This window comes from Rothia nasimurium (assembly GCF_928392795.1).
Lineage (GTDB): Bacteria > Actinomycetota > Actinomycetes > Actinomycetales > Micrococcaceae > Rothia > Rothia nasimurium_F.
Genome location: NZ_CAKMTJ010000009.1, coordinates 1 through 57,671, shown reverse-complemented (window position 1 = coordinate 57,671; position 57,671 = coordinate 1). Strand labels below are relative to the sequence as shown.

The following is a 57,671-nucleotide window of genomic DNA, read 5'->3' as shown; positions in this document are numbered from 1 at the left end:
GGCCCACTTCGCCGGCCTGGTAGCAGCTGGCCTGCACCCCAACCCCGTCCCCCACGCCCACGTGGTGTCTTCCACCGTCCACAAGACCCTGGCAGGCCCCCGCTCCGGCTTCATCATGTGTGTTGAGGACCTGAAGAAGAAGATCGACTCGGCGGTCTTCCCCGGCCAGCAGGGCGGCCCCCTCATGCACGCTATCGCCGGTAAGGCTACCGCCTTCAAGATTGCTGCTTCCGACATGTTCAAGGACCGCCAGGCCCGCACCCTCGAAGGCGCCAAGATTCTGGCCGACCGTCTGAACCAGGCCGACATGGCAGAGGCCGGCGTTAAGGTCATCTCCGGCGGCACCGACGTTCACCTGGTCCTGGTTGACCTGCGCGACGCCGAAATCAACGGCCGTGAGGCAGAAGACCTGCTGCACGAAGCCGGCATCACCGTCAACCGTAACGCAGTGCCCAACGACCCCCGTCCGCCCATGGTTACCTCCGGCCTGCGCATCGGTACCCCCGCCCTGGCAACCCGCGGCTTCGATGCTGAAGCCTTCACCGAGGTCGCCGACATCATCGCCGAAACCCTTAAGCCCGGCGTCGACGTTGCAGCCCAGCGCGAGCGCGTCACCGCCCTGTGCGAGAAGTTCCCCCTCTACTCCGGTATCGAGGAGTGGTAAACATGCCGCAGATTCTTGACGGCACCGCTACCGCTGCCCAGATTAAGAGCGAACTCGCCGAGCGCGTAGCTACCTTGAAAGAAAAGGGTGTTACCCCCGGTCTGGCGACCGTGCTGGTGGGCGATGACCCGGCCTCCCGCTCCTACGTGGGCGGTAAGCACCGCGACTGCGCCGAGGTTGGCATTGCCTCCATCAAGGTGGAGCTGCCCGAGACCATCAGCCAGGAAGAGCTTGAAGCTGAGCTCGAAAAGCTGAACAACGACCCGGCCTGCACCGGCTACATCGTTCAGCTGCCCCTGCCCAAGCACATCGATACCAATCGAGTTCTTGAGAAGATTGCCCCCGAGAAGGACGCCGACGGCCTGCACCCCATGAACCTGGGTCGCCTCGTCCTCAACGTGGGTGAACCCCTGAACTCGCCCCTGCCCTGCACCCCTAACGGTGTGATTGAGCTGGTGGAGCGCCACGGTATTTCGTGGAAGGGTAAGAAGGTCGCTGTGCTGGGCCGCGGTATTACCGTAGGCCGCCCCCTGGGCCTGCTGCTGACCCGCAAGGACGTCAACTCCACCGCTACCCTGGTGCACACCGGCACCGAGGACGTCAGCGCAGCCCTGCGCGATGCCGATATCATCGTGGCTGCCGTGGGCGTTGCCCACGCCGTGAAGGCTGATCAGGTCAAGGACGGCGCTATCCTGCTCGACGTTGGTGTCTCCCGTATCGAGGACCCCGAGACCGGCAAGAAGAAGCTGACCGGCGACATCTCACCTGAGGCCGCCGCTAAGGCCAGCTGGTACTCACCCAACCCCGGCGGCGTGGGCCCCATGACCCGCGCTATGCTGCTGGTCAACGTGGTAGAAACCGCAGAACGCCAGGCCGCCTAAGTCTAAGTGTCCACGAGAATCGCCGAGTGTCTACCAAGAGCGTATGCACTCGGCGATTCTCGTATGCACTCACGGAAAAAGAACTACCTCTTGACCTTTATCTCAAAGTCGTAGCGGTCGCCCCGGTAAAGGGTTTGGGTACTTTCCACAGGCAGGCCGCGCACGGTGTAGCCCACTTTTTCAACGCGTAAGGCGGCCGCCCCGAGGGGAACCCCCAGCCGGGCTGCTTCTGCCTGGGTCAGGTTGGTTGCTACCACCCGCACGGTTGCGGTTTCCACCTGGAAGCCGGACGCCCGCATCTGGGCATCGAGCGAGGCAGACAGCTCAGGCTCCACATGGGAGAAGGCCTTGGGTAGGAAGTGGGCGGTTTCAAGAGCGATAGGGGAGCCGTCCGCCTGCCGCAGCCGCTGAATCTGAATCACCTTGGCACCGGCGTCCAGACTCAAATCGCGTTGAACCGCCAGCGGCGCCTCGATGAGGTGGCAGGTGAGGGTGAGGGAGTGGGGGCGGTGGCCGCGCGCGGCCATGTCGTCTGTGAAAGAGCGCAAGGACGGCGCCCGCATCGGGTGCTTGCGCGGGGCAACATAGGTGCCTGACCCCTGCACATGGTAGATAAGGCCGGCGTCAGCTAGTTCCCGTAGGGCCCGGCGGACGGTGTCGCGTGAGACGGAGAAGATATCCTGCAGCTGCCGTTCTGTGGGCAGGGGCATGTTCTCATCGGCCGGGCAGATATAGCGCTCTTCGATGAGCCTGGCGACCTGCTGGTACTTCGTTTCACGTGATGAGGGCATCATGTACCCCACTTTACGCTTAAGTTGGGCCTGCGATTCAGCGCGGCCTGGCTTCCTTTGACATAATAGAGGTCATGCAGTCGAACGGTTCAGAAAAAACAGCACAAGAGCAGAACACCAAGGTCGTCCTGATGGGCGCCGGTATTGGCATGGCGATTTTGGTTGCCCTGCTGGCCTGGGCTATCGTCCAGTCAGCCCGGGAGGAATCGGTGCTGGGCTGGATTCTGGCCGGTATTATCGCAGCCTGGCTGGGCATTGCAGCCTACCTGCTGGTCAACGTCAACCGCACCCTGGTAGCCCAGCGCAAGGCCTACGAGGAGCACGCCGTGAAGCGCGCCGAGTACGAGTCTGATGTGCACACCGAGAAGCTCGCCCACTCTTTCCAGATTTGCCTGGTGCAGTCAAAGGTGATTGCCGAGCAGCTTGAGGTCAACGACGAAAACTCCCGCGACATGATTGATCGCGCTATCGACACCATTAACTTCACCGCTAAGAACGGTATGGAACTGGCCCGTGAAGGGGCCTAAACACAGCGAAGGACGCCCCGTGAGCAAGTCACAGCAGACCACCCCCGAAGAAAACATCAAGGCTAAGATTCCCAACGCGGCAACCGGTGCGCCGCGCGCTTTCTCGGGCGCCCAGCCGTCCGCGGATTCCATGCACCTGGGTAACTACATCGGTGCGGTCAATAACTGGGTTGACCTACAGAAAGACCATGAGTGCCTCTACTTCATTCCCGATATGCACTCGATTACCGTGCCCCAGGACCCTGCGGTTCTGCTGGAGCGCACCCGCAAGACCGCAGCCCAGTACATCGCAGCCGGTATCGACCCCGAGAAAACCCCGCTTTTCGTGCAGTCGCATGTGCCCGAGCACGCCCAGCTGGCCTGGGTACTTAACTGCATTACCGGCTACGGTGAAGCTGCCCGCATGACCCAGTTCAAGGACAAGGCAGCTAAGCAGGGCGCCGATAACGCCTCGGTGGGTCTCTTCACCTACCCCGTCCTTATGGCAGCAGACATTCTGCTCTACCAGGCCGATGTAGTGCCGGTAGGCGAGGATCAGCGCCAGCACCTGGAACTGACCCGCAACCTGGCCCAGCGCTTCAACTCCCGCTTTGGCGACACCTTCGTGGTGCCTGAGCCGGTCATCCTCAAAGAGACTGCCAAGATTTACGATCTGCAGACTCCGGACTCCAAGATGAGCAAGTCAGCGACCACCGATAAGGGCATTATCTGGCTGTTGGATGACCCCAAGAAGACCGCCAAGAAGATTAAGTCGGCGGTGACTGACGCGGGCACTGATATCTCTTACGACCGCGAGAACAAGCCCGGTGTCTCCAACCTGCTCTCCATCTACTCGGCGGTGACAGGTAAGGCTATCGACGATATCGTTGCCGACTACGAGGGCAAGATGTACGGCCACCTCAAGGTAGACCTAGCTGAGATTGTGGTTGAGGAGCTGTCCCCCATTCGGGAACGCGCCCTGGAACTCATGGACGACCCGGCTGAGCTGGACCGCCTGCTGGCCATCGGTGCCGGTAAGGCCCGTGAGATTGCCTCTGTGACCGTGAAGAATGTCTATGACGCGGTAGGCTTCCTGCCCGCCCTCTAAGAGTTAGACACCCTCACCTGGTGGCTTCTTCACCGACCATAGACCCCGACCGCAGGTACCTCAGCATTGTTGCCGAGGTACCTGCGGTGGTGGCCGAGCACCTGGTCTCATGGCGGGCGAGCCAGGGGCTGGTGGGCCCCGCTGCTCAAAGCTGCCACATCACGATTTTGATTAGTGAGGACGCCGGCGGCGATCCCCTGGGAGCAATTGAGCAGGCTGTGATAGGGCTAGACCCCGTGCAGGTGAGCTTGGGGGCTGCCACAAGCTTTGAGCCGGTTACCCCGGTGACCTACCTGCCCGTGACTACCGGGGCAGATAGGCTCACCCTGATTCACGCAGCCTGCCAGCAGGCGGTAGGGGAGTCGGTGTCCCCTTTCCCCTACGAGCCGCACCTCACCTTAGCTAATCATGCCCCGGAACCTGCCCTGGCGGCGTCCTTACGCGATTTTGCCGCCCTACCTCCTGGCCTCGCCCGTTTTACCGTAAATCAGCTGACGGTCTACCGCTTCAGTGCAGGCAGCTGGCAGCAGCTGGGAACAGTAAATCTATAGCAAAAGGCCCTGCTTCTTCGTGTTGTTGAACTAGCCTCCGATCCCACCACTGCGTCGAAGCATTTGCCCATGGGGAGGGAAGGGGTACCAAGTGCATACACCTCCCTTATGGTAGCGACAGTAAAAGAAAACGAACCCGGACGAGACCACCTCAGATTGTTCAACAATTGTTGCAGGTATGGCAGCGAACATACAAATGCATGAACTATCGTCTACCCCAGAACTGTACGAAAGTATATGTGGCAAGCTCTAACGCCTCACTAGAGTTTTTAGTGAAGGCGCAAGAGAAAGAAAAGCGAGGTGTGCAATGAACGGTCTCAAACTCCACGGGATTAGCCGCAGCTTCGGTGACCACAAGGTGCTGCAGGATGTAGATTTCGGCGTCCGTCGCGGTGAAATTGTTGGTTTCATCGGTGGCAACGGCGCAGGTAAAACCACCACCATGCGACTCATTCTAGGAATGCTTAACCCTACCGGCGGGCATATCACCTGGGACGGGAAACCCATCTCAACCGAGAACCGCAGGTCAATCGGTTACATGCCGGAAGAGCGGGGCCTGTACCCTCAGATGAGTGTCAAAGATCAGGTTGTTCACTTTGCTCTACTTGAAGGGAAAACCCTGGGGCAGGCGAAGGAAAAAGCTGACGAACTTATCGCTACACTGGGCCTATCGGGTCGAGAGAAAACCCTCGTCCAAGATTTGTCGCTAGGTAACCAGCAGCGAGTTCAGCTAGCTGTTTCTCTGGTTGGTAACCCAGAACTACTGGTACTTGATGAACCCTTCTCGGGGCTTGACCCCCTAGCTGTAGATACAATGGCTGGTCTTATCCAACAACAGGCAGCCCAGGGCGTGGGCATCCTGTTCTCATCGCATCAGTTGGAGCTTGTTGAGCGCCTATGCGACCGTGTTTGCGTACTTGATCGAGGCAGAGTGATGGCAGATGGTGCTGTCTCTGAGTTGCAAGATACTGATCAGACCCGGTGGGAACTAAAGTTTGATCGCCCGGCCGGAGAATTCGTTGCCGAACTATCGTTGGTCGCTTCCTTCCATATCGAATTCAAGATGAGCAACCAATCATCAGTTTTCATCACAGTTGATGGACGGGGTGCAACCGTTCCCCAGGGCGTACTAGAAACTGCCATACGATTTGGAGGGCTACGCAGTATTGAGCCTGTGCAACAGTCCTTGGGCGCACTCCTATCGCAGGATTATATTTCGTCGGGCCGCGGTATCACCCCTGCCCGTGAGGCAGAGCTTGAATCGGCAGGTCAGACACGATGAAAGCTAAAGGCATGACCCAGCAGACTACCCAGCATGAAGTAGGTGAAAAATCAGTGAGCACTGCTTACCGTGAAATGTTAATCGTCATTCGACGTGAGGTTCTTACCCGCACCAAGAATAAGACCATCCTGCTAGCCACCGGGCTGCTTGCCCTGACTGTGGGTATTGGAGCAGGTGTTGGCGGTTGGTTCTTGCGGGAGAAAATGGGGGATGCTAGCTTCCAGCTGGATACCCGCCTGCTCTTTGCTACAGCGATGGTGAGTGCTTTGCTCAGCTCTCTTGTGTACTCATCCCAGAGCCTGACCTCTGGTGTTGTTGAAGAGAAGTCATCGAGGGTTGTCGAAATCCTCCTCACCAAAATCGGTGTTGTACCTCTGTTGGCAGGAAAGATGATTGGTATCGGCGCGATAACGCTGGTTCAGCTACTTCTTATTGGCGGCACTGGTCTGCTGGGTTTCACCCTCGTGGACGGGTGGTCACTGCTGGAGCTTGAAGTAGGCGCAGCTCTCTTGTGGTTCCTTGTATGGTTCTTGCTGGGCTACATCATCTTCGCAACCATGAACACGATTCTGGCGTCAACGGTCTCCCGGCAGGAGGACCTGAGTGCCGCAGTGATGCCGCTGTCGGTTTTGCAGATGGTTCTGCTGGTGGTCACTCTGTACCTGACACCCACCTATCTTGAAGAGGCTTGGCTTAGGGGGCTGTCATTCGTCCCGCTTTTCTCTTCCTACCTGATGCCTATTCGCTTTGGTCTGGACGGCGTGCAGACCTGGGAAATGGTGACCGCTGCCAGTATCGCTGGGGTAACTATTCCGCTGCTGTTCTGGGTGGCAACCCGTGTATACAGCAACAACGCTTTACGAACCGGCTCTAAGGTTTCGCTGCAACAATCATTTGCCTCAGACAACGGGGCTTAAAGCCGGGCTTTTGTCCGATTCATCTTCTGGGATTACTTGCCCATCACCATTGAAAGGAAAAATAACATGACTGCTTACAAGAACGAGACTACCTACCCCACTACCTCAAAGGGTACCTCAGCGGTTGGCCGCTGGACTCGTAGCATGGCGCTGGCCTTGGTTGGCGGCGGCGTAGGCTATGCGGTAGTAACCCTCTTTTTCTAAGTCGATAGAACTTTACTTGTAGTGGAGAAAATAGCGAAAGCGGAGAGATATTAGAAGTTCTAGAGAACGTAGCAAGGGCAGTTATTAGTATCCCTGAAACTTATAGTAGGACCGAATTTGAGCAGGTTAAACAGTTTGCTCTCAGTAATCTCAGCCGACCGCGTCTGGCACCCGATAATTTAGCAAGGTTTTTGACGCAGTACAGCGTGACGGGTTGGGGCGTTGATGCTTTACTAGATACACACCGCATCGACAGCCTTAGCCTGGAAAATCTTGCTCCAGCTCTCGCTGAGTTGGCCTACCCGATTGGAGCTGTTCTAGGGATTGACCTTGTTAAAAATAGTAAGTTTATGGATTTACCAGGTTCTTAGGTTAATGAGGTTGTGCTCAATAGCCTTAACCAGAATCTGAACTCTGTCGCGAACCTGCATTTTTTCCATAATTTTCACAAAACGCGCTTTAATCGTTGATTCAGAAACAAAAAGTTCTGCAGCCATCTCTTTATTATTCAAACCGCGTGCGAGAAGCTCAATAACCTCTATTTCTTTAGCGGTAAGAACAGACATGAGTTCCTCATCGGGGGAAATCTCAGTAGGAACCGACTGTTCAAGCCCCTGCACCACATAACGGGTTACCTCAGGGGATAGCACGGAGCCACCGCCGTGAACGGTATGAATTGCGCTGGTGACCTCTTCAGGGAGGGAATCCTTCACCAGATAACCTGAAGCACCGGCTCGTAAGAGATCAACAACATAGCGATCAGTGGCAAAGGTGCTCAGCCCCAATATTTTTATGTCAGGAAAAGAATGGTGAATATACTGGGTTGCCTCAACACCGTCCATCAGAGGCATCTGCATATCCATCAAAATCACATCTGGTTGCAAAGCCCTTGCCTGTGAAATCGCCAACTTGCCATTTGAGGCTTCCCCCACTACTTCCAGGCTTTCATCAGAGGAAAGATAATCCTTCAAAATATTACGAATGAGGGATTCATCATCTACAAGGAGGACTTTAACCATGAATGTACCTTCGCTACGTGCAACAAGCTAAAGCGTCAACTAAACCCTGGACATAGTTTTAGGCAGGGGGGAGGCTCACCTGGATTCTCCACACGCCGCCATCATCTTGATAAGACAATGTTCCGCCCAAGCCATGAAACCTAGCCTTCATTGATTCTAACCCGGTCAAAGATGAAGAAACGGGTTCGTTATGAGAGATAACGTTCTCTGAGGATAGCATGACGTTACGCTGCCCCACCGTAAGGTCAATTTTTACAGGCCCATCAGAGGAGCCATGCTTGAGAATGTTTGTTCCAATCTCGCGAGCTGTACGTCTTAGCGCCTGGCGAGATGCCAAAGGAATAAGGCTTACATCCCCATCAACGGTCAGCGTAACAGTAAAGCCTGCATTTTCTAGGGCATCAGATATTTTATGTAAATCGTGAGTCAGGGCTAGAGCCGATGTGGTTTCCCCTGAAAGAGAGGTGTCGCCCAGCAGCAAATTCTCTTCTGTCTGAGGAGCACTGGGCAGCTCGCCTTCAGGCGAGTCATTTTTCTCAGCTCTAAGGACAGTCACTAGCTTGCGAAGATCCTCGAGCGCTTGACTTGCAGAATCCCCAATTCCAGTCAGAATAGCGGCTGTGCTTTCTGGGTCCTTTGCGAACTGTGCACGCCGAGCCTGCATGGCGATAATAGTGACTTCATGCGCAACAATATCGTGTAACTCGTAGGCAAGGCGGGTGCGTTCCTCATTCCGTGCATGGAGCTGGGCTTCCTGAATAGAGATAATCTTTTGCTGGTCTTTTTCCCGCTGAAGCCGGAACCTTCTGAGTACTAGCCCTGTGATGTATGAAAAAACTGCTAATGACGTTGTTATGAACTGAGTATCCAATGTATTTGAACCCCAACCCGGATACACAACAAAAACACACAGGACAATACCGAATGCCACGACCTGACGTTTTGTAGCCAGGTAAGCGCAATACACAGGCACCAGAATTGACGCCGATGAGAACCCAGCCCAGACGAAACTGGAATCGTTATAAAGCACCGTGATGTTGGCAAGAGAAAAATACCAGCCATAAATTCCGGGCATGAGCCCAAAGCCCATCATAAAAACGGGTAGATAGGCAATCGCAATAGCCCATACACGATTCTGGGTATCTGTATTTTCGTAGACCCCCGAAGATAAATCGGCCGCAATAAAAATAAATACCAGGCAGATAAGCAGCCCCCTCAGGTAGGGGCCAAGGGGAAACCACTTCTTGCTGGAAGCACTATGGGGGCTTGTCGTCATGGGTTTATGCTATCACCCCTCGGGCAGTGCTACTTCGGAACGTATGAGTGTTAGTCACATATCCCTGACTTGCAAAGCCAACGAAAGAAAGTAGGAGACATGCTAGATGCTGAGGCGGGGGAAGCTTTAACATCAATATCCTGCGGCAAAGAAGCAGCCCGCGCAGGTGAAAAACTGAGGGTGAGAGCAACGGCGATGGAGGTAACTGCCAGTGTCTTACGGATATTCTTCATGGTTCGGAGTCCTTGGTGGTGTGAGTCAAACTGTTGTTCTGCTATCTATTGTGGAGTATTAGGCTCACGTAAGGGTATATACAAAAGTTCAGAAGTGGATTACCTATTGTTGTACTTAAGTTCAAGGTCTAGAGATTTTGTCTTCTGAACTAGCCTCCGAAAATTGAACTGAGTTAAATTCTAGACAATCAGGACCCTAAAGGCTTACCCCGATACTCCACCGGAGCCCAGGCCCTTCAGCCGCTCCTGAAAACGATTATTGTTATACCCCAAAAACATACTCATTAACAGCCGTGAAGAACTCCTCAACACCCGAAAAACGCCCCCGTGATACGTCTCAGCATTCAAATGCCCAAAAAAGTTCTCCATCACACCATTGTCATAGCAATTACCCTTGTGTGACAGCGGCATCACTGACCCACACAGCATTAGGCTCCTTGGGAGTGAAGTTACGGTTCGAGAGATTTTCAGCGATACAACTAACCTGCCCCTGATAAGAGCTGTACTTTTTACCTGCCCTGACCTTGTACTTCAGCCCTATCTGGTCCATGAGATTGTAGACGAGCTTGTGATTGACTTTCCACCCTAGGTGGCATAGTTCGGCAAGGACACGGCGGTAACTATACCGCCGTTTCGTTTTCTTAAAGATAGCTATAATGGCTTTCTTCAGCTGAGTATACACATCAGGATGATTTAGCCGTAACTGGTGGTAGAAGTATGTTGATCAGGCCAAACCTGCTGCTTGAAGTAAATTACTCAGATGGTGTTCTGACTTGAGGACGGCGATGATTTTGGCCTTTAGCCTCGCTGGTGGTTCCTCAAGTCCCGCAATTTTTTAGGCAGCAGGTGTTTTCTGCTTCTAGTTGCTCAATCCTACGGCGTAGCTTCTCTTCCTCTGTGAGTGTCTTCGGTTTGTATACTCCCTTGGGGCGTCCTTACGCGATTTTGCGAGCCTTCCGCCTGAGCTTTCGAATTTCACCATCGACCAGCTGACGGTCTACCGCTATCACTCAGGTAGCTGGCAGCAGCTGGGAACAGTGCGCCTTTAAACAATAGAAGCTTATTCATAAAGATCGGTGGAGCAGGCTCACAGCGAAGCTGCTGGCTCGGGGCTGGCGTGAATCGCTTGTGAGCGTCAGCGAACCAGCGAGAGGGTCGGCAGCGAGCGTGAGCCTGCGGAACCGCTTATGAATAAGCTTTATCGATAAAACGCTAGTGATCAGAGTCCACTTCGGTGGTGGTGACCAGTTCAGCGGTGCGGGAGATACCGTTAATCTCGTTGGGTACCTCGGGCAGGTCGATGCTGGCAAATACCTCGGCGGTGCCGTCCGCAATCTTCGCCAGGGAAACAACGTGTAGCTTCTTGGTGGCGGGGTCGGTGACGTAGGCGGTTTCGCCGTCAACCCAGATAGCGGGGCGGGGGTCCTGCCAGATTTCTGATTCGGTCCAGGAGTCCATGATGTCGACGGACCCCAGTTCGGTGCCGTCCTCAGCCCAGAAGCGGAGCTTGCCGTCGGTTGTCAGCAGCAGGTGGGAGCCTTCGGGGCCGCGGGCCAGTGAACGGAAGGTGTAGGAGACGCCTTCAGGTAGGGCGATTTTAGTGCGTTCCTTGGTGATGGTGTTGATCAGGGCGAACTGTTCGGGGCGTTCGAGCTCGGCGTCCTGGTCGGTTTTGTAGTCGGCAAGCACGATAGCTGAATCAGCTGAACCGGCCTGGTTGCCGGAACGGGAGTAGGGGTCTTCGGGGTTGGTGACCTTGGTGAAAGTGCCGTTTGCGTAGATGAGGGCGCCGTCCTGGCAGCCGACGGTGAAGGTGTCGTTAGCGGCGATCGCTTCGCCGTGGATGCCGGGGCAGTCGAGGTTTTCGGTGACAACCGAGCCGTCTGCGTTGATGATGGCTGCGCCGGTGCGGGCGTCCTCGGTGCCTACTGATACCAGGTACTGGTTATTTTCCAGGGGGATGGCCAGGCCGTGGTGGGCATCGGACAGGGTAATGGTTTCGGTGCTGACGCTGGTAGCGGTGTACTGATCAGCGCCGGTCAGGTCGGCGGGGGAGTAGACCTCGATGGTGCCGGTGTTGTCGGCGAACATGGCTGAGCGACCGTAGTCGGTGATGACGTGACCGGTACCGTCCGCTGCAAAGGATAGGGAGGTGAGAGCTGGGGTCGTGGTGTAGTAGTGGTCGTGGTCGCCGTGGGCCTGGGTCCAGGCGCCCATGTCGAGCATGGTGTAGGAGGAGCCGTCTGCTACCACCAGGTGACGGTTGTCGCCAGCGGGCTGCAAGCGTAGGAAGCCTTCTTTTTCGATGGTTTCGATGACTTCGAAGGTTTTGCCGTCCACTATCATGATTCCGCCGTCGTAGGTGAGGGCGATACGGGCTGAGGGGGTGGAGGCTTCGGTGATGGCAGCGCGCTCTGCGGTTGCGGTGGCGCTGGCCTGGTCGCTGCTTGAGGTGGCGGAGGGGGCAGACGCTGCCCCGCAGCCTGCAAGGGCAAGGGCGAGGGTGGCGCTGATGAGGGTGAAAAGAGGACGAGAGGTGTTGTGCATGCCCACCAGTCTAAACTAAATGAGAATCATTTGCATAATGTGGGTGTCAAAAAGGCCCGCACCGAGAAAACGGTGCGGGCCTTTGTGTAACTCTGATGGGCTAGAGCAGGTTGTCCTGGCCCAGTTCTTTCAGGGTATTGACGGTGTTTTTCACGCTCTGGGCGTCGTCGCGCACGGTGACAAGCAGGGCATCTGCGGTGTCAACGATAACAACATCTTCGATACCGATGACCGAAATCTTACGGCCGGTGTTGTTGACGACGATACCGGTGGATTCTTCGCTGATGACGCTGGACTTGTCGCCCAGTACGAAGAGGTCGTCACCGCTCTTTTCGATGTTGAGGCGGGCTACGGCGTCAAAGTCGCCTACGTCGTCCCAGCTGAAACGACCGGGAACCATGGCTACGTCACCGGCTGCTGCGGCAGGCTCAGCTACTGCATAGTCGATGGCGGTCTTGGGTAGGGTCTCCCAGAGACGGTTCATGCAGGCTTCACGTGCGGGGGTGTCCCAGGCGCGGGCGATTTCCATGATGCCGGCGTAGAGTTCCGGCTCGTTGGCTTCGAGGTGCTGCAGCATGAGGGCTGCAGGGGCCACGAACATGCCGGCGTTCCAGGTGTAGTCGCCGCTGGCTACGTACTCGGTTGCGGTGGCCTCATTGGGCTTTTCGACAAACTGTTCAACAGCAAGGACGCTGGGGGCGTCTTCCAGCCCCAGGTTCTGGGTGGCCTTGATGTAGCCGAAGGCGGTGGAAGGCTCGGTGGGTTCGATGCCGATGGTGACGATCTTGCCGGAGGCTGCGGCGTGTACGGCTTCGCGTACTACAGCCTGGAATTCTTCGACCGGGCTGATGATGTGGTCAGCGGCGAAGGAGCCAATGATGGCCTCGGGGTCGCGCTCGTGCAGAATAGCGCAGGCAAGGCCAATGGCTGCTGCGGAGTCGCGAGGTGAGGGTTCGAGTACCAGATCGGACCCGCGCAGCTCTGAGAGCTGCTGGGTGACGGCATTGGCGTGGGCTTGGCCGGTGACGACAAGGACGCCATCAGCTGCGAGGTCAACCAAGCGATCGTAGGTAGCACGGAGGAGGGATGAACCTGTCCCGGTCAGGTCAAGCAGAAATTTAGGTTCTACGGCGCGAGAGAGGGGCCATAGGCGGGACCCTACGCCGCCGGCCGGAATGAGGGGGTAGAACCGTTCAAGTGGTGTTCTCATTGTTTCTACAGTGTACCCAGAATTGAAGTCATAATGATGAAATCTTTTCCTTAAACTGTACGGCGCCGGTCACTTTTGACGGAAAACCTCACGGCGGCTTCCGCATGATAACGCCGATAGCTGGCTTAAGGGCATTAAAACCTTGCCTATTTCCCGGAAATACGGGGGTAAGAGATGGTGACACGGTGTAAGTAAGCAGCCCTAAAACCTGCTAATCTTGCTGTTGAGTAGAACACACAATACGTATGTTGCGTGGGCGCACAGATGGGCTCAACCTATCGGTGTGTCGTCTCGCATCACACAGGAGGTTATTCAGTGCCGAATACATCCAAGGGCACGCTGTACCGCGGCCGTGAAGGTATGTGGTCGTGGGTTGCCCACCGCATTACCGGTATCGCCATTTTCTTCTTCTTGCTGGTTCACGTGCTTGATACCGCCGTCGTCCGCGTCTCTCCCGAGGCCTACAACGCCGTCATGCACATCTACAAGAACCCCATCATGGGTCTGGGCGAAGCTGTTCTGGTAGCAGCTATTGTCTACCACGCTTTTAACGGTATCCGCATTATCCTGGTGGACTTCTGGAAGAACGGTGCCAAGAACCAGAAGGCTATGCTCTGGGGCGTCCTGGTGCTTTGGGCCGTCGTCATGGTTCCCTTCCTCGTCCGTCACTTCATGCTCGTCTTTGGGGGTCACTAAGACATGGCAACTCCTCTGAAAACCAAGATTTCGGTTCCCCGTAGCCGCGACAACACCGTATCGGGTGTCAAATACAACCGCGCCTCGTCCAAGCGCAACAACTTCGAGATGTTCGCCTGGCTTTACATGCGTGTCTCCGGTGTTCTGCTGGTCATCCTGATTTTCGGTCACCTCTTCGTCAACCTCATGATGGGCGAAGGCGTACACCGCATCGACTTCGGTTTTGTCGGCGGTAAGCTGGCTAACCCCTTCTGGCAGGTCTGGGATCTTCTGCTCCTGTGGCTGGCTATGCTGCACGGTGCTAACGGCATTCGCGTCATCATCGACGATTACGCAGAAAAGGACGGCGTGCGCTTCGCCCTGAAGGTAGCCCTCTTCCTTGCCACCGCTTTCGTGATTCTTCTGGGCACCCTGGTCATCTTCACCTTTGACCCCTGCCCCGCCGGTGCAGCCGCAGACCTTCTGCCGTCCTTCTGCACCGCCCCGTAAGCTATTGGCGCTCTAGATTTTAGAAAGAAGCATTCACACAATGCAGGTACATAAGTACGACGTCGTTATCATCGGCGCAGGCGGCGCAGGTATGCGAGCCGCTATCGAAGCTGGCCAGCGCGTCCGCACCGCTGTGCTCACCAAGCTCTACCCCACCCGCTCCCACACCGGTGCTGCCCAGGGCGGCATGTGTGCGGCTCTGGCTAACGTTGAAGAGGACAACTGGGAGTGGCATACCTTTGACACCATCAAGGGCGGCGACTACCTGGTAGACCAGGACTCAGCTGAGGTCATGGCTAAGGAAGCCATCGATGCCGTTCTCGATCTCGAGAAGATGGGTCTTCCCTTTAACCGCACTCCCGAGGGCCGTATTGACCAGCGCCGTTTCGGTGGCCACACCCGCGACCACGGTAAGGCCCCTGTGCGCCGCGCCTGCTACGCAGCAGACCGCACCGGCCACATGATTCTGCAGACCCTCTACCAGAACTGCGTCAAGCACAACGTAGAGTTCTACAACGAATACTACGTGCTCGACCTGGTTATGGTTGAGGACGAGGACGGCGTCCGCCGCCCCGCAGGTGTTGTCTCCTACGACCTGGCTACCGGCGACGTCCACGTCTTCCAGGCCAAGAGCGTTATCTTCGCCTCCGGTGGCTGTGGCAAGATCTTCAAGACCACCTCCAACGCCCACACCCTGACCGGTGACGGTATGGCCATTGCCCTGCGCAACGGTATTCCCTTGGAAGACATGGAGTTCGTGCAGTTCCACCCCACCGGCCTTGCTGGCCTGGGCATTCTGGTCTCTGAGGCCGCCCGCGGTGAAGGCGGCATTCTGCGTAACTCCGACGGCGAACGCTTCATGGAGCGCTACGCCCCCACCATTAAGGACCTGGCGCCCCGCGATATCGTGGCCCGTTCCATGGCGAACGAGGTACGTGAGGGTCGAGGCTGCGGCCCCAACAAGGACTACGTCCTGCTGGACCTGACCCACCTTGAGCCCTCCCATATCGACGAGAAGCTCCCGGACATCACCGAGTTCGCTCGTACCTACCTGGGTGTTGAGCCCTACACCGAGCCCGTCCCGGTCTTCCCTACCGCCCACTACGCCATGGGTGGCATTCCCACCAACATCAAGGCAGAGGTACACTCCAACTCCGAGGACATCATCCCCGGCCTTTACGCTGCCGGTGAGGTCGCCTGCGTATCGGTTCACGGTTCTAACCGCCTGGGCACCAACTCCCTGCTCGACATCAACGTCTTCGGTAAGCGCGCCGGCATCTACGCAGCAGAATACGCAGCATCAGCTGACTTCCTGCCCGTCCCCGACGATGCAGCCGACGCCACCCTGGAACTGCTCAACCAGATCCGCAACGGCGAAGGCACCGAAAAGGTCGGCCAGTTGCGTAAGGAACTGCAGGACGTCATGGACGCCGACATGCAGGTTTTCCGTACCGAGGCAACCATCCACAACGCCGTCAACAAGATTGTTGAGCTTGAAGAGCGCTACAAGAACATCCAGATTCAGGACAAGGGCAAGCGCTTCAACCTCGACCTGCTTGAAGCAGTTGAACTGGGCTTCCTGCTGGAACTGGCCAAGGTCATGTCCGTTGCGGCCCTGCACCGCAAGGAATCCCGCGGCGGTCACTTCCGCGAGGACTACCCCGACCGCGACGACGCCAACTTCATGAAGCACTCGATGGTCTACCTCGATGAGAACGCCGAGATGGAAGGCATTAAGGGTCTGCGTTTTGACACCAAGCCCGTGACCTTCACCCGCTACGAACCGATGGAGCGTAAGTACTAAAATGGCTGATTTTGAAGCACGTGAACCCGAATCCAAGGTTGAGCTGAAGTCTGAGTCAGGCGAAGCGGGCGCTATTCCCACCTTCGACGTGACTGTGCAGGTTCGCCGTTACAACCCCGAAGAGTCAGCAGAAGCCCACTGGGACGAATTCAAGCTGACTATGTACGGCACCGACCGTGTGCTCGATGCCCTGCACAAGATTAAGTGGGAGATTGATGGCTCGCTGTCCTTCCGCCGCTCCTGTGCTCACGGTATCTGCGGCTCCGACGCTATGCGCATCAACGGCCGTAACCGTCTGGCCTGCAAGACCCTGCTCAAGGATCTTGACCTGTCCAAGCCGATTACCGTTGAGCCCATCAAGGGTCTGCCCTGCGAGAAGGACCTCATCGTAGATATGGAACCCTTCTTCCAGGCCTACCGTGAGATTATGCCCTTCCTGGTCAACGACACCCACGAGCCGGAGCGCGAGCGCTACCAGTCCCAGGAAGACCGCGCCCGCTTTGACGACACCACCAAATGCATCCTCTGCGCCGCGTGTACCTCGTCCTGCCCCGTCTTCTGGACCGACGGCCAGTACTTCGGACCCGCAGCTATCGTCAACGCCCACCGCTTCATCTTCGACTCTCGCGATGACGCCGGTGACATGCGTCTTGAGATTCTCAACGATAAGGAAGGCGTCTGGCGCTGCCGCACCACCTTCAACTGCACCGAGGCTTGCCCCCGCGGTATTGAAATTACCAAGGCGATTGCCGAGGTCAAGCAGGCTATCCTGGCCCGCTCCCTCTAAAGGCCGGTAGAAAGTCGCGCTCCACATCCCCTGTGGAGCGCGACTTTTTTGTGCGAGGGGCTACTCTATATACATGTCGTCCTATTCTTTTGCTGCAAGCTCCTTGGATCTGAGCTCACCCTTGTTTGCCCAGCGTCTGCGTACCCTGGTGCCGGAACTGATTGCTTTTCGCCGCGAGGTGCATCAGAACCCTGAGCTGTCGTACCTTGAGAACAAGACGACCGAGCGTATTTTCCGTACCCTCACCGAGGCTGGGCTGGCACCCAAGCATTTGAAGGGTACCGGCTGCTACGTGGATGTGGGTTCTGGCCCGATGGCTGCTGCCCTGCGCGCCGATATCGATGCCCTGCCTATTCAGGAGGAAACCGACCTGCCCTACGCTTCGCAGGTCGATGGTGTCATGCACGCCTGCGGTCACGATATTCACCAGACCGTCATGCTGGGGGTTGCTATTGCCCTGCACCGCCTTCACCAGGAGCTTCCCCTGGGCGGCACAGTGCGTATTATCTTCCAGCCGGCTGAGGAGCAGCTGCCCGGCGGGGCCGTGGACGTCATTGCCCAGGGCATCCTCGAGGGTGTGCCCCGCGCCTTCGCCCTGCACTGTGAACCCAAGGTTGACGTGGGTAAAATCGGTACCCGCATCGGTGCAATCACTAGTGCCTCTGACACCATCAAAATTACTCTCAAGGGCCGCGGCGGCCACACCTCCCGCCCGCACCTGACCGAGGACGTCATTTACGCCCTCTCCCAAATCGCGATCAACGTGCCTGCTGTGCTCTCGCGCAAGACGGACGTCCGCTCCGGCGTGCTGGTTGCCTGGGGGCAGATTGAGGCGGGGGTAGCTCCCAACGCTATTCCGTCCACCGCTTTCTTGGCGGGTACCATGCGCTGCCTGGACGCGGACGTCTGGAAACAGGCCGGTGCCATGCTCGATGAGGTGGTCGATCAGATCGCTGCCCCCTACAACGTAGAGGTTGAGCTTGAGCACTACCGGGGGGTTCCGCCGTCCGTCAATACCGAAGATGAGGTAGCCATGATTGAGGCGGCCTCCCGTGCGGAGCTGGGGGAGGACTCCGTGGTGCTGGTGGAGCAGTCCATGGGTGGGGAAGACTTCGCCTGGATGCTCCAGGAGGTTCCCGGTGCCCTGATTCGTCTGGGCACCCGCGTGCCCGGTGGGGTGACCTACGACCTGCACCGGGGGGATTACGTTCCGGACGAACGCGCGATTGAGTACGGGGTGCAGGTTATGGCCGCGACCGCGCTGCGGGCTATCCGCTCGGAGCTGTCTCGCAGCTAACCTCCGGGAAGTTACCGGCTGGTAACTTTTTTCAGAAAATTTTTTGAGAGGGCAGGACGCCCGCTCCCGCTCCCGGGGGTGGCCTCCTGCCCTCTGTGATTAGCTCAAATACATATTCTGTGTGATTAAACAGCAGGAGCCTGTTGCGCGGTTCACGCTTTTTGAAGTAAATAGGGGGTGAATGGGAAGCTGAATCACACTAAGATGTGTTGTGTTACGCAAATTTTCTCTGAAAGCACCACTCACACACAGTTGGCGTAGACTATGCGCCGCCCGCTTTCAGGGCCGTACGAAAAGGACCTTCATGGCTTTCTCACGTAAGCACGTTGCATCCACCGGTTCCATCCTGGGTATCTCAGCCCTGCTGCTGTCAGCATGTGGCGCTGCCCCCGAAGAATCATCCTCAGCCTCCGGCGAGAGCAGCGACTACCTGGGCTGCATCGTTTCTGACTTCGGTGGCTTCCAGGACAAGTCCTTCAACCAGAACTCCTACAAGGGTCTGCAGGATGCCGTCGCTGAATACGGTATCGAGCACAAGGAAGCTGAGTCCACCACTGAAACCGACTACGGCCCCAACCTCGACCAGATGGTTCAGTCAGGCTGTAACCTGACCGTTACCGTCGGCTTCGGCCTGGCAGATGCTACCAAGGAAGTAGCAGAAGCTAACCCCGATATGCACTTCACCATCGTTGACGATAACTCCATCGAGCTCGACAACGTGCGCCCCATCGTCTTCGACACCGCTCAGGCTGCCTTCCAGGCAGGCTACCTGGCCGCTGCCCAGACCAAGACCGGTAAGGTTGCCACCTACGGCGGTATGGAATTCCCCACCGTTACCATCTTCATGGACGGCTTTGCTCAGGGCGTTGCCTACTACAACGAGCAGAAGGGCGCCAACGTTGAGGTACTCGGCTGGAACACCGAGAGCCAGTCAGGCACCTTCACCGGTGACTTCGAAGACGCCACCAAGGGCAAGACCAACACCCAGAACTTCCTGGACCAGGGCGCAGACATCATCTTGCCCGTAGCTGGCCCCGTAGGTTCCGGCACCCTCGAAGCTGTCAAGGAATACAACGCCACCAGCCCCGAGAACCCCGCCTCTGTCATCTGGGTTGACTCCGACGGTGTTGAAACCAACCCCGACTTCCAGGACATCATCCTGACCTCCATCATGAAGAAGATGGACGCCGCTATCACCGAAACCATCAAGTCAGACATGGACGGTAACTTCACCTCCGACGCCTACATTGGCACCCTGGAGAACGACGGCGTTGGCCTGGCCCCCTTCCACAGCTTCGAATCAGCAGTCTCAGACGAGACCAAGGATGAGCTCGACAAGATCAAGGAAGACATCATCTCAGGTACCATCAAGGTCGAAACCGCAGGTACCCCCACCGCCTAATCAGGCAGGTTAGCCTCGGGCTACTCACAACGGCTCACACCCTCAGCAACGAGAGGTGTGAGCCGTTTGTCTGGTCAGCGGTCCCGCTCTTGCAGACAGCCTTTAGGGTAGGGGCCTAAACCGCTAAACTAGGCACAAACACTCCTTCACTCTGCAGCCTGCACCAGGCCGTAGTGTGCGTCCGGTTCTCACACAGAAAGCCACCCCATGAAACTCGAACTGCGCAAGGTCACTAAACGCTTCGGTGACTTTACCGCGAACGACAGCATCGACCTTGTGGTCCGCCCCGGCACAGTACACTGCTTGCTGGGTGAAAACGGCGCGGGTAAGTCCACCCTCATGAACGTCATCTTCGGTCTCTACCAGCCCACCGAAGGCCAGCTGTTCATCGACGACCAGCCGGTTGAGTTCTCAGGCCCCTCAGACGCCATGGCCGCAGGTATCGGCATGGTGCACCAGCACTTTATGCTGGTCCCCGTCTTCACCGTTGCCGAGAACGTGGCCCTGGGCTCCGAATCCCTCAAGGGCGGCACCCTTGATCTTGAGACCACCCGCCGTAAAATCCGTGAGATTTCAGACCGCTACGGTTTTGCGGTTGACCCCGACGCCATTGTTGAAGACCTGCCCGTTGGCGTGCAGCAGCGCGTTGAAATTATCAAGGCCCTGGTGCGCGACGCAGAGATTCTGATTCTTGACGAGCCCACCGCTGTGCTCACCCCGGCAGAAACCGACCAGCTGTTGGGCATCATGGATCAGCTCCGTAAGGACGGCAAGTCCCTGCTCTTCATTTCCCACAAGCTCCGCGAAGTCCGCGAAATTTCGGACGACATCACCGTCATCCGCCGCGGCAAGGTCGTGGGCCACGCTGACCCCTCCATGTCGACCACCGAACTGGCCTCCCTCATGGTCGGTAAGGCCGTGCAGCTGACCGTCGATAAGTCTGAGGCCCAGACCAACGACCAGACCTTCGCCGTCGAAAACCTCACCCTGGTTGCAGAGAACGGCGTGCCCCTGCTCAAGGACGTCACCTTCACCGTGCACGGCGGCGAAATTCTCGCCGTTGCCGGTGTGCAGGGCAACGGCCAGACCGAATTGGCAGAATCCATCATCGGTCTGCACCCCAAGGCCACCGGCTCCATGAAGCTCAACGGCACCGAGCTGCTGGGTATGACCACCAAGCAGGTCCTGCGCACCGGCGTCGGCTTCGTGCCCGAAGACCGTAGCAAGGACGGCCTCGTCGGCTCCTTCTCTATTTCAGAGAACCTGATCCTCGACCTTTTCGACACCAAAGACTTCTCATCGGCAGGCACCCTCAACCGTGCCAAGATTTCTGAAAACGCTGACCGGGCAGGTGCTGAGTTCGACATCCGCATGGGCTCCAAGGAGCACACCGCCTCGACCCTTTCCGGCGGTAACCAGCAGAAAATCGTCGTAGCCCGCGAACTCTCCCGCCCGCTAGAACTCTTTGTCGCATCCCAGCCCACCCGCGGCGTCGACGTCGGCTCCATCGAGTTCATCCACAAGCGCATCGTTGAAGAACGCGACAAGGGCGTGCCCGTCATCATCGTCTCCACCGAACTCGACGAGGTTTACGGTCTAGCCGACCGCATCGCCGTCTTCTTCCACGGCGAACTCATGGGCATCGTCCCGCCCAGCACACCCCGCTCCGTGCTCGGTCAGATGATGGCAGGAGCCACCTACGAAGAAGCCCTCGCAGCAGCCGCAGAACACGAAGAAGAAGCCCCCAGCGCTTCCCACGCCAAGCACATGGCCACCACCCCCGAGACCCCCTGGGCAGAAGGAGAAGAGAATGAGCGAGCATAAGCCCGCAACCCCGCAGGTAGACCCTGCCCTTGCTGCCGATACAGCAGTTAAAACCCCGCCCCAGGACGTCCCCTCCCAGCTGGTGGCAACCGAGAAGCCCTCAACCTTCGCCCGCATCGCAGGCGGCAACGTCGGCCTCTCCATCGGCGCAGCCCTGGCAGCCTTCATCGTCGGTGGCCTGCTGATTGCAGCAACCGACCCCGCCACCCAGAAAGCGGCCTCCTACTTCTTCGCCCGCCCCATGGACACCATCAGCGCGGGCTGGACTGCCGCCTACGAGTCCTACCTGGCCCTGCTGCAAGGCGCTATCTACAACCCCAACGGTAAGAGCTTCGTTCAGCAGATTCGCCCCATCACCGAAACCCTGACCGTAGCCACCCCGCTCATCTTCGCGGGCCTGGCCGTAGCCCTCTCCTTCCGAGCAGGTCTCTTCAACATCGGTGCCCAGGGCCAGATTATCCTCGGTGCTATCGTCTCCGGCTGGGTTGCTCTCAACGCCGGCCTTCCCGCCATTATCGCCCTCCCCCTGGTAGTCCTCGGCGGCATCCTAGGCGGTGCAATCTGGGGCGGTATCATCGGTGTCCTCAAGGCTAAGACCGGTGCCCACGAAGTCATCCTGTCCATCATGATGAACTACATCGCGGCCAACCTGCTGGTCTACCTGCTCAAGACCCCCCTGCTCCAGCGCGAAGGCAGCTCCAACCCCATCTCCGAAAAGCTGCCCGAAGACGCAGTCTTCCCCCAGATTCTGGGCCCCTCCTTCCGCCTCCACCTGGGCTTCATCCTCGCCATCCTGGCCGTCCTCTTCATCAGCTGGCTCCTGAACCGGTCCACCATCGGCTTCCGCCTGCGTGCAGTTGGCGCTAACCCCAACGCCGCCCGCACCGCAGGTATCTCGGTTGCCTCCGGCTACATCATCGTCATGGCGATCTCCGGCGCCCTCGCAGGCCTCGGCGGCACCGCCCAGGTCGCAGGTACCGAAAAGGTGCTCACCACCGGCATCGCAGGTACCCTAGGCTTCGACGCCATCACCGTAGCACTGCTCGGACGCTCCACCCCCTGGGGTACCTTCTTCGCCGCCCTCCTCTTCGGCGCCTTCCGCGCAGGCGGCGTCTCCATGCAGGTCGCCACCGGCACCTCCATCGACATTGTTCTCGTGCTCCAGGCCCTCATCGTCCTCTTCATCGCCGCGCCTCCGCTGGTCCGCGCCATGTTCCGCCTGCCCGACCCCACCGGCAAGCCCAAAAAAAAGAAGTCAGCTAAGAAGAAGGCCGTGGAGGCATAACCATGAGCGTCACCGCAACTCCCGAAACCACCGCCAGCACTTCAGAAGAAAAGCTGGTCGTCAAAAACTGGAAGAACCCCATCATCTACGGGGTACTCGCCGTTATCGGCACCCTGCTCATCGCCCTGCGCGCCCCCAAGAGCACCATCAGCATGAGCATCAGCGACGGCGTCAGCTGGTTCTCCGCCGAGCCCCTGAATATCAACCCCCAGGTCTACGGCTGGGTAGCCTCCATCGTCATGCTGGCCCTCGCAGGCTACGCCCTGGTGACCACCAACGCCGGCAAGACCCTGGGCCGCTGGGTAGCCCCCCTCTTCTGGTTCGCCTTCGCCTCCGGCCTACTCATCTGGGCCATTGGCTCTACCGCTAAGCCAGAACTCTCCCTGGTCTCCCTGCTCAACGGCGCCGTGCTGCTCTCCATCCCCATGATCTTCGGCTCCATGGGTGGCCTGCTCTGCGAGCGCTCCGGCATCGTCAACATCGCTATTGAAGGCCAGCTCCTGCTGGGCGCTTTCTCAGCGGTCCTGGTAGGTTCGATTACGAAGAACGCCTGGGCAGGCCTTCTCGCAGCCATGATCGGCGGCATGCTGGTCTCAGCCCTGCTGGCTCTCTTCTCCATCAAGTACCTGGTCGACCAGGTCATCGTGGGTGTCGTGGTCAACGTGCTCGTCTCAGGTCTCACCGGCTTCCTCTTCAGCCGCGTCCTTGAACCCAACGCCTCCACCCTCAACTCAGCTCCCAAGCTGCCGGCCTTCGCCATCCCCGGCCTCTCCGAGATCCCTGTTCTGGGCCCCGTCCTCTTCAACCAGAACGTGCTGGTCTACCTCATGTACATCGTGGTAGCCGTCATCTGGTTCGCCCTCAACAAGACCCGCTGGGGCCTACGCACCCGCGCCGTCGGCGAACACCCCAAGGCCGCTGACACCCTGGGCGTCAACGTCAACCGCCTCCGCGCCACCAACGTGCTGCTGGCCGGTGCCGTAGCCGGTATGGGCGGCGCCTTCTTCACCCTGGTCTCCGTATCCTCCTTCAACTCCGACATGACCGCAGGCCAAGGCTACATCGCCCTCGCCGCCCTCATCTTCGGCCGCTGGACCCCCATCGGAGCCCTCTCCGCCGCCCTCCTCTTCGGCTTCTCCCTCAACCTGCAGTTCGTTCTCTCCATCCTGGGCACCAGCGTGCCCACCGAACTGCTCGCCATGCTGCCCTACCTGGTCACCATCTTCGCGGTAGCCGGTCTGGTCGGGCGCTCCCGCGGCCCGGCTGCCGTCGGTACCCCCTACGTCAAGGAATAGGTCCGGACGGACGCAGGGAGATAAGTAGCGCCATCCGGGTATGCCGCCGCCGCGCAACCATTCTTTCTCCTCGCGCGGGGCGCTCGTCGAAATTCATCGCCAGGCCCGATCCACGCGCCGGCAGGCGGCATACCCTACCGGCGCTTGAGCTCCTTCTCCCCTAAGCCAGGTGGCCGCTACCTTCATGGAGGGTAGCGGCCACTGCCGTCTTACCGTTCTTAAATTTCGGCTACCGGGGCGTCCACCTCCACCCGGTTCATGCACAACTCTCACGAGGAAGATACCCATGACTACACAAGATATTGACTGGGACCAGCTCACCGCTGCCGCCACCGCAGCCCTAGCGAACTCCTACTCGCCCTATTCTAACTTCGCGGTTGGGGTCGCTGCCCTGACCACCGACGGGCGTATCATTACCGGCGCCAACATCGAAAACGCCTCCTACGGGCTCACCCTCTGCGCCGAATGCTCCCTGATTTCCGAGCTCTTCCGCACCGGCGGCGGCAAGCTCGCAGCTTTCGCCTGTGTCGATAAGGACGGCAACGCCCTGATGCCCTGCGGCCGCTGCCGCCAGCTGCTCTACGAACATAGCGCCCCCGGCATGCTTCTGCGCTCCACCAGCGGAGTGCTCACCATCGAGCAGATGCTGCCCGACGCCTTCGGCCCCGACCGCCTAGCTGCTCACTAGCGTCCTCATCTTTCCCGTTCACCGACCGCTTTGCAGCGGCCACGCCCCGGCGCGAACTGGCATACTGGAGATAAGACCGAAGAACACAAGAACACAGGGCAGGGGAGCGAAGCTGCACCCTGCCGGGAAGGTGAGCGCTTGAGCACCGAAGCTTTCGACGCCGTAGACATTATCCGCACCAAACGCGACCACGGAACCCTCACCCACGAGCAGATTGACTGGGTCATCGACGCCTACACCCGCGGGGTCGTCGCCGATGAACAGATGAGCGCCCTGGCCATGGCTATCTTCCTCAACGGCATGAATCGCAACGAAATTGCCCGCTGGACTGACGCCATGATCCGCTCCGGCGAACGCATGGACTTCTCCTCCATCATTGGCCCCGGCAAAAAACTCGCTACCGCAGACAAGCACTCCACCGGTGGCGTGGGCGATAAAATCACCCTGCCCCTGGCCCCGCTGGTTGCCGTCTACAATGTGGCTGTACCCCAGCTCTCCGGCCGCGGCCTGGGGCATACCGGCGGTACCCTCGATAAGCTCGAAGCTATCCCCGGCTGGCAGGCCAACATCTCCAACGAAAAGACCCTCGATATTCTCGGCACTGTGGGTGCTGTTATTTCGGCGGCGGGCACCGGCCTCGCCCCCGCAGATAAGAAGCTTTATGCTCTGCGTGACACCACCTCCACTGTCGAGGCTATTCCGCTCATTGCCTCTTCCATCATGAGCAAGAAAATTGCCGAGGGCACCGATTCTCTGGTGCTGGATGTCAAGGTCGGTTCCGGTGCCTTTATGAAGGACGCTGCCCGCGCCCGCGAACTGGCAGAGGTCATGGTTGAGCTGGGTCAGGGGGCCGGTGTTAAAACCAGTGCCCTGCTGACCAACATGGATACTCCGCTGGGGCTGGCCGTTGGCAACGCCAATGAAGTAGCTGAATCTGTTGAGGTGCTCGCTGGTGGTGGGCCCGCTGACATCGTCGAACTGACCGTTGAGCTGGCCCGCGTCATGCTCAAAAACTCCGGTATCGATGCCGACCCGGCGGAGGCCCTTGCGGACGGTCGCGCTATGGATAAGTGGCGCGAGATGATTTCCGCCCAGGGCGGTGACCCCGATGCAGCCCTGCCCGAGGCCCGAGAGACCCACACCGTCTACGCTGATGCCAGCGGTACCCTGACTCGTCTGGACGCTCTGGCGGTGGGCGTGGCGTCCTGGCGTCTGGGCGCAGGACGAGCCCGTAAAGAAGACGACGTGCAGCTGGCTGCTGGTATTAACCTGCATGCCAAGCCCGGCGATACCGTCACCGCAGGTCAGCCCCTGATGACCCTGATGACCGACACCCCTGAACGCTTTGAACGAGCCCTGGAATCCCTCAAGGACGCCTGGACTATCGGAGGCGATTACACCCCCACCGACCTGATCCTGGATAGAATCAACGCTTAAAACCTCCCTTCGACCCTGCAAGAAAAGAGAAGAACCGTGGGCCTATTTAGCCGCAAAAAAACTCAGGCACCTGCCCCCGCACAGAACACCGCCCAGCCCGCCTCTAGCGACACCGCTCAGCGGGATGTTCTGGCAACCGGTATCGACGCCGAACAGGCGCATACCCCCAAGACCGCTGAGACTGCCCCTGCCCCCACCCGCCTGGGCGCAGGCGAGGGCCTCAAAGCCGTCGTTAAGCTCATGCGTGCTAAGGCAGAGGGCCAGGTGACCCTGAACCTGACCCAGAACGCCAACGACATGAAGTACACCCTCTACCAGCGCGGCCAGGAAGTTGAGTCTGGTCTGGTCACTCCCGGTAGCGAGTGGTTCCAGGCCGTGGCTGACCTTTACGTTGAGGAAGAGAAGAGCGAGCGCGGCGCCTGGAACCGCGCCCTGATTGTGGTTAACCCCGCCATTGGCAGCGATGCGGCTGTGCACGCTTCTTTCATGAACACCGCCACCAGCAAGACCCACAACCTCAACTACGCCCTGGATATGGGCGCTGCCCAGGCTCAGCAGGTTGCTGAGGCTGAGCAGGCCGGTGAGGCCCAGCAGGGTAAGGACGCCGCCCCCGCCCCGGTTGCCACAGGGCAGGGGGAAACCGCAGCCCAGGCTGAGGACCGCATGAGCCGTATCTCAGCCCGTCTGGCTCAGGAGAAGGCAGCGCAAGAGAAAGCAGCACAGGAGAATACTGACCAGAGCGAAGCAGAGAAGGCTGAAAGCTCCGCTGAGGAAGCCTCAGATACCGCTGAAGAAGCGGCTGTAGAGCCTGCGCAGGAAGAGGCCCCCGCGGCAGAAGCAGGTAGCGCTGAAGAAGCTGCTGCGGAAGACGCTGCCGCTGAGGAGGCTCCCGCAGCAGATACCGCTTACCAGCAGGGTGCCGTAACCGCTGCTGCCGCTGAGAACTATCCGGCGACTGCGAGCGTCCGCTCTGCAACTCCGGCAGAAGAAGTAGCGCCCGTCGAAGACGCCGCCCCGGCAGAAGAAACTACCGCAGCCGACGAGAATGACGCCCACCAGCTGCCCACCCACCTGGACGACAGCGAATTCGAGACCGAAGACCAGCCCCAGGCGTCCACTTCACCGGCCCAGGCCCGCAGCCTGCCCGCGTCCGCCCCGGCCCTGGACGCCCCCATGACCGGCACCAGCGTCGATATCGCCCCCTCCTACGCCGAGCACAGCCAGCCCAAGCCCTCTGCCACCGAGAAGGCCAGCGGCAACCTGGTGCTCACCGAAGCTGAGGTTGTCTCCCGCTTCGCTCCGGCCTACGAGGCCCTGTTCGGTGCGGACGGTACCGCCCGCGATGTGTCCACCGTGCTCATTCGTGTGCGTACCCTGGGTTCCTACTACGACGCCCTGACCCACGTGCGCCGCAACGGCTTCTGGGAGCAGGTACGCACCTTCGATCTGATCCCCGAAGAGACTCTGGCGATTCTGCAGCTCAAGGCCGACTCCTACAAGGAAGGCCACGGCTCACCCCTGGCCATCAACATCCGCTTTACCCCCGGCACCCCGGTCGAGGCCTCCTTCGACTATGCCGATGAAGAAGCCTTCGTGCGCTACCCCGAGCACCTGCCCGCCCAGCAGTACGTTGAAGAGCTGCGCATGTTCCCCCGCACCGGCGAGAACATCCCGGCCCACATGAGCGAGGCCCTAGCCTCCTGGACCTTCTAGGCCCGCTCACCCCTCACCTGATGCACCCGCCCCGAAAGAGCCCCGGCCTTTTCGGGGCGGGCCACTACTGAAAGAACCTTTCCCGCATGACCGCACCCGCGCCCACCACAACCTGGCTACAGAAACTCCCCAAAGTCTGCCTGCACGACCACCTCGATGGTGGCCTGCTGCCCGAGACCCTCATCGAGCTAGCTGACCAGGTGGGCCACACCCTGCCCACAACCGACCCGCAGGAACTGGGGGAGTGGTTCAAGCAGGCAGCGGACTCCCGCTCCCTGGCATGCTACCTCGAAACCTTCGAGCACACGGTGGCCGTCATGCAGACCGAAGAAAACCTGCGACGAGTCGCCCGCGAGCATGTGCTGACCCTGGCTGCCGACGGCGTCATCTACGGTGAGGTGCGCTGGGCCCCCGAACTGCACCTGCGCGGTGGGCTGACCATGGCCCAGGCTGTTGAAGCGGTAGCCGACGGGCTCATGGACGGCATGGAACAGGTAGCTCAGGCAGGCGGACGCATCCTGGTCAACCAGATCCTGTGCGCCATGCGCCACCAGAACAACTCCCTGGAAGTCGTCAAAACCGCCCTGACCTACCGGGCCCTGGGCGTGGTGGGCTTCGACCTGGCTGGGCCTGAGGACGGCCACCCTACCTCATCCCATGCAGAAGCCCTGAACCTTGCCGCCGAGCATTTCCTGCCCGTCACCCTGCACGCCGGTGAAGCCTTCGGCCTGGCCTCTATCCGTGAGGCCCTGGTCACCGGCCGGGCCCTGCGACTGGGCCACGGCGTCCGCATCACCGAAGACATTACAGCCCGCACCCTGGTAGAGATCGACCCCGACGGCTCCCTCATGCCCGGGGCAGACCCAAATCAGACCGTCCTGCAGCTGGGCGAGGTCGCCGAAGCCGTCAAAAACCGCCGTATCGTGCTTGAAACCTGCCCCTGCTCCAACCTACAGACCGACGCTGCCGAAAAAGCCAGCAATGTGGGGCAGAAGAAGGCTTTTGAACCGGCCCTCAGCCACGAGGAGCACCCGGCGGCCCTGCTCCTGCAGGCCGGGTTCGCGGTCACTATCAACCCCGATAACCGCCTGATGAGCGCCACCAGCATGACCCGCGAATTTGCCGAGCTTGCCAAGCACCAGGGCTTTGGTCTGCCTGAATTCTTCGAGGTCACCTACAACGCTATCAACGGGTCCTTCTGCTCCTTCGACGAAAAACAGGCCCTGCTCACCAGCGTCCAGAGCGCCTACGGGCAGCTAGCTCTCCAAGAGCAGGGCCAGGCAGGCGCTGACCAGGAAGAGCAGCACGGCGAATGAAGCAGCCGATAGAAGAACAGCCCGAGTCTAGCGCTGAACCCGGGAATCTCGGAGCCAGCTTTGAACACCTGATGGAGCTCATGCAGACTCTCCGCGGCCCCGGCGGCTGTGCCTGGACGTCCTCCCAAACCCACGCGTCCATCATGCACTACCTCATCGAAGAAACCTATGAGGTCGCCGAAGCCGTTGAAGCCCCCGGCGGGGTCAACCTGCCCCTGCTACGCGAAGAGCTGGGGGACGTGCTGCTCAACGTCATCTTCCACGCCACTATGGCCGCTGAAACCCCTACCGACCAGGGCGGGTTCACCGTTCAGGACGTCATCGACGGGCTCGCTGCCAAACTGGTACGCCGAAACCCCCATGTCTTTGGCTCCCAGATCCCAGAAAGTGAAAAGCTCAGCGCCGCCGACATCTACGAGGCCTGGGACAGGCTCAAAAAAGCCGAAAAACCCGAACGTACCGGCCCCTTCGACGGGCTCCCGCCGGCCCTGCCCGCGCTCGCCCTCGCCGCCAAGGTCGCGGAGAGAGCCGAGACCGCCGGGGTTGACCTTACAGGCGCGGACGCCGGTGAGCCGCTCCCAACCTTCGCTAACGAGCAGGAGCTGGGTGCCTACCTCTACGAGCTGGCAGCCTCTTCCCGCACCGCCGGGTTCGATGCGGAGCGGGCCCTGCGGACCTATGTGCAAGGGCTAATTCGCGACTGATACGGTGGGGGCGGGCAGAAGAGCACCGCCACCCCACCAGCACCGCCATAAGGTAGTTGTGACCCGTTGGTCAGAATCCCACAAAACCTCAGAAGTGCTGAAGAAAACCGTTGGAAATGTTGAATTCCTGTGTGCTTATGTGGGTTTTTTGGTAGACTGGGGGCATAAACGCGCGCGGGCTCCACGGCCCGATCAGCAACCGGCTGTAGCGCTATATAGCCATTTTCATTTCTCATCCTTCAAGGAGCATTTTCATGGCTTTGATTACCGCAGTTCACGCTCGTCAGATTCTTGACTCACGCGGCAACCCCACCGTTGAGGTTGAGGTTCTGCTCGAAGACGGCGCTTTTGGCCGTGCAGCAGTTCCCTCAGGCGCATCCACCGGTGAGTGGGAAGCCGTAGAGCGCCGCGACGGCGACAAGGCTGTTTACCTGGGCAAGGGCGTTCTCGGCGCTGTCTCTGCAGTGATTGAAGAAATCGCTGAAGAGGTTATCGGCATCGACGCCACCGACCAGCGCGCTGTTGACGCAGCCATGATCGCCCTGGACGGCACCAACAACAAGGGCAAGCTCGGCGCAAACGCTATCCTCGGCGTTTCCATGGCCGTTGCTAAGGCAGCAGCTGAGTCTTCAGACCTGCCCCTCTACAAGTACCTGGGCGGCCCCAACGCTCACGTCCTGCCCGTTCCCATGATGAACATCCTCAACGGTGGCTCACACGCTGACTCCAACGTTGACATCCAGGAATTCATGATCGCCCCCATCGGCTTCGACACCTTCTCCGCTGCCCTGCAGGCTGGCGTTGAGGTATACCACGCTCTCAAGAGCGTTCTGCACGACCGTGGCCTGTCCACCGGTCTGGGCGACGAGGGTGGCTTCGCTCCCAACCTCGACTCCAACGCTGCAGCTCTTGACCTGATCATTGAGGCTATCGAGAAGGCCGGCTACAAGCCCGGTGAAGAAATCGCCCTGGCTCTCGACGTCGCTTCTTCTGAGTTCTACAACGACGGTGCCTACGACTTCGAAGGCCAGAAGAAGTCCGCAGCTGAAATGTCTGCCTACTACGCTGACCTGGTTGCTAAGTACCCCCTCGTTTCCATCGAGGACCCCCTGGACGAGAACGACTGGGACGGCTACAAGACCCTCACCGCCGAAATCGGCGACAAGGTTCAGATCGTTGGCGACGACCTCTTCGTGACCAACCCCGAGCGTCTGGCTCAGGGCATCGAGGGTGGCGCTGCTAACGCCCTGCTCGTGAAGGTAAACCAGATCGGTTCACTGACCGAGACCTTCGACGCTATGAGCATGGCTCAGCGCAACGAGTACCGTTGCATGGTTTCACACCGTTCAGGTGAGACCGAGGACGTCACCATCGCTGACCTGGCTGTTGCTACCAACGCTGGCCAGATCAAGACCGGTGCTCCCGCCCGTTCCGAGCGCGTTGCTAAGTACAACCAGCTGCTGCGCATCGAAGAAGAGCTCGGCGATCAGGCTGTTTACGCAGGCAAGGGTGCTTTCCCCCGCTTCGCAAAGTAGTCTGCCCACTCTCTAAGGTAAGAGAGTAAGGACGCCCGTGCCCCGGCCAGGTTGCCCCTGTCCGGGGCATTGCGTATTTAAGAGGCTTATTCATAAGGGGTTTCACAGGCTCACGCTGGATGGAGCCCAGCAGATTCCGAGCGCGCGAGGAAATAAATCTGCGGGCGGAATAGGCGCAAGCCTGACCCTCACGCCCCGCCTAGCGGCGGATTCCGTTCGCTCTTACGTGCTCGCGCGCTCGCACCCGCTCACTTCATCCGAGCCAGCAGCTTCGCTGTGAGCCTGCTCCACCTACTCTAATGAATAAGCTTCTAAGAAGCTGATAGCTTTGATCGTATTTGCTGTACTACCTGGTGGTATCACCTAAAGATAAGGTTCTTCGTTTTTGTAATTCCTGAGCGGTTTCAGGCCAGTAGAATTTGGTTAAAAACCTAAAAATGTATTGTATGTCACCAAGAGGGGGGGTAGTATAGCTATACACCTCTCAGGAGGGGTAAAGAAAAAGATGCATGGAAGGTGGTTGGGCCTGCAATCCATGTATCGAGGCTTATTCGCATGGAGTTCCGCAGGCTCGCACTCGCTGCCGACCCTCTCGCCTGGTTCGCTTCGCTCACAAGGCGATTCACGCCAGCCACCGAGCCAGCAGCTTCGCTGCGAGCCTACTTCACCTACCCTTATGAATAATCCTCATTACAGTGAATTATCACTAAGGAGAATATTTAGAGTGTGAAAGGGTGAGTGTAAGTGATACGGCGTTGTATGGCTTTTCTCAGTTTTCTAGCTGCAATTTTGGTTGCCTTTTCGCTTTGGTAGGCCATGCAGGGTGCACAGTATTCTTACCCCGCTGGCAGTAATATCAGTTTTTCGCTCAACACAGCAGGTCAGCTTGAAAATAAACAGACTCTCACAAAGACTCTCAACGATTTAGCTCTTAAGCACGATACCAATATTTATAAAATAACCAGTGGGCAATCTGAAACCACTGAAACGCAACGCAACCTCGTAGTCTTTGGAAATCCTCAAAAAATTTCAGACCTGCATATTACAGAGGGAAAAATTCAGTGGGCTGCGCCAGAGGTTTCAGGAACCCTCGTCATTTATGACAGGCTAGGAGAAATCCCTCTTAGTGGTGATTATGTACTCAAAAATAATCCTGAACTAATTAGGGATATACAAGAAACACTTGCTCAGGCCGGAGTAGACGTTGCAATAGGTAACGAACTGAATCCCCTTGTAAGAAACGCAAGCTTGGTCGCTCAAAGTGGTGCTGGTGCAGCTCTCATAGCAACAACCTTAGCCACTGCTCTACTTATGACAGGCTACTTTGCCCGTAAAATGCGAGGCCGTTCTATCCGGTATCTAGGCGGAATGACATACCGTCAAATCCATCGACAAGATATAGGTGCGACAGTGCCCCCGCTGGGAATAGGTGCTCTACTTGGGGTGGTTTTCTCAGCTGCGGGGCTTTACACGATGACAAACGTTGCAACCCTGCATACATTGTTACCGTTTATAGCAGGAGCAGTGCTCTTCTACCTTGTAATTCTTTTTTTCCTTACCGGAGGAATCTCATGGGTTTGCAAACCGACGCTTCAAGCAGTGAGGGAACGCCGGGAAAATTATCGAAAAGTAACACTTTTGTTAGTACTTCTAGCGACTTTTGCTCTTGCGCTGACTACATTCACAACTGCGAATACTTTGGCGCTTAGTAAAGCTGCTTACAGAAGTCTGACACAAGCTAAAGAGCTTGAACTCCTTGGTGATGCCTATGCTCTTAATATCAACTCAAGTTATTTCGACAACCCAGAAAATTCCGACCAATTGGAGCTAACGCTCAATACCCTCGAGGCGCAGGGTAACCTCTACCTATCCCTCGCTTTCAGTACTGCTTTTGAAGGAATGGAAACTACGAGCGGGGACGCATTTGATGATATCTTCCTAGTTAATACTGAGTATTTGGAAGCAACCGGAACTACTCCAGGGCTAGAAATAAGAGAGCTGGATCAAGATATCCTTCAGGGGAGCTTCATCGACTTCTGGAAACCCCAACTAGAGATTCTGTTGAAGGACCCCTCAACCTTCAACCAGGCTTTCTCCTTCTATACTCCTACCGAAGATCACATGGTTCTGGGGCTGGGAACAAACTTTCACTATGGGGGAAAGACCGTCGAAAGTTCTGATGCTTTAGTAGTGCTAGTTCATAATCCTGTTCAATACTTGCAAGTGAATGGGGCTCTTATGCCTCTGATGACCACAGGGAATGTCTTCTTCGCTGATCCAGAAGAGACTCTGCAAATATTTGAAGCGGCCCCCTTTTATGCTCAAGGTGTTTACTCAGCGGACAGCATCAATGACAACTCTCTTACCAAAGCCCAAGGGTTTTGGCAGGAACTAGTCTTTTACCTACTATCAGGAATCTTGCTTGTAGTTTCACTGATAGCCTTGGTTTACACCAGAGCACTTACTTGGGCTCGGTCTCAACGCGAGAGTATCTTTATTCTTCGTTGTGCCGGTAAGCGTTACCAAAAAATCGTAAATAATCCTCTACGTATTCAGGTAGGGTACGGTGCTGGAGCTTTGCTACTTGGAGCAGTCCTTGCTATAAGCATCGGTTCCTATTCAACTGCTATAGATGGAATACAGTCCTTCATCCTTATGCTAGGGCTCTATCTACTGCTCCTGGTATCTTCCTATATTTTTGTTACCCGTCGTGAATTCAAATCTGCTGTACTGCGAGAGGAACAATCATGACCCACCTTGAGGCACAAAATATCACTGTAGTTATAAGAGAGAGAAAAATTATTCAGGAAGTTTCGCTTTCTGCTATGCCGGGGCAGATTACGGCGCTTACAGGAGTCAGCGGCAGCGGTAAAAGCACCCTACTAGCTACCCTCGGTCTTCTCGTAACACCAACATCGGGAAAAGTTACTATTGACGGCCATGACACAAGCCCATGGCCAGAGAAGAAACGGGCCCAGTTTTGGGCTCAGAAGGCAGCCTTCATATACCAGGATTACGGAACATTGACTGATGAAACAGTCGGAGCAAATGTAACCCTCTCAGACCGGGATTTTAAACGTAACCGCCAGACTGTCGAAGAGGCCCTAACCCAGGTAGGGCTGGAAGGGCGTAGTCTAGAACCCGCAACTGTACTTTCTGGAGGTGAAAAACAGCGACTAGGCATTGCCCGGGCCTTGTATAAAAGGGCTGATGTTCTCTACGCTGATGAGCCCACAGCTTCACTAGATCACCATAATAGCCAACTAATATATGACTTACTCAGAAAAAGAGCAGACGCCGGTGCTACGGTACTTGTAGCAACTCACGATGACTGGCTCATCTCACGTTGCGATGCTGTCTACCAACTGCCGTAAGCAAAGAAACAAGGTAGACAATATGCCTTGTCTGCCCACTCTCTAAGGTAAGAGAGTAAGGACGCCCGTGCCCCGGCCAGGTTGCCCCTGGCCGGGGCACTGCCCTTTAAGGACGAAGGCAGGAACTGTTCAGCGGGTGACCAGTTCAGGCGGTAAAATAGGAAGCTCACGGACGAGAGGGCAGGAACAGCACATTATGGCACGCACACCGGGTAAGAAACCCAACCCCATCGCAGCCTTTTTTGGCTTCGGCCTGGGCAAGCCGGCGTCCGCCCCCTCTCGGGAAAAGCAGGCCAAACCCCGCCGTACCCGGGCAGCTAAGCCCCTGCGCACCGAGACCACCGCAGAAACCCCCTCGCAGGAGCTGGGCACCCCGGTAGCCGCCCACTCCTTCAGCGGGCACTTCATCACCTTCGCCATCGTGCTGGTGATTATCGCCCTGTCGGTCTACACCCCGCTGACCTCCTTCATCCGCCAGCAAAACGAAATCAACGACGCCAAGGCCAGCATCGCCGCCCTACAAGCCGAGCAGGACTCACTAAACGCCCAGGTCAGCTGGTGGCAAGACGACAACTACGTCAAGCAACAGGCCCGCAGCCGTCTCTTCTACGTACAACCGGGGGAGACCCCCTACCTGGTGGTAGGCGTGGACTCCACCAGCGAACTGGCGGACGACACCAGTGCGGCCGCTAAAACCGCCCCCGAAGACTCCTGGACCACCAAACTCTGGGGCTCCCTGCAGCTGGCCGCCGAAGACACCTCCGTCAGCAGCCCCGCCCCCGAGAGCTCAAGCAGCCCGAGCGCCAGCACCTCAGCTACCCCGAGTGCAGAGCCCACCGCTACCGCCACCAACCGCTAGCGCCGTTAGACTAGAGAAACCAGCACCATCTTCTAAGGACACCATGACCACACCAGCGAGCACCGACCACCAGCCCCACGGCTTCGGCGTCACCGCCGAAACCCTCACCCCCACCGAGCTTGACCTGAAAGTGCTCTCAGCCCAGCTGGGGCGCACCGTGCGCGATGTCGTGGAAATCCCGGCCCGCTGCGTCTGCGGCAATCCCCTGGTCGCCGCCACCGCCCCGCGCCTGGCCAACGGATCACCCTTCCCCACCACCTTCTACCTGGCCCACCCCGTCATCACCGCCGCAGCCTCCCGCCTCGAAGCGGAGGGCGCTATGTACGAGATGACCGATGAGGTCACCGACGACGAGAGCAAGGCAGCCGCCTACCGGGGCGCCCACGAGAACTACCTGGCAGAGCGCGAACGCATTCGCGTCAAGGCCGGTCTAGAAGAAGTGCCCGAAATTGAGGGCGTTTCAGCCGGTGGCATGCCCACCCGCGTCAAGTGCCTGCACGCTGTGCTCGGCCACACCCTAGCTGTTGGCCGCGGCATCAACCCCTACGGGGATGCAACCCTCGACCTGATTGCCGAGTGGTGGACCCCCGAAACCTGCCACTGCGACCCCGCCTGGCGCGACTAGCCGCCCACCGGCGTCCGCCCCACCCTACCTGTACCTGCCCTACGAGTCACCGGGAGTAACCATGCGCGTTGGCGCTATCGACTGCGGAACCAACTCAATTCGCCTGCTCATCGCCGAGGCCGAAGCCACCGAAGAGGGCTTTGTGCTCACCGACCTTGAGCGTCGCATGAAGATCGTGCGCCTGGGCAAGGGCGTGGACGCCACCGGCTGGCTGGCCAAAGAATCCCTGGAACGCACCTTCGCCGCGGCCCGCGAATACGCCGACCTGCTGCGCGAGTACGGGGTAGAGCACGTCCGCTTTGCCGCCACCAGTGCCACCCGGGACGCGGGCAACCGCCAAATCTTTATCGACGGCATCCGCGATATTCTGGGGGTAGAACCCGAGGTCATTACCGGCCGGGAAGAGGCAGAACTGTCCTTTGCAGGTGCCGTCTCGTCGGTAGGCAATACCGACGAGATGACCCTGGTGATTGACCTGGGCGGCGGCTCCACCGAGTTCGTGCTGGGAAACAAGGACGGCCTGGCAGCAGCCCGCTCGGTTGATATCGGCTGCGTGCGTATGACCGAACGCCATATTAGCTCCGACCCCGCTAACGTCACCCAGGTTTCCCGCGTCATTGCAGATACCGACCGGGCTATCGCAACCGCAAGTGCCTCCGTTGACCTATCGGCGGCCCGCCGCGTTGTGGGCGTGGCGGGAACCGTCACCACCGTGGCAGCCCACGTGATGGGGCTTGACGCCTATGACCCCGAAAAAATCGACCGCGCCGAGATCGCCATCAAGGACATCTCCCGAGCCGCTGCCGATATGGTCGCTATGACCAGCGCCGAGCGCGCCGCCCTGCCCTACATGCACGAGGGTCGGGTGGACGTCATTCCCGCAGGGTCGGTTGTCTGGGCCCGCATCGTTGAGCGCATCAGCGCTCTCACCGGGGGAGCGGTCACCAGCGCTATCGCCTCAGAAAAAGACATCCTCGACGGTCTGGCCCTGTCGGTTGCCGAACGCGCCAGTCGCTAGGAGCCGTCCATGGCCTTTCGGCGACTCCCCACCGGCACCGCTCTGCTCGCAAGCAGCCTGGCTCTAGCCACCGCTCTGGCACTCGGTGCCCTCCCTGCCCGAGCCACCACGGCGAGCCCCTCGGCTGGCACCGGCGCCAGCCCCACAGCAAGTGCGTCAGCCAGCGCTACCTCAAAGGCCAGTGCCAGCCCCAGCGCCCTGGCCTCGGTACCCACCATCGCTACCCCCAAGGGCGACTCAATCCGCGCCCGAGAGTACTGGCTCACCCAGTACGGCTTTACCGACCTGTGGAGTGAAACCACCGGCAAGGGCGTTACCGTCGCCGTCATCGACACCGGTGTGGACGGCACCCACCAAGACCTCACCGGTAACGTGGTGAGCGGCTACGACGCCTCGACCGGAACTACCAAGAACAAGGGCTGGAAGGGTCTGGGCGTTGAACCAGAACACGGCACCCTGGTCGCCTCTGTGATCGCAGGCCACGGCCACGATGACGGCATCACTCCCGCTAATTCCGGCGAACCCGGCGAGTCCGCAGGCATGATCGGGGTAGCACCCGATGCCACCATTTTGCCTATTTCTCTAGAACTCGGTACCACCAGCGCCACTACCCGCTCGGTCGATGAGCAGATTCCGGACGCCGTGCGCTACGCCGTCGATAACGGGGCCGATATCATCAACCTGTCTGTGGGCTCCGACAAAACCAGCTGGCCCGAATCCTGGGACTCTGCCTTTGCCTACGCCGAAGAAAAGGGCATCATTATCATCGCCTCTGCCGGCAACCGCGGTGCCGGTCTCACCCAGGTCGGGGCACCTGCCACCATGCCCGGGGTACTCACCGTTGGCGGCGTCGATAAGAACAAGCAGGACTCCTGGTCCTCATCCTCGCAGGGCATCTCTATCGCTGTCTCAGCCCCCAGCGAGTCCATGATTGGCGCTATCCCCAACAACAAGTACGCCACCTGGTCAGGCACCTCAGCAGCCGCCCCCATCGTTGCCGGCCTTGCCGCCCTCATCATGGAGGAATACCCCGACCTAACCGGCAACCAGGTAATTCAGCGCATCATCGAATCCAGTGATGACGCCGGAGCGGACGGGCGCGATGCCCTCTACGGCTACGGCATCATCAACCCCAAAGCCGCCCTGGCCAGCTCCACCCCGGACGACACCGACACCAACCCGCTCGGCTCCATGAGCGACTGGATCAACGTCCACCGCAAAAACACCGCCTCAGCTGCGCCCAGCGCCAGCGAAACCCCCGTGCACCAGGTCGGCGAAACCATCACAGAAGCAGCCGCCCCCACTCCCGTCCGCCCCGTTGAAGACTCCGGCATCCTACCCTTCATCGTGCTCGCCGCCTTCGCCCTCTGGGTCGGCATCATCACCTTCGGCTCCATCCACCAGCTCACCAACATCATCAAACGCAGCCGTCGCCGCTAGCCCGCGCCCACCTCATCTAGCCTTCATCAAATCTTCACCCTGCTCTGAAAGGCTAGACACCGGCAGGGCAAGAAACGCTCACAGCAAATACACCGCCCAAAACTATGCTTAAACCCCGCAAAAGTGGCAATATAAGCATGGAGACTTTTTGCCGGAACACCGGCACTACACCAACAGGAAGTTAACTCGCATGGCATTCAACAAGATTGCACAGGACCGCCCCCGCGTCCTCATCGTCGGCGGCGGCTACGTCGGCTTCACCGTCGCAAAGAAGATCCAGAAGGTCATCAAGGAGTCCGGCGGCGTCGTCACCGTTGTCGACCCCAACCCCTACATGACCTACCAGCCCTTCCTCCCCGAAGTAGCTGCAGGCTCCATGGAAGGCCGCAACGCCACCGTACCCCTGCGCCAGCACCTGCGCGACTCAGAAATCATCGGCGGCCGCGTCGTAGCAATCAACCACGCTACCAAGACCGCAACCATCGAACCCATCAACGCCGGTGAAACCTTCGAACTGACCTACGACGAAATCGTCCTGGGCGCAGGCGCCGTCACCCGTGCCTTCCCCATCCCCGGCCTAGCCGAGGTAGCCATCGGCATGAAGACCGTTGAAGAAGCAGTCTCCGTCCGCAACTGGGTACTCGAGCGCATCGAAATCGCCTCCCTCACCACCGACGAGGACGAGCGCCGCCGCGCCCTCACCTTCGTCATCGTCGGCGGCGGTTTCGCAGGCGTCGAAACCATCTCCGAACTTGAAGACATGGCCCGCGAAGCCGTCAACCGCAACGACCGCCTGCGCATCTCAGACCTGCGCTTCGTCATGGTCGAAGCAGCCCCCCGCATCATGCCCGAGGTCCCCGCAGACCGCGCCGAAAAGGTTGTCGCTGAACTGCGCGCCCGCGGCATCGAGGTCCTGCTCAACACCTCACTCTCCGACGCCACCGACGGCCACCTGCAGCTGATCAACATGGGCGACAAGTCACCCGCCGGTGAACTCGACACCGACACCCTGATCTGGACCGCCGGCGTTGCAGCGTCCCCCATGCTCAAGGACACCGACTTCCCCATCGACGAGCGCGGCCGCGTCCGCGTACAGGCCGACCTGCGCGTTGCAGGCGATGAGGGCATCATCGAGGACGCCTGGGCAGCAGGCGACAACGCAGCTGTACCCGACCTCTCCGGTGGCGGCGTCGGCGGCTTCTGCGTCCCCAACGCACAGCACGCCTCCCGCCAGGCCCTCAAGCTGGCAGAAAACCTGCTGGCCAAGCGCCGCGGCGAAGCACTGACCGACTACTACCACGAGACCATCGGCGTCGTCGCCGGCCTGGGCCTGTGGAAGGGCGTAGCTAACTTCAAGGGCAAGACCATCGGCGGCCCCATCGCCTGGCTCATGCACCGCGGCTACCACGGCACCGCTATCCCCACCACCGAACGCACCGCACGCGTCATGGCCACCTGGGCACTCAACCAGATCTTCGGCCGCGACACCTCATCAATCCGTCACCAGCGTTCACCCCGCCGCGCCTTCCAGCAGGCTACCGGCACCGCACCCGAAAAGACCAAGGCAAAGCTCTAGGAACTTTTCTGGTATAAAGGTATAAGCGAAAGCGCTCGCTGGGGTTCACCCGGCGGGCGCCCGCTCAAGGCCCTATAGCCCAATTGGCAGAGGCAGAAGACTTAAAATCTTTGTGTTCCGGGTTCGAGTCCCGGTGGGGCTACAAAAAAGAGAGTACGCCATAATGCGCGAAGCGCAGGCGTACTCTCTTTTTTGTAGCCTGGCGTTAAGAAATTGCCCCAGTGGGGCAATTTCAGCCAGCTGAAACTGTACTGACGCCATAATGCGCAAAGCGCAGGCGTACTCTCTTTTTTGTTACCTGGGTGAACTGGGCGCCCCTGACTAATTCTGTTTAGGCTGAAGACTTGCACGGCATATCGATAAACGATAACATCGATAAACGATAGTATTGAAAAACGATATGTAAATGGTTGAGAGAGTTCATGCGAACAATCATCAATTAGTCAGAAAGGAAGCGACTGTGTCTACAAGTCCCCTTAGAAAGAAAAGCTTCTGGTCGTTTGACGTTACTGCATTGGCTATGTTGTGCACCCTATTTCTTGTCACTTACGTACTGAATGTATTTGTCGATCAGAAATTTCATACTTTCCTGAGCCCGGCAGTTGAAGGTGGTGTCAGTTTTGACCTTGCAGCTGGGGGTCCCTTTGCATACTTAATGGCAGGTTTTGTGCTCAAGTCGGCGAGCCTGCTAGTTGCTATTTGGGGGATGTGGTCCATGCTGAATCGCATTAAGAATGGTCAGCTGTACACCGAAGAGACATCACAACGTGCGGTTGTCGTTGCCTATGCGGTACTCGGCTGGCTGGTTGGCAGTGGTATTGAAGGCATGGGTAATAATTTCCTTGCGAACCGTCTTGGCTTAAACGACCAGTGGAGCGGTGGTCTACTCGCCAATACTTCAGTCATGGTTCTTGTGTTCCTGTTGCTTGCGATGCTGTACGTCCTGCAGGGGTCGATTCGTCAGGCAATTGAGCTTCGGGAAGAGGTTGATGACCTTGTCTGAACCGGTTGAACAGAGCAGCAAATACATCCACTGTAATTTGGGTGTTTTACTTGATCAGCGTTCTATGACGCTGCTTGAGCTATCAGACCGGGTTGGGGTGACAGTTGCTAATCTTTCTAAACTCAAAAACAATCGTGCGAAAGCTATACGGTTTAGTACGCTCCTTGCTATTTGTGATGTTCTAGAATGCTCGCCGGGCGACCTCTTGAGTATTGAATAGGGAACGACAGCGATTGTCACCCATCCCCCGAGAATGGGGGAGACTCTGGCTCACAAGCAAGATATTGTTTTGTTCACCCTATTCTTTCTCTCTTGACCCCGAGATAATCTATAGGGTCAAGAGAGAACGAGTAGGGTGAACTGCTAGGTTCGGGAAAAGGACGCTGCGGCGGTAGTAGCTGCGGCTTCTAGGGTTTTCGATAGAGTAGAAGCTATGAAGACACCTCATCTCTACGCTGTTGATCTCGATGGAACCCTGCTCACCGATCACAAAACCTACAAGCATGAGCAGCTAGACCGCGTCCTGACCCTGCTAGCTGAACAGGGCTCCTACCTGGCGGTAGCAACCGGCAACCAGATGCCAAAAATCGAGGAATACCTGGCCGGGTATGAACACCACAAGAATCTGTACTACATCGCAGAGAACGGTGCCATTATTCATAACCAGGGCACCGACTTAGCCCTGTGGGGTTTTAGCCCTGACCTGGTAAACCAGGCTCTGGCGGCTCTCGAGAACTTCCCTGCTCTGGGCATTATTCTTTCCTGCCGTCACCACTCTTTTGTTCCCAGCGACCGGCTAGCGACCATCGCCGGACGCGTGCACGAACAGGTCACCAAGGTTGGCATTGACCTGCCCGGCTGGGACCCGGAAAACCCCATCACCGCGATTCGTCCTTTCTACCCCAACGTAGAAGCCATCGACGACCCCACCACCATCACCGAAACTATCGTCAAGATCGCCCTGAACGCCGACCCCGATGAGGGAATCTACGAGACCATCGAAAAGCTGCACGATGCTCTACCTGACGGAATCGCAGCGACCTCCAGTGGCTTCGGGGCTATCGACCTGATTCTGGACGGCAACCACAAGGGCCACGGCCTGGCCTGGCTAGCTGAGCACCTGGGGCTGAGCGCCGAACAGACCACGGCCTTTGGCGACTCTGGCAACGACCTTGAAATGTTCCGCTACGCCGGGCGCGCTATCGCCATGGAGCACTCCGATCCAGCCCTCGCCCCGGTCACAGACCTAACCATTGGCTCCAACAACGACGGGGCCGTCCTCGACTTCCTCGAAGCCGAACTCACCGCCTAACCCCAGCCGCTCACGCCCTGAGAAAAACGGGAAGAAAAGCCGGCCAAGATTCGGTAGGGTAGAGTACAAGACTTTTACCACGACTACTTATTACCACTAGGAGACAACAGCCGTGGCAGGTAACCCCCTGATCAACAACATGACCAAGCCCGCTGGCGACCCCCGCTTCGGGCAGTTCGGTGCTGGCGGCACCACCACCACCGCCAACCCCTACGGCCAGCAGGCCCAGAACCCCTACGGGACCTACCAGCAGGGTAGCTACACCCAGCAGGCCCCCTACGGGTACGAGAACCAGCAGGTATCAGCTGGCCAGCTCAACGACATGTATAACGCCGGTACCGCCGGCCCCGTCGATACCAACCGCATCACCATCAACGACATCATCATGAAGACCGGCCTGAACCTGGGCCTGGTTGTCGTGGGTGCTGTCCTTGCCTGGTACATGCCCATCCTCATGTTCGTCGGTTTCATCGGCGGCCTGGTACTGGGCTTCGTCAACGCCCTGAAGAAGAAGGTCTCACCTGCCCTGGTCATGACCTACTCGGTCATGGAAGGCCTGCTGGTTGGCGGTATCTCTCGCATGTTCGAGGCTTCCTACCCCGGTATCGTGCTTCAGGCAGTCATGGCAACCGTTATTGTCTTTGCTACTATTCTGGCGCTCTACAGCTCCGGAAAGGTGCGGGCAACCCCCAAGATGACCCGCTTCTTTATGATTGCGACGATTTCCTACGCTGTCTTCTGCCTTATCAACCTCGTAGCCTCACTCTTCTTCGGCTTCAACGCACGCGGCGTTGAGGTTATGGGCATCCCCCTGGGCCTGATTGTCGGTCTCTTTGCCGTCCTTCTGGCTACCTACTCCCTGCTGCTCGACTTCACCCACGCCTCTGAAGCTATCAAGATGGGTGCTCCTGAGCGCGAATCATGGCGTATCGCTTTCGGTCTGATCGTGTCACTGGTCTGGCTCTACGTCGAGATTCTGCGTATTCTCTACTACGTTCGAGCTATGGCAGACGACTAAAACCTAGACTCCTTCTAGAGCGTTAGAGATAAAATCCTCGCCCGGGGCAGAAGCAACTGTGCTTCTGCCCCGGGCGAGTTTCGTCACGCTTGTGCTCGGGATACGAGCTGACGCAGGGCAGATAGTAAGGAAACGTGGGAAGATAGAAAGTATGAGTGTCACTATTCCTGAACCCCCTGCCCGGCAGACCGCATCTGACCGTCAGGTGCCCTTTGCCCTGCAGACTGCAGCAGCCTGGTCCTGGCGTCTGATGATTGTGGGCATTGCAGCCGCAGCCCTCTACTGGATGCTGGCTAAGATTTCCCTGATCGTCATTTCGATTATGATTGCGGCCCTGCTTGCTGGCCTGATGTCGCCGGTGGTCTACTTCCTCCGCCGTAACCGCATCCACGCCGGTATTGCCACCGCAATTACCGAGGTCGGCCTGATTGCGGCTGTCGTCGGCCTGCTCGCCCTGGTTGGCCAGCAGCTCACCGCGGGCTTCTCCTCCCTCTCAGACCAGGTGGTTGAGGGCTGGAACCAGATTGTTGCCATGCTCAACAACCTGCCCATCGACCTGGGGGCAGACAAGATTGACCAGTACATCAGCCAGCTGGTCACCACCTTGCAGGACAACTCATCGAGTATCTTGAACGGCGTAGCCAGTGTAGGCTCTACTGCCGCCGATATCGGTACCGGTATGGTAATCGTGCTCTTTACCCTGATCTTCTTCCTCATGGAGGGTGAGAAGATCTGGCTCTTTATCGTCAAGCTCTTCCCTCGCAACGCCCGCCGTGCAGTGAATGGTGCTGGTCGTCGCGGCTGGAAGTCCCTGGTCTCCTACGTGCGCGTTCAGGTCTTTGTGGCAGCGGTTGATGCCGTGGGCATCGGTCTTTCCGCCTTCTTCCTGGGCGTCCCCCTGGCCCTGCCCCTGGGCGTCCTCGTCTTCCTGGGCTCCTTCATCCCCGTAGTGGGTGCGCTGCTGACAGGCGCTATCGCCGTCCTGCTGGCCCTGGTCGCTAACGGCCTGGTCAACGCACTGATCATGCTGGCCATGGTACTGGTAGTACAGCAGATCGAATCCAACATCCTGCAGCCCCTGGTCATGGGTAAGGCCGTAGCCCTGCACCCCCTGGCCGTTGTCATTGTGGTGGTTGCCGGCTCGATGCTCTACGGCATCGTTGGCGCCCTCTTCGCCGTGCCCGTCCTGGCAGTGGTCAATACCGTCATCAGGTACCTAGCCGGACGCGAGTGGGAACACGACCCCGATATCCGTGAAGAAGAATTCCTTTACCCGCACGAACAACGCCGACGCGAGAAAAAAGCTATCGCTGAGAAGGTCAAAGAACGCCTAGAGCGCATCAAGGAAGCCGAAAAGGCCGACGAAGACGCACTCGAAGCTATCAACAACGGCGCCCAGAAATAAGACACAACGAGGTAACGATGCAAGCACCCGCCCCGGTAGAGCTCCCCGTGAGCCTAAGCCAAATTGAAGACGCAGCCCGCCTACTCGACGGCGTCATTGAGCGCACCCCCGTGGCCCACTCACGCGCCCTGAGCGAGCAGATTGGCTCCGAGGTCTTCCTCAAATGTGAGAACCTGCAGCGCTCTGGCTCCTTCAAAGTGCGCGGCGCCTACGTACGCATGGCTAAGCTCACCGAGGCTGAAAAGGCCGTGGGCGTGGTGGCAGCATCGGCAGGCAACCACGCCCAGGGCGTGGCGCTGGCAGCCTCCCGCCTGGGCATCGCCGCCCGCATCTACATGCCCCAGGGCGCAGCCCTGCCCAAGATTGCAGCGACCCGCAGCCACGGGGCCGAGGTCGTGCTACACGGCGTGAACGTGGACGAAGCCCTGGCAGAAGCCAAGCGCTACGCCGAAGAAACCGGCGCTGTCTTTGTGCACCCCTTCGACAACGAAGACATCATCGCAGGCCAGGGCACCCTGGGCCTAGAAATCCTGGAACAGGTTCCGGACGTCGACACCATCTTGGTGGGCGTCGGCGGCGGCGGTCTGCTGGCTGGGCTCTCCATCGCGGTGCGCTCGCTGGAAGAAAAGCTGGGTAAGAAAATCCGCATCATCGGCCTCCAGGCTGAGCACGCGGCAGCCTACCCGCCCTCTCTCGCGGCAGACGCCCTGGTGCCCCTGAAAAAGGTCTCCACCATCGCCGACGGCATCGCGGTGGGCCGCCCCGGCCAGCTCCCCTTCACCATCATCAAGAACCTGGTGGACGACGTGCACACCGTCTCTGAAGACGAAATTGCCCGCGCCCTCATCTTCCTGATGGAACGTAACAAGCTGGTCGTTGAACCGGCAGGCTCGGTCTCTGTAGCGGCAGTGATGAGCGGCTCCCTCAAAGAAAAGTACGGCGACCTAGGCACCACGGTCTGCCTGCTCTCGGGTGGCAACATCGACCCCATGCTCATGCTCAAGGTGATTCAGCGAGGCCTGTCGGCTGCGGGTCGCTACATGACCATCAAGCTCATGCTCAACGACCGCCCCGGCGAGCTCACCACCATCTCCCGCATCATCTCGGAGCACGACGCCAACGTCACCGGTGTGGACCACACCCGCCTGGGTGGCGCCCTCTCCATGGGCGACGTCTCCATCACCATCGACATGGAAACCAAGGGCGTAGAGCACTGCCAGGAAGTCATCGCGGCCCTAGAAGCTGAGGGATATAAGCCAATCGTGGTTTACTAAACACAGCAGTGTGCGGCAGGCATGCCGGGAGCCTGCTGGCCTGGGGCTGGCATGAATTGGCTAGTTCGCGAAGCGAACCGGCCAAGAGGGTCGCAGGCAGAGGCATGCCTGCCGCACTACTAACTACTGTGTGAAAGCAAACTGAAGCCCGGGCGTCCGCCCCCTACAGAAGGGGAAGGACGCCCGGGCCTCGGTCTATCTGCCTGCGGCGGGTTTTAGCCCTGGAAGGGCTTAGCAGAGACAATCTTGACGGGGATCTGCTTGCCGTTGGGGGCTTCGTAAGAAAGCTCGTCGCCCACCTTGTGGCCGTTAATGGCGGCGCCCATGGGGGACTTTTCCGAGAAGACCTGTAGGTCGGAGCCACCGACCAGGGTGTCGGCTACTTCGCGGGAACCGAGCAGGAAGGTCATGGTCTTGCCCGCGATGTTCGCTTCAACAACCATGCCGGGCTCAACCACACCGTCGTCGGCGGCGGGCTTGTCTGAGACCTGGGCGGTTTCGAGCAGGTGCTGCAGCTGCTTGATACGGCCCTCGTTCTTGCCCTGCTCTTCGCGGGCTGCGTGGTAGCCGCCGTTTTCCTTCAGGTCGCCTTCGTCGCGGGCTGCTGAGATACGGTCGATGATTTCCTGGCGGTAGGGGCCTGAGAGGTGCTCAAGCTCAGCCTTGAGCTTGTCGTAGGCTTCCTGGGTGAGCCATGCGCCTTCGTTTTCTGCCATGTGTTTACTCCTTGTAAGCAAGGCCCCGCAGCCGGTGCGGCTGGGGACCGTTGGTGCGGACGGAGCGGAACGCCCCGTGTAAAAGGTCAGTCGTGAGCCTAGTCTACCCATAGGCGGGGTAAGCTCCCTAACTTTACCCCTAGAGAGAAAGGGAGCTAGTCAACCTTCCAGCAGCTATCGACGGTGGCTGTGGTTGCTTCGCCCAGTACCCTGAACTGAACGGTCTGTACCGAAATGCCGTTGCCGTTTTCATCGGCGTAGGGGCCAATCGCGACTTCTTTCCAGCCGACGGGGGCACCCGAGGTGTTGAGGGCCTTGACCGCGCAGACCGCGGTATCTTCGGCCCGTTTACTGACCTCAAAGGTTACTGAGACTTCGTCGGCACTGGTCAGGGTAAAGCCAACGTCGCGGCCGGTGGGTTCGTCGCTGGAGTCAGCCTGCACCCAGAACACAAAAGCGCCCCCCACAAGTACCGCTACCAGGGCCAGCACATACCAGAACCACTGGGGCAGGGCCCGACGCTGGCGGACGGTGCCGTAACGGGCAGATAGGTCAGGGGCGGTCATCAAGCCCACACCTTTCATACGGGGTAATAGAGAAAATGAGGAGCCCCACCACGCCAGGTAGAATTGACCAGTGTCTTTGAATGCGGGTTCCTTCCTCATTTACGATACCCCAAACATTACTCGAGCCACCTTCGCACTAATGGAGTTTTGCATGAGCAACACTGAATCACCCGCACCCGGCTTTGACCCCTCCCTGCTAGCGCCGCTCAAGGACGACTACACCGGCCTGCGTATTCTGGCAGTCCACGCCCACCCCGATGATGAGTCCTCAAAGGGGGCCTCAACCATGGCAGCCTACGTGGCCCGCGGGGCCCGCGTCATGGTGGCATCGATGACCGGTGGCGAGCGTGGCGATATCCTCAACGAGGCAGTCAACAGCAACCCCGCCGCCCACCGCGACCTGGCGGGCGTCCGCCGTCTTGAGATGAAGCGGGCCGCCGCCGTGCTGGGTATTGAGCACCGCTGGATCGGTTTTGTTGATTCGGGCCTGCCCGAGGGTGACCCCCTGCCCCCGCTGCCCTACGGCTCTTTTGCCAGCCTACCCCTGGAGCAGGCGTCCGCCCCGCTGGTGCGCCTGGTGCGAGACTTTAAGCCCCACGTCATCCTCACCTACGACGAAATCGGCGGCTACCCCCACCCCGACCACATCATGACCCACCGGGTCTCCATGGAAGCCTTCGAGAGGGCGGGGGATGCGGACGCCTACCCCGGCACCGGTGAGCCCTGGCAGGTTTCCAAAATCTACTACGACCGGGCCTTCAACTACGACCGTATGCTGGCCTTCCACCACTATCTCGAAGAAGCAGGCCTGGAGTCCCCCTTCGCCCAGTGGATTGCTATGTCAATGGAAGAAGACATTGAGGGGCACCGCCCGCCGGTCTCCCGCCACCAGACCACCACCCGGATCTCATCGGCAGACTTCTTTGAAAAACGAGATGAGGCCCTGCACGCCCACCAGTCCCAGGTCGCCCCAGACTCAGCCTTCTTTGCCGTCTCTCCCGAGATGCAGCGTAAAATCTGGCCCTTTGAAGACTACGTGCTGGCCCACAGCCGGGTGAAGAGCGAGGTGCCGGAAACCTGCTTCTCAACCGGTATCGACTACCGCTCCTAAAGAGCAGGAAAGGCCCAGCCCCACCGCGTAGAATAGGGGTGACCGCCTAAAGGCGGCCCCTGCGCCCCAGACCCAGACCAGAGGAAACCTTGACAGTGTCAGCCCTGATTCCTGTATCTCTTACGATTCTTGCAGCCGAAGCGACCCCCACCGTCATTACCACGGTCAACCCCGACGGGTCCTTCCGCGGCTCACCCGGTATCGTGGGCTTCATCGTCACTTTCTGCCTGGCAATCGCCATCGTGCTGCTGGGGCTAGATTTGACCCGCCGCGCTCGCCGTCTGCGCTACCGCAGTGAATACGCCATTGCCCGTGAGGCTGAGGAACGGGCAGCCGCTGAGGCTGCGGCTCAGGGGAAAACCGAGGAGCCCGTTCACGCCACCGTGCGCGATGAGGCAGTGGTGGCTCAGGATCATCTGCGCCGCCCCCACTAGTTTCTTCGAGAAGATAAACTCAAGGACGCCCTACCCTACCCGGGTGGGGCGTCCTTTAGTTTGAAGGTCACGGGGTGCGTCTATACAAAGATGCAGAACATGACGGCAATGTAGTGCTGGATGAAGCCGAGCACGGTAAAGACATGGAAGAGCTCGTGGAACCCGAAAATATGCGGGGCCATAGCGGGTCGCTTGGTGCCGTAGAAGATAGCGCCGATGATGTAGCTGGCCCCGCCGGTGGCGATGAGAATAGTGGCGACGGGTGAGACCTGCCAGAAATCCCCCAGGTAGAAGACCGCCATGAGCCCCATGACAACGTAGATGGGGGTGTAGAGCCAGCGGGGAGCCCCGGTCCAAAAGACTCTGAAGAGGGTGACCGACAGGGCGCAGCCCCAGATACTCCAGAGCAGCACTGCCTGCTGAGTGCCTTCTAGGAGGGTAAGGGCCACCGGGGTGTAAGTACCCGCAATGAGCAGGGTGATGTTGGCGTGGTCCAGACGTTTGAGCAGCATGCGGGTCTTAGCTGACCAGAAGCCCCGGTGGTAGATGCCGGAGATGCCGAAGAGTAGGACGCCGGTGAGGGCAAAAATGGCGCAGCCAATCCCCACCAGGCCACCGCCGGAGAGGGCAATCAGCACGATGCCGGCGATAAAGGCCACGGGCGCGAAACCCGCATGAATCCAGCCCCGCAGCAGGGGCTTACCGTTCTCGCGGTAGAAGTCGATGACTTCACGCTGAACATCGGTGAGCCGGTCAAGGACGCTCGGGTGGGGTGTAGTTGAGGAGCCGGTGGTCTGGGAGCGGTGAACACGTGAAGCCATATATTTAGTATGGCAGTTCAAAATAAGTGCGGTCTAGGGGGTAGCTAGAAGCTGAACCTGAGGGCAGCAGCCCAGGGCAGCGTCCGCCTAACCACCGCAGACGAGGCTAAGGAGCCTACCCGCCCCGGTCTTACAGGTAGAATGAGCAGGTAAGAACCCCGGCCACCTTCAGACCAGGAGCAGCACATGAAGCTACCGCAGCCACTGTACACGGTGTATGAGCGGTCCCTGATTTCTGGGATTCCAGCGGAGAAACTGCCCCAGCATATCGGTGTGCTGGTTGATGGTAACCGCCGCTGGGCTGCTCTGCTGGGGGAGAGCACTAAGCACGGCCACGAGGCCGGTGCTGCCCGTATTATCGAATTTCTGGGCTGGTGTACGGAGCTCAAGATTCCGATGGTCACCCTCTATATGCTCTCGACCGAGAACCTCAAGCGTAGCAGTGATGAGCTCAATGATCTGGTTGAGGTTATTGAGGGGTTCGTGGGAAAGCTAGCTGCCAGCGGTCTAGCCCGCATTCGCCCGGTGGGTCAGCTCGAATCTCTACCTACCAGCCTGCGCTCTGCTTTCGAGGTGGCCGTTGAGCAAACAGCGGCTGTGAGCGGCTTACAGGTCAATATCGCTGTTGGCTACGGTGGGCGCCAAGAGATTACGGACGCCGTGCGCGGCCTACTGCGAGAAGCAGCAGCTTCGGGGGATAGCCTGGAAGAACTTGCAAAGAGCCTGACCAGTGACGATATTTCCCGCCACCTCTACACCAGTGGCATGCCCGACCCCGATCTCTTAATCCGCACTTCTGGTGAGCAGCGTCTCTCTGGCTTTATGACCTGGCAGTCGGCCTACTCCGAGTTCTATTTCTGCGAGGCCCTGTGGCCGGACTTCCGCCGGGTTGATTTTCTGCGGGCCCTGCGCGACTATGCTCAGCGTCAGCGTAGGTTCGGCTCTTAATAGTGGCCGGGAGCAAATGTGCTCGAACAGATATATAACCTAGCAGTAGAGGGTCTGGGCGGACGCTGGCAGTCGGCTCTTGCCTGTGTGCTCCTGGTCTGGGTGGTGGCGTGCTACCTGGTAGCAGCTACCCGTCTGTGGGTGATTGATGTGCGTGAGCATCGTCTTCCTGACCGTATTGTCCTTCCCCTCTACGCCCTGCTGGGCCTACCCCTCTTTGGGGTGATCCTACTAGCTTCCCCCGACTCCTTTGCCCAGGCTAGGCAGACAGCCTACGGGTCAGCGGTGATGTTTGGTTTTTACGCGCTCATGCGCCTAGCATCTCGCGGGGCACTTGGACTAGGCGATGTAAAACTGGCCGGGGTACTGGGCCTGCTCTTGGCCTATTTCTCGCCCCTGAACCTGCTCTGGGGCAACCTGCTTATTTTCCTCACCGGCGGGCTATATTCTCTAGCGCTCATAGTGACTCGTCGCGCTACCGGCCGTACCCACATAGCCTTCGGTCCCTTCATGCTGTTAGGCACCACCATCGCTCTTTTCTTCCCCGCCACTTAACTAGCCAAGCGCGGTCTGCTGCCACGGGCGTCCGCGCCGGCCCCCATTACACGAAAGGACACTATGCCTACCCCACCATTCATTACCGACCTGCGGGCTAAAATCGGCTCCGACATGCTCTGGCTCTCTGGTGCTACAGCTGTAATTCAGAGGGACAACGGCGATATTCTGCTGGTCCGTCGCAGCGACACCGGGGCCTGGACGCCGGTCACCGGCATCGTCGACCCCGGCGAGAACCCCGCCCTGACCTGCCTGCGCGAAGCTGAAGAAGAAGCGGGCGTCATCATCGAGGTGGTGGGCTTTGCCCAGCTGAAAGCCGACCCGCCCATGACCTTCGGCAACGGGGACCGCTGCCAGTTTCTGGATCACACCTTCTACTGCCGCTATGTATCGGGGCAGGCCCGGGTGAATGATGAAGAGTCGAGCCAGGTGCAGTGGGTGCCGGTGGAGAAACTCGCCGACTACTGTAGCGAACGCATGCTCGATAGAATCGACGCCGCCCTGCACTGGCAGAACGGCGCCCGATTCGATTTAGAAGCGCGGTAGCTAGGCTTCGGCTGAGAGCTTCCGCAGCAGCTCAACCAGCATGGTGCGCTCAACGGGGGTCAGTTTCTCGGCCCACACGGTTTCAAGCTGGTTCTGCTGGGCAAAGATAGAGCTGACGAAGTCGGTACCGGCGGGGGTGAGCTCAACAAGGGTGCCACGCCCGTCCTCGGGGTCCTTAGCCTTGGTAATCAACCCCTTGGTCTCTAGGGGCTTGCTGATGTTTGAGACAGCAGCCCTGGTCATGCCGGTGATATTAGCCAGGGAACTAGCGGACGTCGCCCCCGAGTTCCAGAGGGCAAAAAGCACCCGGTAGGCAGCCCAGGAGCTACCGGCAGGGCGGTGCACTTTCGACTCAAAATCGTGGGTGATGGCCACAGATGCGCGGTTTAGCGACATGGCAAGCAGGGTAGCGTCAACATTGACGGGTTCCTCTAAACCACCGAGGTTCTCGGTGACCTGGTCGATGAAAGACCAGTAAGTGTGGTTACGGGATGATGGTTCCATTCCTTAAGCCTACTCACTGGGCGGCTGTGAGGGAAAAATAAGCCGCCTATTACAGGTATAAACCGTGGCGGTCACGCTATCCATTGGTCTACTCTTGACCGACATGGCGCCGGGGGCTAGTCTCTAAGAAAATCATGAGATAGCCGGTGCAGCGACGCTGCTGCAGAAGGAAGAAACATGCAGACCCACAACAAGGACGTTGTCATTATCGGTGCTGCCCGCACCCCCCAGGGCAAGATTATGGGGGCCCTTTCATCGTTGAGCGCCGTTGAACTGGGCACCCGGGCTCTGGCTCAGGCGCTCAAGGCCAGCACTCTAGCCCCTGAACAGGTTGAAGCTGTGATTTTTGGCCAGGTGGTTCAGGCCGGTGCGGGGCAGAACCCCGCCAAACAGACCGCAAGTGCTGCCGGTATCCCCGTGGCTACCCCTGCGGTGACGGTCAATAGCGTTTGCCTCTCGGGTCTACGCGCGGTGATAGATGCCGCCCGGCTGATTCGCTCGGGCGAGGTTCAGGTCGCTGTGGCGGGCGGCCAGGAGTCCATGTCTCGTGCCCCGTTCTTACTGCCGGATTTCCGTGCGGGCAGGGTCTTCGGTGCTACCAGCGTGCTCGATGCCGTTGAGCGTGATGCCCTCACCGATGCCCAGAGCGGGGAGTCGATGGGCGTGCTGACCGAGGGGTCTAACGCCCGTTTTGAGGTGACCCGCCAGGAGCAGGACGCCATCGCGGCCGCTTCCCACCAGCGGGCCCACGCCGCGGCGTCCGCCGGGCTTTTTGATGCCGAAATTGCCCCGGTGCAGGTGAAAGGACGCAAGGGGCAAGTCACAGAGGTCAGGGCGGATGAAGGAGTGCGCGAGGGAACCACGGTCGAGGTACTCGCTCAACTGCCGCCTGCTTTTGAGCAGGGCGGCACGATTACCGCGGGGAATGCCTCCCCGCTCTCTGACGGGGCAGCGGCCCTGGTGCTCTCAAGCCGCGAATTTGCTGAAGCGAACGGAATCAAGCCGCTGGCGACCGTCCTCGCCTGGGCTAATACCGCTGGCCCCGAGAACGTGCTGCACTATCAGCCCTCCCGCGCTATCGCCGCCGCTCTTGACAAGGCCGGGCTAACCGCGGCCGACCTAGACCATGTGGAAATTAACGAGGCTTTTGCAGCCGTTTCTACGGTCTCTGCCCGTGAACTCGGTCTTGACCTGCAAAAGGTCAACCCCCACGGTGGTGCTATTGCTCTGGGGCATCCGGTGGGGGCGTCCGGCGCCCGCTTGGTGGTTCATGCCGCTCACGCCCTCAGCCAGAGCCCCGACGCTACCTATGCGGCTGTGGCCCTGTGCGGTGGTGGCGGCCAGGGCGATGCTCTGATTCTTCGCGCAGACTAATCTCTTGTACTACGAGGTTAAAACAGGTGGGGCCCGCAGAACGGGCCCCACCTCTAGTTGTATGAGAACTAGTTTAGGTGAGCTGACGCCAGGCGCTGGCGTTACGCAGGTTAGAACGAGCCATTGCTACAGCTTCACCGGCACCGCGATTGAGAGCAATCTTTGAAAGAGAGGTCGCAAAACCAATAATCTGTGAAGCCTCCACCTCGGGAGGCATGGAGAGTGCATTGGGGTCGGTAATGACCTCAACGAGGGACGGTCCCCGATGGGCTAGGGCATGAGAGAGTGCCTTTTCGAGTTTCTTGGGGTCGGTAACGCGTTCTGCTTCAAAGCCCATTGCGGTAGCGATAGCGGCGTAGTTGGTGTCGGGCACATCGACCCCGTAGTCCTCGAAGCCCTGAACTAACTGTTCGAGCTTGACCATGCCGAGGGTGGAGTTATTGTAGACCACGACGGTCAGGGGCAGATTATACATACGGGCGGTCAGCAGGTCACCCAAGAGCATGGAGAGCCCGCCGTCACCCGATACAGAGATCACCTGGCGGTCAGGGGCAGCAACCTGAGCACCAATGGCATGGGGGAGGGCGTTGGCCATGGAGCCGTGCAAGAAGGAGCCGAGCAGTTCACGCTTGCCGTTGGGGGTGATGTAGCGGGCTGTCCATACATTGCACATGCCGGTATCTGCTGTGAAAATAGCATCATCAGCGGCCAGCTCATCGAGTAGAGCTGTGACGTACTCGGGATGAATGGGTCCCTTCTTTGAGGGCTTCTTGGTGTAGGCGCCCACGACCTTGGTCATGATTTTTTCGTTCTTCTTCAGCAGCTGCTCAAGGAAGGACCGGTCTTTCTTGCGCTTAATGAGGGGCAGTACCGCGCGAAGTGTGGCTGCTACATCGGCCTCAACCAGTAGGCTCACATTGGTGCGACGCCCCAGTACCTGGGCGGAACGATCAATCTGGATAGTGTCTGTATCGGGTAGAAATTGGTCGTAGGGGAAGTCTGTGCCGAGCAGGAGCATCAGGTCTGCTTCTTTGAGGCCCTCAGCAGCCTCACCGTAGCCCAGAAGCCCGGTCATGCCCACATCGAAGGGGTTGTCGTACTGAACGTACATTTTGCCGCGCATTGAGTGGCCCACCGGCGCGGCGGCGGCATCGGCCAGGGCAATCAGCTCATCGTGGGCTCCCTTAGCCCCGATACCTGCAAAGATAGCGACCTTGTCTGCGGCATTGATGCGGTCGGCGATGTCGTGGACGGTTGCCTGGTCGGGGGTCATGGTGCCGCGGCGCATGTCGCCCCAAGCGGGTACGTAGTCTACGGCGTCCTCGGCAGCAATATCGCCAGGGATTGAGACAACAGCAACGCCGCGGTTGGCAACCGCGTGACGCATGGCAGAGTTCATGATGCGCAGAGTCTGAGCGGGGTTAATGGCCATCTCTGAGTAGCTGGAGCACTCGGCAAAGAGGCGGTCAGGGTGGGTTTCTTGGAAGTAGCTGGTGCCGATTTGTGCTGAGGGGATGTGGGAGGCGATAGCGAGGACGGGCGCGCCAGAGCGGTGCGCGTCGTAGAGACCGTTAATGAGATGGGTGTTGCCGGGGCCGCAGGACCCTGCACAGACGGCGAGTTTACCGGTAACCTGTGCTTCTGCGGCTGCGGCAAAAGCCGCGACCTCTTCGTGGCGCACGTGAATCCAGTCGATACCGCCCTTAGCAGAGCCGCCGCTGGCACGGACTGCATCAACGATGGGGTTGAGGGAGTCTCCCACCACGCCGTAGATGCGCTCTACGCCGGCGTCTATGAGTTGCTGGATGAGTTGATCAGCGAGTTTCACGGGGCAACCTTTCAATAATCTGTACCCTTACTTTTCTACAGTCTACTCCTATCGGTCTTACTTTTGTTTATTCTTGAACTATCTATGTAGTCACGCGCCCCTGAGTGCTAGTTCACAAGAGAGGTGCACAAAGGGCGGGCTTCCCATAGAGGGAAACCCGCCCTTTGCGTGCTCGGACGCTGGGAGCGTCCTTTGCTCGGTAGCTTTAGAAGTTACCCAGCATCTTGGTGACGTCCAGAGCCTCATCAAGCTGGGCCTCGGTGACTTCACCGCGCTCAACGTAACCCAGGGCGATGACGGCCTCACGCACGGTGGTCTTGTTAGCCACCGAGTACTTGGCGATCTTGGCTGCTGCCTCGTAGCCAATTAGCTTGTTCATGGGGGTGACGGTTGAGGGGGAGGCCTCAGCCAGGAAGCGGGCCCGCTCCACGTTGGCTTCCAAGCCGTCAATCATCTTGTCTGCCATCACGCGGGAGGTATTGGCCAGCAGGCGGATGGACTGAAGCAGGTTGGCAGCCATGACGGGGATACCCACATTCAGCTCGAAGGCCCCGTTGGTGGAAGACAGCGCGATAGTGGTGTCGTTACCGATCACCTGGGCACAGACCATAATGGCTGCTTCACAGATCACGGGATTGACTTTGCCAGGCATGATGGAGGAACCGGGCTGCAGGTCGGGGATGTGAAGCTCGCCCAGGCCGGTGTTGGGGCCTGAGCCCATCCAGCGAATATCGTTGTTGATCTTCATGAAGGAGTAGGCGATATTACGCAGCTGGCCGGAAGCCTCAATCAGGCCGTCACGGTTGGCCTGGGCCTCAAAGTGGTTGCGAGCCTCGGTCAGGGGCAGGCCGGTTTCCTCAGCCAGCAGTTCAATGACGCGGGCGGAGAAGCCGTCGGGGGTGTTGATACCGGTGCCCACAGCGGTGCCACCCAGGGGGACCTCGGCGACGCGCGGGAGGGAAGCGTGGATACGCTCAACCCCGTAGCGGACCTGGGCTGCGTAGCCGGAGAACTCCTGGCCCAGAGTCACAGGGGTGGCATCCATCAGGTGGGTGCGGCCGGACTTAACGACGTCCTTGAACTCTACAGCCTTGCGCTCCAGGGACTCAGCCAGGTATTCCAGGGCCGGAACCAAATCCTTGAGCAGGGCCTCGGTGGCAGCTACGTGCACGGAGGTGGGGAATACGTCGTTGGAAGACTGTGAAGCGTTGACGTGATCGTTGGGGTGGACCTCGGCGTCCTGGCCCTCCAGAGCCTGGTTAGCCAGGGTCGCCAGCACCTCGTTGGTGTTCATGTTGGAGGAGGTGCCAGAGCCGGTCTGGAAGACGTCGATGGGGAAGTGTTCATCGTAGTCACCGGCAGCTACCTTATCCGCAGCATCGCGGATAGCGGCGGCGCGGGTGGCGTCAAGAACACCCAGCTCTTCGTTGGCGCTTGCTGCTGCCTTCTTAATGAGGGCCAGGGCGCGGATATGGGCAGACTCCAGTGTCTGGCCAGAGATGGGGAAGTTTTCAACGGCACGCTGGGTTTGGGCACGGTAGAGGGCATCTACGGGTACGCGGACCTCACCCATGGTGTCGTGTTCAATGCGGTATTCAGTGTTTTCAGCCATACCGCCTAGTCTAATACGCCACCGTGACGGCTGTCGCATTGGAGCCAGAAGATGACGGCCTACCAGATATCGTGTGTGGTAGGCGTTCAAATGATGGAGGTTAGCTGTGGGCTACAGTGAGGCTTATTCATAAGGGGTGCCAAGCAGCCAAAAACACCAATCAGACAAGCCAAAACACCAGAAACGGCTACCGCACCAAAAGAATCCTCACCGACACCGTCGGCCCCATCGACATCAAAGTCCCCCGCGACCGCGACGGCTCCTTCGAACCGACCATCGTGCCCAAACGAG

The 57,671-nt window shown here is 58.9% G+C and carries 55 protein-coding genes, 1 tRNA gene and 1 pseudogene (1 of these 57 running past the window's edge); 44 read left to right on the top strand and 13 right to left on the bottom strand.

Annotated elements, in window-relative coordinates:
- A protein-coding gene (glyA, locus tag L6963_RS09935; RefSeq protein ID WP_185173467.1) for a serine hydroxymethyltransferase crosses the window boundary here: on the top strand, window positions 1-664 show its 3' portion. Its footprint begins 620 nt before the window's first position; 664 of the gene's 1,284 nt are visible here — the last part of the coding sequence; its start codon lies off the left edge, out of view; the stop codon is at window positions 662-664.
- Window positions 665-666: 2 nt separating this feature from the next.
- Entirely contained in the window at window positions 667-1,545 is an 879-nt protein-coding gene (locus tag L6963_RS09930) for a bifunctional methylenetetrahydrofolate dehydrogenase/methenyltetrahydrofolate cyclohydrolase (RefSeq protein WP_237198812.1), read from the top strand.
- Window positions 1,546-1,628: 83 nt separating this feature from the next.
- Here the strand turns inward: L6963_RS09930 and L6963_RS09925 are convergent, their stop codons facing one another.
- The gene (locus L6963_RS09925; protein WP_237207551.1) at window positions 1,629-2,339 is read right to left on the bottom strand and encodes a GntR family transcriptional regulator; all 711 of its coding nucleotides are present in this window, start codon (window positions 2,337-2,339) and stop codon (window positions 1,629-1,631) included.
- A 71-nt stretch (window positions 2,340-2,410) separates the two neighbouring features.
- Between L6963_RS09925 and L6963_RS09920 the strand changes: the two genes are divergently transcribed.
- From L6963_RS09920 to L6963_RS09895, 6 genes are all read left to right on the top strand, one after another.
- Window positions 2,411-2,863 carry a hypothetical protein gene (locus tag L6963_RS09920; RefSeq protein ID WP_237187252.1) on the top strand — a complete coding sequence of 151 codons (453 nt, stop codon included), beginning with the start codon at window positions 2,411-2,413 and terminating at the stop codon, window positions 2,861-2,863.
- Between the two features lie 19 nt (window positions 2,864-2,882).
- Window positions 2,883-3,950, top strand: a complete 1,068-nt coding sequence (gene trpS / locus L6963_RS09915) for a tryptophan--tRNA ligase (protein ID WP_423816785.1) — start codon at window positions 2,883-2,885, stop codon at window positions 3,948-3,950.
- A gap of 20 nt (window positions 3,951-3,970) precedes the next feature.
- On the top strand, window positions 3,971-4,501 hold the full coding sequence (locus tag L6963_RS09910) for a 2'-5' RNA ligase family protein (RefSeq protein WP_237207552.1): 531 nt from the start codon (window positions 3,971-3,973) through the stop codon (window positions 4,499-4,501).
- A gap of 307 nt (window positions 4,502-4,808) precedes the next feature.
- Window positions 4,809-5,783, top strand: coding sequence for an ABC transporter ATP-binding protein (locus tag L6963_RS09905; RefSeq protein WP_237207553.1), 975 nt, complete (start codon window positions 4,809-4,811; stop codon window positions 5,781-5,783).
- Window positions 5,780-6,700, top strand: a complete 921-nt coding sequence (locus tag L6963_RS09900; RefSeq protein ID WP_237187249.1) for an ABC transporter permease — start codon at window positions 5,780-5,782, stop codon at window positions 6,698-6,700. The genes L6963_RS09905 and L6963_RS09900 overlap by 4 nt, the downstream gene beginning before the upstream one ends.
- 66 nt (window positions 6,701-6,766) lie before the next feature.
- A complete protein-coding gene (locus L6963_RS09895) occupies window positions 6,767-6,904 on the top strand; it encodes a hypothetical protein (RefSeq protein ID WP_237205675.1) in 138 nt (45 codons plus the stop codon).
- Between the two features lie 356 nt (window positions 6,905-7,260).
- Here the strand turns inward: L6963_RS09895 and L6963_RS09890 are convergent, their stop codons facing one another.
- The 6 genes from L6963_RS09890 to L6963_RS09875 form a co-directional block, all read right to left on the bottom strand.
- Complete coding sequence (locus tag L6963_RS09890; RefSeq protein WP_237207554.1) at window positions 7,261-7,923, bottom strand: response regulator; 663 nt, start codon at window positions 7,921-7,923, stop codon at window positions 7,261-7,263.
- 58 nt (window positions 7,924-7,981) lie between these two features.
- Window positions 7,982-9,199, bottom strand: coding sequence for a sensor histidine kinase (locus L6963_RS09885; RefSeq protein WP_237207555.1), 1,218 nt, complete (start codon window positions 9,197-9,199; stop codon window positions 7,982-7,984).
- A 437-nt stretch (window positions 9,200-9,636) separates the two neighbouring features.
- Window positions 9,637-9,801, bottom strand: a complete 165-nt coding sequence (locus L6963_RS11935) for an IS3 family transposase (RefSeq protein ID WP_423816786.1) — start codon at window positions 9,799-9,801, stop codon at window positions 9,637-9,639.
- Window positions 9,802-9,820: 19 nt separating this feature from the next.
- Window positions 9,821-10,114, bottom strand: a complete 294-nt coding sequence (locus L6963_RS11930) for an IS3 family transposase (RefSeq protein WP_423816784.1) — start codon at window positions 10,112-10,114, stop codon at window positions 9,821-9,823.
- A 530-nt stretch (window positions 10,115-10,644) separates the two neighbouring features.
- Entirely contained in the window at window positions 10,645-11,979 is a 1,335-nt protein-coding gene (locus L6963_RS09880; protein ID WP_237207556.1) for a hypothetical protein, read from the bottom strand.
- A gap of 100 nt (window positions 11,980-12,079) precedes the next feature.
- Window positions 12,080-13,189, bottom strand: a complete 1,110-nt coding sequence (locus L6963_RS09875) for a mannose-1-phosphate guanylyltransferase (protein WP_237187243.1) — start codon at window positions 13,187-13,189, stop codon at window positions 12,080-12,082.
- A gap of 315 nt (window positions 13,190-13,504) precedes the next feature.
- Between L6963_RS09875 and sdhC the strand changes: the two genes are divergently transcribed.
- The 29 genes from sdhC (at window position 13,505) to ilvA (ending at window position 46,365) form a co-directional block, all read left to right on the top strand.
- Window positions 13,505-13,885: a succinate dehydrogenase, cytochrome b556 subunit gene (sdhC, locus tag L6963_RS09870; protein ID WP_237196975.1), complete on the top strand. Its 381-nt coding sequence runs from the start codon at window positions 13,505-13,507 to the stop codon at window positions 13,883-13,885.
- A gap of 3 nt (window positions 13,886-13,888) precedes the next feature.
- Window positions 13,889-14,374: a succinate dehydrogenase hydrophobic membrane anchor subunit gene (locus L6963_RS09865; protein ID WP_237196973.1), complete on the top strand. Its 486-nt coding sequence runs from the start codon at window positions 13,889-13,891 to the stop codon at window positions 14,372-14,374.
- 40 nt (window positions 14,375-14,414) lie between these two features.
- Complete coding sequence (sdhA, locus tag L6963_RS09860; RefSeq protein WP_135011169.1) at window positions 14,415-16,178, top strand: succinate dehydrogenase flavoprotein subunit; 1,764 nt, start codon at window positions 14,415-14,417, stop codon at window positions 16,176-16,178.
- A gap of 1 nt (window position 16,179) precedes the next feature.
- Complete coding sequence (locus L6963_RS09855; protein WP_135011168.1) at window positions 16,180-16,965, top strand: succinate dehydrogenase iron-sulfur subunit; 786 nt, start codon at window positions 16,180-16,182, stop codon at window positions 16,963-16,965.
- A gap of 73 nt (window positions 16,966-17,038) precedes the next feature.
- Window positions 17,039-18,262, top strand: coding sequence for an amidohydrolase (locus L6963_RS09850; protein WP_237207557.1), 1,224 nt, complete (start codon window positions 17,039-17,041; stop codon window positions 18,260-18,262).
- 304 nt (window positions 18,263-18,566) lie between these two features.
- On the top strand, window positions 18,567-19,664 hold the full coding sequence (locus tag L6963_RS09845; RefSeq protein ID WP_237207558.1) for a BMP family lipoprotein: 1,098 nt from the start codon (window positions 18,567-18,569) through the stop codon (window positions 19,662-19,664).
- 207 nt (window positions 19,665-19,871) lie between these two features.
- Window positions 19,872-21,488 (top strand): ABC transporter ATP-binding protein, encoded by a 1,617-nt coding sequence (locus L6963_RS09840; RefSeq protein WP_237187238.1) that lies wholly within the window; start codon window positions 19,872-19,874, stop codon window positions 21,486-21,488.
- Window positions 21,475-22,773 (top strand): ABC transporter permease, encoded by a 1,299-nt coding sequence (locus L6963_RS09835; RefSeq protein ID WP_237207559.1) that lies wholly within the window; start codon window positions 21,475-21,477, stop codon window positions 22,771-22,773. The genes L6963_RS09840 and L6963_RS09835 overlap by 14 nt, the downstream gene beginning before the upstream one ends.
- A gap of 2 nt (window positions 22,774-22,775) precedes the next feature.
- Complete coding sequence (locus tag L6963_RS09830; RefSeq protein ID WP_237196961.1) at window positions 22,776-24,068, top strand: ABC transporter permease; 1,293 nt, start codon at window positions 22,776-22,778, stop codon at window positions 24,066-24,068.
- Between the two features lie 286 nt (window positions 24,069-24,354).
- Window positions 24,355-24,756 (top strand): cytidine deaminase, encoded by a 402-nt coding sequence (locus L6963_RS09825; RefSeq protein WP_237207560.1) that lies wholly within the window; start codon window positions 24,355-24,357, stop codon window positions 24,754-24,756.
- 138 nt (window positions 24,757-24,894) lie between these two features.
- Window positions 24,895-26,193, top strand: a complete 1,299-nt coding sequence (locus L6963_RS09820; protein WP_237207561.1) for a thymidine phosphorylase — start codon at window positions 24,895-24,897, stop codon at window positions 26,191-26,193.
- A 36-nt stretch (window positions 26,194-26,229) separates the two neighbouring features.
- Complete coding sequence (locus tag L6963_RS09815) at window positions 26,230-27,906, top strand: hypothetical protein (RefSeq protein ID WP_237207562.1); 1,677 nt, start codon at window positions 26,230-26,232, stop codon at window positions 27,904-27,906.
- A gap of 86 nt (window positions 27,907-27,992) precedes the next feature.
- A complete protein-coding gene (locus tag L6963_RS09810; RefSeq protein ID WP_237207563.1) occupies window positions 27,993-29,222 on the top strand; it encodes an adenosine deaminase in 1,230 nt (409 codons plus the stop codon).
- Window positions 29,219-29,926: a MazG nucleotide pyrophosphohydrolase domain-containing protein gene (locus tag L6963_RS09805; RefSeq protein WP_237207564.1), complete on the top strand. Its 708-nt coding sequence runs from the start codon at window positions 29,219-29,221 to the stop codon at window positions 29,924-29,926. The genes L6963_RS09810 and L6963_RS09805 overlap by 4 nt, the downstream gene beginning before the upstream one ends.
- A 254-nt stretch (window positions 29,927-30,180) precedes the next feature.
- Entirely contained in the window at window positions 30,181-31,461 is a 1,281-nt protein-coding gene (eno, locus tag L6963_RS09800) for a phosphopyruvate hydratase (RefSeq protein ID WP_135013140.1), read from the top strand.
- A gap of 816 nt (window positions 31,462-32,277) precedes the next feature.
- Window positions 32,278-34,212, top strand: coding sequence for a hypothetical protein (locus L6963_RS09795; RefSeq protein WP_237207565.1), 1,935 nt, complete (start codon window positions 32,278-32,280; stop codon window positions 34,210-34,212).
- Window positions 34,209-34,835, top strand: coding sequence for an ABC transporter ATP-binding protein (locus L6963_RS09790; RefSeq protein WP_237198826.1), 627 nt, complete (start codon window positions 34,209-34,211; stop codon window positions 34,833-34,835). Before L6963_RS09795 ends, L6963_RS09790 begins: the two co-directional genes overlap by 4 nt.
- A 196-nt stretch (window positions 34,836-35,031) precedes the next feature.
- On the top strand, window positions 35,032-35,694 hold the full coding sequence (locus tag L6963_RS09785; protein ID WP_237207566.1) for an FtsB family cell division protein: 663 nt from the start codon (window positions 35,032-35,034) through the stop codon (window positions 35,692-35,694).
- 43 nt (window positions 35,695-35,737) lie between these two features.
- Window positions 35,738-36,319, top strand: a complete 582-nt coding sequence (locus L6963_RS09780) for a DUF501 domain-containing protein (RefSeq protein ID WP_237207567.1) — start codon at window positions 35,738-35,740, stop codon at window positions 36,317-36,319.
- Window positions 36,320-36,380: 61 nt separating this feature from the next.
- Window positions 36,381-37,337 carry a Ppx/GppA phosphatase family protein gene (locus tag L6963_RS09775; protein ID WP_237207568.1) on the top strand — a complete coding sequence of 319 codons (957 nt, stop codon included), beginning with the start codon at window positions 36,381-36,383 and terminating at the stop codon, window positions 37,335-37,337.
- Between the two features lie 9 nt (window positions 37,338-37,346).
- Entirely contained in the window at window positions 37,347-38,777 is a 1,431-nt protein-coding gene (locus L6963_RS09770) for a S8 family peptidase (protein WP_237207569.1), read from the top strand.
- Between the two features lie 190 nt (window positions 38,778-38,967).
- Window positions 38,968-40,353 carry an NAD(P)/FAD-dependent oxidoreductase gene (locus tag L6963_RS09765; protein ID WP_237199316.1) on the top strand — a complete coding sequence of 462 codons (1,386 nt, stop codon included), beginning with the start codon at window positions 38,968-38,970 and terminating at the stop codon, window positions 40,351-40,353.
- Window positions 40,354-40,421: 68 nt separating this feature from the next.
- Window positions 40,422-40,495: transfer RNA gene (locus L6963_RS09760), tRNA-Leu, on the top strand.
- 318 nt (window positions 40,496-40,813) lie between these two features.
- Window positions 40,814-41,356, top strand: a complete 543-nt coding sequence (locus L6963_RS09755) for a DUF2975 domain-containing protein (protein ID WP_237196827.1) — start codon at window positions 40,814-40,816, stop codon at window positions 41,354-41,356.
- On the top strand, window positions 41,343-41,576 hold the full coding sequence (locus L6963_RS09750; RefSeq protein ID WP_237196825.1) for a helix-turn-helix domain-containing protein: 234 nt from the start codon (window positions 41,343-41,345) through the stop codon (window positions 41,574-41,576). Before L6963_RS09755 ends, L6963_RS09750 begins: the two co-directional genes overlap by 14 nt.
- 213 nt (window positions 41,577-41,789) lie before the next feature.
- Window positions 41,790-42,668 (top strand): HAD hydrolase family protein, encoded by an 879-nt coding sequence (locus L6963_RS09745; protein WP_237196823.1) that lies wholly within the window; start codon window positions 41,790-41,792, stop codon window positions 42,666-42,668.
- A 112-nt stretch (window positions 42,669-42,780) separates the two neighbouring features.
- Window positions 42,781-43,686: a Bax inhibitor-1/YccA family protein gene (locus L6963_RS09740; RefSeq protein ID WP_237207570.1), complete on the top strand. Its 906-nt coding sequence runs from the start codon at window positions 42,781-42,783 to the stop codon at window positions 43,684-43,686.
- 151 nt (window positions 43,687-43,837) lie between these two features.
- Window positions 43,838-45,091 (top strand): AI-2E family transporter, encoded by a 1,254-nt coding sequence (locus L6963_RS09735; protein ID WP_237207571.1) that lies wholly within the window; start codon window positions 43,838-43,840, stop codon window positions 45,089-45,091.
- A gap of 17 nt (window positions 45,092-45,108) precedes the next feature.
- The gene (ilvA, locus tag L6963_RS09730; protein ID WP_237207572.1) at window positions 45,109-46,365 is read left to right on the top strand and encodes a threonine ammonia-lyase; all 1,257 of its coding nucleotides are present in this window, start codon (window positions 45,109-45,111) and stop codon (window positions 46,363-46,365) included.
- A gap of 215 nt (window positions 46,366-46,580) precedes the next feature.
- Here the strand turns inward: ilvA and greA are convergent, their stop codons facing one another.
- Window positions 46,581-47,081 (bottom strand): transcription elongation factor GreA, encoded by a 501-nt coding sequence (greA, locus tag L6963_RS09725; RefSeq protein WP_135013150.1) that lies wholly within the window; start codon window positions 47,079-47,081, stop codon window positions 46,581-46,583.
- A 155-nt stretch (window positions 47,082-47,236) separates the two neighbouring features.
- Window positions 47,237-47,647: a DUF4307 domain-containing protein gene (locus L6963_RS09720; protein ID WP_237205923.1), complete on the bottom strand. Its 411-nt coding sequence runs from the start codon at window positions 47,645-47,647 to the stop codon at window positions 47,237-47,239.
- 151 nt (window positions 47,648-47,798) lie between these two features.
- Here L6963_RS09720 and mca point away from each other — a divergent pair, with 151 nt between their 5' ends.
- Window positions 47,799-48,758, top strand: a complete 960-nt coding sequence (mca, locus tag L6963_RS09715) for a mycothiol conjugate amidase Mca (RefSeq protein ID WP_237207573.1) — start codon at window positions 47,799-47,801, stop codon at window positions 48,756-48,758.
- Between the two features lie 89 nt (window positions 48,759-48,847).
- Window positions 48,848-49,192 (top strand): hypothetical protein, encoded by a 345-nt coding sequence (locus L6963_RS09710; protein WP_237196812.1) that lies wholly within the window; start codon window positions 48,848-48,850, stop codon window positions 49,190-49,192.
- Window positions 49,193-49,272: 80 nt separating this feature from the next.
- Here the strand turns inward: L6963_RS09710 and trhA are convergent, their stop codons facing one another.
- On the bottom strand, window positions 49,273-50,013 hold the full coding sequence (gene trhA, locus L6963_RS09705; protein WP_237196808.1) for a PAQR family membrane homeostasis protein TrhA: 741 nt from the start codon (window positions 50,011-50,013) through the stop codon (window positions 49,273-49,275).
- Between the two features lie 186 nt (window positions 50,014-50,199).
- Between trhA and L6963_RS09700 the strand changes: the two genes are divergently transcribed.
- From L6963_RS09700 to L6963_RS09690, 3 genes are all read left to right on the top strand, one after another.
- Entirely contained in the window at window positions 50,200-50,961 is a 762-nt protein-coding gene (locus tag L6963_RS09700; RefSeq protein WP_237196807.1) for an isoprenyl transferase, read from the top strand.
- An 18-nt stretch (window positions 50,962-50,979) separates the two neighbouring features.
- Window positions 50,980-51,516, top strand: a complete 537-nt coding sequence (locus tag L6963_RS09695; protein ID WP_237196805.1) for a prepilin peptidase — start codon at window positions 50,980-50,982, stop codon at window positions 51,514-51,516.
- Between the two features lie 63 nt (window positions 51,517-51,579).
- Complete coding sequence (locus L6963_RS09690) at window positions 51,580-52,062, top strand: NUDIX hydrolase (protein ID WP_237196803.1); 483 nt, start codon at window positions 51,580-51,582, stop codon at window positions 52,060-52,062.
- On the opposite strand, the gene L6963_RS09685 is transcribed toward L6963_RS09690, so the two are convergent.
- Window positions 52,063-52,566, bottom strand: a complete 504-nt coding sequence (locus L6963_RS09685) for a MarR family winged helix-turn-helix transcriptional regulator (protein WP_237196801.1) — start codon at window positions 52,564-52,566, stop codon at window positions 52,063-52,065.
- A 177-nt stretch (window positions 52,567-52,743) separates the two neighbouring features.
- Here L6963_RS09685 and L6963_RS09680 point away from each other — a divergent pair, with 177 nt between their 5' ends.
- Window positions 52,744-53,940: an acetyl-CoA C-acyltransferase gene (locus L6963_RS09680; RefSeq protein ID WP_237207574.1), complete on the top strand. Its 1,197-nt coding sequence runs from the start codon at window positions 52,744-52,746 to the stop codon at window positions 53,938-53,940.
- Window positions 53,941-54,013: 73 nt separating this feature from the next.
- Here the strand turns inward: L6963_RS09680 and L6963_RS09675 are convergent, their stop codons facing one another.
- Window positions 54,014-55,768 carry a pyruvate dehydrogenase gene (locus L6963_RS09675; protein WP_237207575.1) on the bottom strand — a complete coding sequence of 585 codons (1,755 nt, stop codon included), beginning with the start codon at window positions 55,766-55,768 and terminating at the stop codon, window positions 54,014-54,016.
- Window positions 55,769-55,973: 205 nt separating this feature from the next.
- Window positions 55,974-57,380, bottom strand: coding sequence for a class II fumarate hydratase (locus tag L6963_RS09670; protein ID WP_237196796.1), 1,407 nt, complete (start codon window positions 57,378-57,380; stop codon window positions 55,974-55,976).
- A gap of 146 nt (window positions 57,381-57,526) precedes the next feature.
- On the opposite strand from L6963_RS09670, the pseudogene L6963_RS09665 reads away from it, so the two are divergent.
- Window positions 57,527-57,671, top strand: a pseudogene (locus L6963_RS09665) (transposase); the annotation flags it as partial.

Bases quoted from the DNA above. Each gene is read 5' to 3' on its own strand.
- L6963_RS09930 (WP_237198812.1), top strand. From the start codon at position 667: ATGCCGCAGATTCTTGACGGCACCGCTACCGCTGCCCAGATTAAGAGC.
- L6963_RS09925 (WP_237207551.1), bottom strand. From the start codon at position 2,339: ATGATGCCCTCATCACGTGAAACGAAGTACCAGCAGGTCGCCAGGCTC.
- L6963_RS09920 (WP_237187252.1), top strand. From the start codon at position 2,411: ATGCAGTCGAACGGTTCAGAAAAAACAGCACAAGAGCAGAACACCAAG.
- L6963_RS09905 (WP_237207553.1), top strand. From the start codon at position 4,809: ATGAACGGTCTCAAACTCCACGGGATTAGCCGCAGCTTCGGTGACCAC.
- L6963_RS09900 (WP_237187249.1), top strand. From the start codon at position 5,780: ATGAAAGCTAAAGGCATGACCCAGCAGACTACCCAGCATGAAGTAGGT.
- L6963_RS09895 (WP_237205675.1), top strand. From the start codon at position 6,767: ATGACTGCTTACAAGAACGAGACTACCTACCCCACTACCTCAAAGGGT.
- L6963_RS09890 (WP_237207554.1), bottom strand. From the start codon at position 7,923: ATGGTTAAAGTCCTCCTTGTAGATGATGAATCCCTCATTCGTAATATT.
- L6963_RS09885 (WP_237207555.1), bottom strand. From the start codon at position 9,199: ATGACGACAAGCCCCCATAGTGCTTCCAGCAAGAAGTGGTTTCCCCTT.
- L6963_RS11935 (WP_423816786.1), bottom strand. From the start codon at position 9,801: ATGGAGAACTTTTTTGGGCATTTGAATGCTGAGACGTATCACGGGGGC.
- L6963_RS09880 (WP_237207556.1), bottom strand. From the start codon at position 11,979: ATGCACAACACCTCTCGTCCTCTTTTCACCCTCATCAGCGCCACCCTC.
- L6963_RS09875 (WP_237187243.1), bottom strand. From the start codon at position 13,189: ATGAGAACACCACTTGAACGGTTCTACCCCCTCATTCCGGCCGGCGGC.
- L6963_RS09865 (WP_237196973.1), top strand. From the start codon at position 13,889: ATGGCAACTCCTCTGAAAACCAAGATTTCGGTTCCCCGTAGCCGCGAC.
- sdhA (WP_135011169.1), top strand. From the start codon at position 14,415: ATGCAGGTACATAAGTACGACGTCGTTATCATCGGCGCAGGCGGCGCA.
- L6963_RS09855 (WP_135011168.1), top strand. From the start codon at position 16,180: ATGGCTGATTTTGAAGCACGTGAACCCGAATCCAAGGTTGAGCTGAAG.
- L6963_RS09850 (WP_237207557.1), top strand. From the start codon at position 17,039: ATGTCGTCCTATTCTTTTGCTGCAAGCTCCTTGGATCTGAGCTCACCC.
- L6963_RS09845 (WP_237207558.1), top strand. From the start codon at position 18,567: ATGGCTTTCTCACGTAAGCACGTTGCATCCACCGGTTCCATCCTGGGT.
- L6963_RS09840 (WP_237187238.1), top strand. From the start codon at position 19,872: ATGAAACTCGAACTGCGCAAGGTCACTAAACGCTTCGGTGACTTTACC.
- L6963_RS09835 (WP_237207559.1), top strand. From the start codon at position 21,475: ATGAGCGAGCATAAGCCCGCAACCCCGCAGGTAGACCCTGCCCTTGCT.
- L6963_RS09830 (WP_237196961.1), top strand. From the start codon at position 22,776: ATGAGCGTCACCGCAACTCCCGAAACCACCGCCAGCACTTCAGAAGAA.
- L6963_RS09825 (WP_237207560.1), top strand. From the start codon at position 24,355: ATGACTACACAAGATATTGACTGGGACCAGCTCACCGCTGCCGCCACC.
- L6963_RS09810 (WP_237207563.1), top strand. From the start codon at position 27,993: ATGACCGCACCCGCGCCCACCACAACCTGGCTACAGAAACTCCCCAAA.
- L6963_RS09805 (WP_237207564.1), top strand. From the start codon at position 29,219: ATGAAGCAGCCGATAGAAGAACAGCCCGAGTCTAGCGCTGAACCCGGG.
- eno (WP_135013140.1), top strand. From the start codon at position 30,181: ATGGCTTTGATTACCGCAGTTCACGCTCGTCAGATTCTTGACTCACGC.
- L6963_RS09795 (WP_237207565.1), top strand. From the start codon at position 32,278: ATGCAGGGTGCACAGTATTCTTACCCCGCTGGCAGTAATATCAGTTTT.
- L6963_RS09790 (WP_237198826.1), top strand. From the start codon at position 34,209: ATGACCCACCTTGAGGCACAAAATATCACTGTAGTTATAAGAGAGAGA.
- L6963_RS09785 (WP_237207566.1), top strand. From the start codon at position 35,032: ATGGCACGCACACCGGGTAAGAAACCCAACCCCATCGCAGCCTTTTTT.
- L6963_RS09780 (WP_237207567.1), top strand. From the start codon at position 35,738: ATGACCACACCAGCGAGCACCGACCACCAGCCCCACGGCTTCGGCGTC.
- L6963_RS09775 (WP_237207568.1), top strand. From the start codon at position 36,381: ATGCGCGTTGGCGCTATCGACTGCGGAACCAACTCAATTCGCCTGCTC.
- L6963_RS09770 (WP_237207569.1), top strand. From the start codon at position 37,347: ATGGCCTTTCGGCGACTCCCCACCGGCACCGCTCTGCTCGCAAGCAGC.
- L6963_RS09765 (WP_237199316.1), top strand. From the start codon at position 38,968: ATGGCATTCAACAAGATTGCACAGGACCGCCCCCGCGTCCTCATCGTC.
- L6963_RS09750 (WP_237196825.1), top strand. From the start codon at position 41,343: ATGACCTTGTCTGAACCGGTTGAACAGAGCAGCAAATACATCCACTGT.
- L6963_RS09745 (WP_237196823.1), top strand. From the start codon at position 41,790: ATGAAGACACCTCATCTCTACGCTGTTGATCTCGATGGAACCCTGCTC.
- L6963_RS09735 (WP_237207571.1), top strand. From the start codon at position 43,838: ATGAGTGTCACTATTCCTGAACCCCCTGCCCGGCAGACCGCATCTGAC.
- ilvA (WP_237207572.1), top strand. From the start codon at position 45,109: ATGCAAGCACCCGCCCCGGTAGAGCTCCCCGTGAGCCTAAGCCAAATT.
- greA (WP_135013150.1), bottom strand. From the start codon at position 47,081: ATGGCAGAAAACGAAGGCGCATGGCTCACCCAGGAAGCCTACGACAAG.
- L6963_RS09720 (WP_237205923.1), bottom strand. From the start codon at position 47,647: ATGACCGCCCCTGACCTATCTGCCCGTTACGGCACCGTCCGCCAGCGT.
- mca (WP_237207573.1), top strand. From the start codon at position 47,799: ATGAGCAACACTGAATCACCCGCACCCGGCTTTGACCCCTCCCTGCTA.
- trhA (WP_237196808.1), bottom strand. From the start codon at position 50,013: ATGGCTTCACGTGTTCACCGCTCCCAGACCACCGGCTCCTCAACTACA.
- L6963_RS09700 (WP_237196807.1), top strand. From the start codon at position 50,200: ATGAAGCTACCGCAGCCACTGTACACGGTGTATGAGCGGTCCCTGATT.
- L6963_RS09690 (WP_237196803.1), top strand. From the start codon at position 51,580: ATGCCTACCCCACCATTCATTACCGACCTGCGGGCTAAAATCGGCTCC.
- L6963_RS09685 (WP_237196801.1), bottom strand. From the start codon at position 52,566: ATGGAACCATCATCCCGTAACCACACTTACTGGTCTTTCATCGACCAG.
- L6963_RS09680 (WP_237207574.1), top strand. From the start codon at position 52,744: ATGCAGACCCACAACAAGGACGTTGTCATTATCGGTGCTGCCCGCACC.
- L6963_RS09670 (WP_237196796.1), bottom strand. From the start codon at position 57,380: ATGGCTGAAAACACTGAATACCGCATTGAACACGACACCATGGGTGAG.